This is a genomic window from Brevundimonas sp., assembly GCF_029946145.1.
GTDB lineage: Bacteria > Pseudomonadota > Alphaproteobacteria > Caulobacterales > Caulobacteraceae > Brevundimonas.
Genome location: NZ_JAQSDY010000010.1, coordinates 1 through 46,556 on the forward strand (window position 1 = coordinate 1; position 46,556 = coordinate 46,556).

Sequence of the window (46,556 nt, forward strand, 5' to 3'; positions counted from 1 at the left end):
TCGGGGCGGACGTGCAGCAGGTCGCCCGCGGCATCGGCCTGGACAAGCGGATCGGCGCGAAATTCCTCCATGCCGGGCCCGGCTATGGCGGATCGTGCTTCCCCAAGGACACCCTGGCGCTGGTGCGGACGGCGACCGACGCCGGCGCGCCGCTGCGGCTGATCGAGACGACGGTCCAGATCAACGACGCACGCAAGAAGGCCATGGCCGGCAAGGTGGCGGCCGCGATGGGCGGCGACCTGAAGGGCAAGACCGTGGCCCTGCTGGGCCTGACCTTCAAGCCCAACACCGACGACATGCGCGACGCGCCGTCGCTGGATGTCGCCCCGGCCCTGATCGCGATGGGCGCGACGGTCCAGGCTTTCGATCCCGAGGGCATGCACGAAGCCGCCAGACTGCTGGACGGGGTGGTGTTCAAGGACGGGCCCTACGACGCCGTGGAAGGGGCCCATGCGGTGGTGATCCTGACCGAATGGGATCAGTTCCGCGCCCTGGATCTGGACCGGATCAAGCTGCTGCTGCGCGAACCCGTCATGGTCGATCTGAGGAACGTCTACCGGCCCGAGGACATGCGGGCCCGCGGCTTCCGCTACGCGTCGATCGGACGGGCCTGACCGCTAGCGCAGGGCGACGCGCACGAGGGCGGGTTGTTCAGCGGCCAGGCCCTCGTCCTGCGGCATCAGGGTGCGGCCGGCGCCGATGACCACGGTCGCAGTGAGCACCGCCGAGACCGCGGCGATGGCGGCCAGTTTCACGCCGTCGGCGAATTCCTGATGGTTCGGGCGCAAGCGATTCCCTCGCAGCGAGTGCGGATCGTATCCAGCATCTGACGCGCTGCGCCGCAAGTCACGGAACAGTGTGCGCTCGCAAAAAAGGACGGAGCCGGGGCTCCGTCCTTTTTCCCCGGGCGCTGCCGCTCTCGGTCTCTTGAGGGCGAGGATGTTCCGCCGATGCTCGCCGCGCGGCGGCCCGCGGCTTGAGGTTAGCCGCGGAACGGGCGGATCAGGATTTCGACCCGGCGGTTCTGCGCCTTGCCTTCGGCCGTGGCGTTGGAGGCGATCGGGGCGCTTTCGCCGCGGCCATCGACGTACAGCCGGTCGGCGAGGACGTTTCGGCTGACGAGGGCCTGGGCCACCGACGAGGCGCGGCGGCGCGAAAGATCCAGGTTGTAGTCGTCGGCGCCATCGGAGTCGGCATGGCCGACGATGTCGATGATCGACTGGTCATAGCGGTTCAGCACGGCGGCGACATCGTCCAGCGTGGCGTTGAAGCGTGGCGTGATGTTCGACTGGTTGGAGGCGAAGGTCACGTCGGACGGCATGCGCAGGACCAGGTTGTCGCCCTGACGCGCGACGCCCACGCCCGAGCCGGACAGTTCAGCCTCCAGCTCGCGCTGCTGGCGGTCCATATAGGCGCCGACTGCGGCCCCGCCGAGAGCGCCGATGCCGGCGCCGATCAGGGCGTTCTTGCGGCCTTCCTCGGAGTTGGAGGTGTTGGTCAGGTAGCCCAGCACGGCGCCCCCCAGGGCCCCGGCGATCGCGCCCGTGGCCGTGTTGTTGCGGCGCGGCGCCGAGCTGTAGGGGTCCGTGGTGGTGCAGGCGACGCCGCCCAGCAGGATGGCGATGCTGGCGCCGGTGAGGAGAAGCTTGCTGCGCATGGGGGATGTCCTTTGCGTGAAATCGGTCTGCCGCTGAAACGTGGGCTTACGGTGAAGGTTCCGACCTGTACGGCGCGTGAACGCCCGCCCCGGCTTTGCCAATGTCGCGGGTTAGGGCGTATGGAACCGACCTGTCCATCCTGTGAGGCCCTGCCGTGAGTGCGACCGTGACCCCCGAAACCGCCCCGAGCCCCGGTCGCGCCATCGAGCCGGTGTCGATGAAGCTGTACGACGCCGACTTCCAGGCCTTCGCCGACAGGCTGGGGACCTCTTTCAAACGGTATGGCTTCGCCGTCATCGCCGACCATGGCCTGGACGAGGATGTGATCGAGGCGGCCATTGCGGATGCCAAGACTTTCTTCGCGCTGCCGGAGGAGACCAAGCGCAAATATCACCAGCCGGGCACGGGCGGCGCGCGCGGCCTGACTCCGTTCGGCGTCGAGGCGGCCAAGGGCGCCGCCACGGTCGACCTGAAGGAATTCTGGCACGTCGGGCGCGAGCTGCCCGAGGGCCATCCGTATCGCAAATACATGCGCGACAACGTCTGGCCGACCGAGGTCGCGGGCTTCCGCGAGCATCTCTACGGCATGTTCGCCGCCATGGACGACCTGGGCGCGAAGATCCTGCGCGCCATCGCCCGGTATCTGAAACTGGGCGACGACTTCTTCGAGGACAAGGTCGAGATGGGTAACAGCATCCTGCGGATGCTGCACTACCCGCCCGTGCCCGCGGGCGCCCCGGGCGTGCGGGCCGGAGCGCACGAGGACATCAATGTCATCACCCTGCTGCTGGGCGCCGAGGAGGCGGGCCTGCAGGTCAAGGACGCCGACGGAGAGTGGCTGGACATCGCGCCACCGCCGGGCGCTCTGGTGGTCAATATCGGCGACATGCTGCAGCGGCTGACCAACCATGTCCTGCCGTCGACCAGCCATCGGGTCATCAATCCGGCGCCCGAGCGGGCCAGCTTCGCCCGCTACTCCACGCCCTTCTTCCTGCATTTCAACCCGGATTTCGTGATCGAGACCCTGCCGGGCATGATCAGCCCGGAGAACCCGGACCGCTACGCCGGCAAGGCGATCATGGCCGAAGACTTCCTGACCGAGCGTCTGAGGGAAATCCGGCTGATCTGACGGGCCTGGCCGGTCGTCGACCTACCGCGATATTCTCAGCTGGGTGATGTCGCGTCCGATGGCGGCGAAAGCCTCGGACAACGCCGTGCCGTTGGAGGCGTTGAAATAGCCGGTTGCCGTCGAGGCGCAGTATCGCAGCAGAGTGTCGGCCTGGGCTCCCACAGTGATCTGGAAACCCACCGTATAGACGACGACGCCCTGAGCCTTCATGGCGTCGCACAGGTCGCGGCTCTGGGCGAACGGTTCGCCGTTGTCCGGAGAACAGCCGTTGCTGACGGCGTTGTTCGCGCCGTAGCCGGCGGCGATGACGCCCTGGCAATATGGAGCGTTGAACTCCCCGTCGGTCATGATGATCACGGCCTTCAACGTTTCCGAGGTGTCGTAGGGCGCCGCAGAGGCTGACGGCCACAGGGTGCTGAAGGTCGGGGACACCATGTACCAGCCCCAGGCGATGCCGATCTGGCCCGCCGTGACACCGTTGGTCGACAGGTTGTCGATGTTTGTCTTGATGGCGGCGGCGTCGCTCGACAGGGGCCGGATGATGCTGCTCAGGCAGGTGGAGTTCGCACCCGGCGTGGCGTTCAGGCTCGGATAGTGACGCCCCACTCGTGCGGAAGCGTTCGGCACGGCGTCGGTTGAGCGCTGTGCGCCCAGTCTCTCTGTCACGCAGCTGCTGACGCTATGGGTGGAGAGATCGCCGTTGCCGTCCTCGAAGGTGAAGTACTGGCAGCCATTCTGGGCGCACCACGACTGACCGCCGGAGGTGTAGGCGTTCAGCGAGCTGGAGGTCGGATCGATCGTGTAGGTGTTCGTCGTGGCGTTGCCGACCAGGAAGGTCTGGTTGTTGATCTGGGTCATGCCGTTGACGCCGGTGATGTAGACGTAGTCGTTGTTCACCAGGCCGTGGTTGGCGGACGTGACGGTGATCGAGCAGTCGCTGTCCTGACATTTCTGGACCCGGCCGTTCGTGCCGGAGAAGGCCCCGTAGTTGCGGCCGTCAACCCGGGCGCCGGCCATGTTGTAGAGCTCGAAGGTGTTGGTCGTCTTGTTGGTGACCCTGTACGGCTTGTTGTTCAGCTGCGTCATGCCGCTGACGCCGGTGATCCACACCACGTTGCCATTGGCGAAGCCGTGGTTGTTGGAGGTGACCACAACGGGCCGGGCCTTGCTGGCGCCTGTGATACTCAGTTGCGGGCCGATGAGGTTGATCGTGGCGTTGGTGATGTTGGTGGAGCCGGTGACCGACCCGCGGGCGGCGTTCAGATAGGTTCCGGGGTTCACCGCCATCGACCAGGGCACGAGCGCGATCCTGGAATAGTAGGGGGTCTGAACCGGTTGCACGACCAGATCGACCAGTTCCTTGGCCGCCGCCTTGAGGTCGAGCAGCTTCTGACCCTGCATGGAACCGGTGATGTCGAGCGCCAGCGACACCTCGATGTTGCGCGACGACCGGTCGACCTCGGAATGGGCGCCCACCGGCAGGTAGTCGTCCATGAATTTGCCGTACGGGGGCAGGAAGATGTTGGCGACCAGCGTCTTCACATCGACCCTTGAACTGGCGACCACGACGTCCTCGCTGTTCAGCACAAAGCTGGTGTCGCCCTCCCGCAGGGTGATGTTGGGATAGGCCTTGAGATTGGCCCGCAGGGAGTCGAGCCCGACCCGCTGGAGGTCGGTGTTGGCGGTATATGGCGAGCGGGCGGCGGCGAGAGTGGCGGCGTCCAGCGCGTCCTGCAGGTTCACCCGCACGGTCGAGGCGCGGTGGATGTCCACACCGCCGACGGTCATCAGGACAAGCACCGGCAGGCTCAGGCCGAACAGCATGGCGACATTGCCGCGCGCGTCGTCCGCCATGCGGCGGGTGAAGGCGCGCAGGCCGCGGGCCATGCCGTCCATCCAGGTTTTCAGCCCCATCGCGCATCCGCCCGTCAGCCGCGGGCGCAATCCGCCCACGCTCATCCGGCGGAGCATGAACCAACCCGGTTAAGAGAAGGTCCAATGCCGACAGTTAATGAAATCGCCCGCCGTCCAGCCGATCAGGCCTGCCAGCCGCAGTCCTTGCCGCGGTTCCGGGCGGTCAGCCAGGCGTTCAGCGGAGCGAAATAATCCGTGACCGCCGAGGCGTCGTTGCCGCTCTCGCCAGTGAAGGCCTGCATGGCTTCCGGCCACGGCCGCGACTGACCCATCTCCATCATTCGCTCGAAGCGCTCACCCACTTCCTTGTTTCCGTAGATGGAGCAGCGGTGGAGCGGGCCGGTCCAGCCGGCTTCCTTGCAGGCGGCGCGCTGGAACTGGAACTGGTAAATGTGGGCCAGGAAGTAGCGGGTGTACGGCGTGTTGCCGGGGATGTGGTATTTCGCGCCGGGGTCGAAGGCGTTGGCGGGACGCGGTCCGGGCGGGACCAGACCCTGATATTTCAGCATATTGGCCGACCAGGCGTCATTGTATTCCGCCGGGCTGGTCTCGCCGTTGAAAACGCCCCAGCGCCAGCGGTCGACCATCAGGCCGAACGGCAGGAAGGCGATCTTGTCGAGCGCCATCTTGAGCAGGAAGGGGATGTCTTCCTCCTCGCCCGGCACGGTCTGCAACAGGCCGATCTGGTTCAGATAGGTGGGCGTCAGGGCCGACAGGCCGACGAAGTCGCCGATCGCCTCGTGGAAGCCGTCGTTCGCCCCGTTCCTGAACAGGAAGGGCTGATCCTTGTAGGCGCGCTGATAGTAGTTGTGACCCAGTTCGTGATGGACGGTGTAGAAGTCGTCGCCGTTCACCTGGGTGCACATCTTGATGCGGATGTCCTCGAGGTTGTCGAGGTCCCAGGCCGAGGCGTGGCAGACCACCTCGCGGTCGCGCGGCCGGGTGATCATCGACCGCTCCCAGAAGGTTTCCGGCAGTTCGGGCAGACCCATCGAGACGTAGAAGCCCTCGCCGGTCTCGACCATTTTCCGGGCGTCGTAGTTCGAGGCGACCAGCCGTTCCGTCAGATCATAGCTTGAGGCGCCGCCTTCGGCCGGGGCGACGACGTCATAGATATTGCCCCACTGCTGCGACCACATATTGCCCAGCAGGTCGGCGCGGATCGGGCCGCTGTCGGGCTGGACGGCGTCGCCGTATTTCGCGTTCAGCCGGCCGCGCACATAGCAGTGCAGGTTTTCGTAGAACGGCTTGACCTGGGTCCACAGCCGGTCGGTTTCGGCGGCGAAGGCGTCGGGCTCCATGTCATAGCCGGCGCGCCACATCGCCCCGGTGTCGGCGAAGCCCAGCTCGCGGCTGCCCTCGTTGGCGATCTCGACCATGCGGGAATAGTCGGCGGCCATGACCGGCGAGATGGTGCGCCAACCTTCGTACAGGGCCCTGGTCTCGGCCGGATCGCGGCTCTCGGCCAGCATGACCTCGGCCTCGTCCAGGGTGATTTGCCGACCCTTGAAGTCGAACTTGCCGACCGAATAGGTCGAATCCAGACGCGTGGTGATCTCGGCCAGCTCGCCGGCCGCGCCCGGGCGGTTGGGGGCGGGCAGGACGATGCCGAGGCGCAGCAGGTTCAGCTTGCGGCGGACGTCGTCGGGGACCTGGACGTCATTGAAGCGGGCCGCGCCGTTGGCCAGTTCGACCTGGAGCTCGGTGTATTCGGCGTTGATCCGGCTCTCCAGCCACATGGTGTCGTGGGTGATGTTGGTGGCGCGGGTCCACTGGATGCGGGCAGCCTCCTCGCTGAGCGCGGCGAGGCGGGTTTCGGCCGCGGCGACGAAGGCGATCGCGGTTTCAGCGGTCGCGGGCTGAGCGGCCAGGGCCGGGGATCGGGCGTCCGTCCGGGCCATCGCAGGATCGGCGGTCGAGGCGCAGGCTCCCGCGGCGGCGAGGGCGCAGACGGCGGCGGCGGTCATCAGGGTGCGTTTCATGGGCTTCCTCCGGGCGCGGTTTCGTTCGCGTCATTCGGCGGGCAGGTGAGGGGACCGGGGCCTTGCCGTCAAGCGGGGCTGTCAGCCGAGGACGCAGGCGGCCAGACCCTCGTTCCGCACCGTGCCCATGGCCGCCTGGATGCGCGAGGTGCGTCGCCGCACGTAAGGTCCGGGGCTGGAGGCGTTGTACCGACGGGGGCTGGGCAGGATGGCGGCCAGGCGGGCGGCCTCGCGGGCGCTGAGGTCCTCCGCCGACTTGCCGAACCAGTGCTGGGCCGCGGCCTCGGCGCCGTAGACGCCGGGGGCCCATTCGGCGACGTTCAGATAGACTTCCATGATCCGCCGCTTGCCCCAGACGGTCTCGATGGCGACGGTGTAGCCGGCCTCCAGCCCCTTGCGGATCCAGTCGCGGCCCGGCCACAGGAAGACGTTCTTGGCGGTTTGCTGGGAGATGGTCGACCCGCCGCGGACGCGGCCGCCGCGCTCATTGGCCTTCAGCGCCTTCTCGATGGCCTTCATGTCGAAGCCGTGGTGGGCGCAGAAGGTCGCGTCCTCCGAGGCGATCACGGCCTGCACCAGCCGCGGCGAAATCCGGTCCAGCGACCGCCAGCGGTAGTCCCAACCCTCGCCCTCGATCAGACGGGTGGTCATCAGGAAGGTGGCGGGAAGGGGCAGGAACCGTTGCAGCACGAGGCCGCCCGATCCCAGCAGGAGCAGCAGCAGGAACAGGGTCAGCAGCGGCCGGCCCTTCTTCGCGGTCTTGGTCACCCCCGACATGGGGGGATGGCAGCACGGGAGGGGATGGGGGGCAAGCGCGATCAGACGGTGACGACCCCCGCCTGTCCGTCCTCGTCGGCCCAGGCGACACGGGTCGCGTTGGCGCTCATGGCCAGGGCGGTGATCGGCGCGCCGCGCTCGGCCTTGAGGAAGTTCAGGCCCTGACCGGCCGGATCGGCCAGCCAGACCCGGCCGTCGTTCAGGCCCGCAGCCAGAAGGCCATGCTTCGGCTGCGACGCCACAAGCGCGACCAGACTGCCCTCGTCGAAGCCGATCTCGGTGGCCTCACGCCCCATCGGGCCGTTCGAGCCGACGAACGGCCACAGCACGGCGCCCTGCGCGCCCGAGGTGGCGAGCAGCTGGCCGTTCGACAGGAAGCTCATGGCCCGGACCTTGGACGGATAGCCGCCCATGCGCAGGTTCTTCTGGTCCTTCAGCCGCCAGCCATGCAGCTGGGCGTCCTGCATGGCGGTCACCACGAAGGCGCCGTCGGGGGAAAAGGTCACGGCCGTGTGCGAGCCGGCCCATTTCAGGAAAGTCGGCTTCTGCTGGGCGATGCGCGCGAACCACAGGGCCGCGCCGCCATAGGTCGAGGTCGCGATGCGCCGGCCCTTCGGATCGAAGGCGACGCCCGAGACGGTGCGTTCATGCTGGAAGTCGCGGCGGAAGCCGGCGTCCTTCGCGTCTATGACCGTCAGGGTCTTGCCGGCAGAGAAGGCGATCAAGCCGCTCTCGGCCGAGGCGTCGACGGCGTCGATCCACTGCCCCCTGGCTGTGGCCAGCACGCCCGCCTCGCCGCGCCGGTGCCAGATCAGGCGGCCGTCGTCGCCGCCGGTCAGGACGCCGTCGCCGGAAGGGTGAGCGACGGCGCACAGGATGGCGCCGTCATGGGCGGCGCTGAACTCGCCGCCCTCGAAACGGACCGAGCCGTCGCCGAGGGCGAAGATCGCGCCTGTGTTGTCGAACACGGCGGCGGTGATCTGGGCGTCGAAGGTGGTGGTCGGCATACTCTGTCTTCCGCTCATCCCCGCGAAGGCGGGGACCCAGTCCTGTGGGCGATCGGTATCACCGAGTCCGCATTGAGATCGATCCCGCGCACTGTACCCCGGGAAAGCACTGGGTCCCCGCCTTCGCGGGGATGCACGGATTATTTCACGCCGCGCAGGCCTCGAACCCGGCCCTCAGCCCGGCCTCGTCCAGCTCGCGGCCGATGAAGACGGCGCGGGACCAGCGGCGCTCGTTGGCGCCCCACGGCTTCTGCAGGTCGCCCTCGAGGATCATGTGCACGGCCTGGAAGACCAGACGGCGATCCTCGCCCTGGACGTCGATGATGCCCTTGGCGCGCAGGATGTTCTGCCCCTGCTCGCCCAGCAGCCGGTCGAGCCAGGCGGTGAATTTGGTCCCGTCCATAGGCCGTTCGAGCGACAGGGAGACGCCCTTGATGTCGTCCTCGTGTGCGTGGCCGCGAGCGCCGTGGGAATGGCCGTGGTCGTGGTCATGATCATGATGCGCATGGTCATGGCCGTGATGGTCGTGGCCGCAGTGTTCATCGTGGACGTGGCCGGCCTCGCCGTGGGCGGGGTTGGCGAACTCGGGATTGATGTCGAGGATCCGGCCCAGGTCGAAGCCGCCGAGGCCCAGCACCTGGTCCAGCGGAACATTGGCGCGCTCGGCGCGGGTGATGGGGGCCAGCGGGTTGAGCTTGCGCAGGCGCCGTTCGACCTCGACCAGCTCGGCCTCGGTCACGAGGTCGACCTTGTTGAGAATGATGCGGTCGGCGAAGGCCACCTGCTCGCGCGCCTCCTTCGAGTCATCCAGTCGAGCCATGACGTGTTTGGCGTCGACCAGGGCGGTGACGCTGTCCAGCTGCGTCTTCGCCTTGACGTCCTCATCGACGAAGAAGGTCTGGGCCACGGGGCCGGGGTCAGCCAGGCCCGTGGTCTCCACGATGATGGCGTCGAAGGCGGGCTTGCCCGGCCGCTGGCGCTTCATCAGTCCGGCGACGACGCGGATCAGGTCGCCGCGCACGGTGCAGCAGACGCAGCCGTTGTTCATCTCGAACACGTCCTCGTCGGCGCCGACGACCAGGTCGTTGTCGATGCCGATCTCGCCGAACTCATTGACGATGACGGCGTAGCGCTTGCCGTGGTCCTCGGTGAGGATGCGGTTCAGCAGGGTGGTCTTGCCGGCGCCGAGATAGCCGGTGAGGACGGTGACGGGAATTTTCGCGGAAGCGGTGTCGGTCATGGGCGGCTAGATGGCGGCTGCGGCGCCGTATGGGAAGGGGGTCAGCAGCCCGGACAGTCGGGCAGGGGTGCAGCTTCCAGCTGAAGCGTGGTGTGACGGATCTGGAAGCGACCGCGGGCCATGGCCTGCGCCTCACCCAGAAGGGCGTCGGCGTCCGCCCGGTCATGGCACAGGTGGGCGGTCAGGGCCGTCTCGGTGGTCGACAGGCCCCAGACGTGCAGGTCGTGGACGGCGGTGACGCCGGGCAGGGCGAGGAAGGCGGCGCGGACGGCCTCGACGTCCGTCCCGCGGGGCGCGGCGTCCATCGCCAGATTGACCGAGTCCTTCAGCAGGCCCCAGGTGCCGATCAGGATCACGGCCACGATGCCGAGACTGACCAGCGGATCGATGATCGACCAGCCGGTCATCCAGATGACCCCGCCGGCGATCACCACGCCGACCGAGACAGCGGCGTCGGCCATCATGTGGAGGTAGGCTCCTTTTGCGTTCAGGTCGCTGTGCTGGTCGCGCATGAACATCAGCGCCGTGCCCAGGTTGATGACGAAGCCGATGGCGGCGACGATCATGATCAGGCCGCTCATCACCGGGGCCGGTTCGGCCAGACGACGGACCGCCTCGAAGGCGATGGCTCCGCAGGCGAAGATCAGCAGCAGGGCGTTGGCCAGGGCCGCCAGAACCGTCGCCTTGCCGTAGCCATAGGTATTCTGCGAGCCGCTGGCCCGTCGGGCCAGCCAGGCCGCGCCGCCGGCCATGGCGAGGCCCAGCACGTCGGACAGGTTGTGACCCGCGTCCGCCATCAGGGCCGTGGAGCCACTGAACAGGCCGGCGCCGAACTCGACGCCCACGAACGCGAGGTTGACAATCAGGCCGACGGCGTAACGCCAGTCTCCGGTGTCTACCGGGCCGTGATGGTGTCCGCCGTGGCTATGGTCGTGGTCGTGACCATGGGCGTGGTCATGATCGTGGTCGTGATGCGCCTGCGCCATGGGACCAGTCCTAGTGCTGATGCGCCACGACGAGAAGGCCGATCACGATCAGGGCTCCACCCAGCACCGCACCTTCATACCGCGCCCAGCGCTCCAGCCGCAGAACCGACCAGCCGGCACGGGCCGCCAGGGTGAAGACCGCCATGCCGCCGACGGTGCCGAGGGCGAAGGCGACGGTCAGGGCGGCGAGGATGGGCAGGCCCTCTCCGGCCTGGGACAGATAGATGGGCAGCAGCACCTCGCCGGGCGACACAGCCATCATGGCGACCAGGCCCCAGAAGGCGGCGGCATGGGAAACGGTCGGCTCGGCCAGCTCCAGCGGAGGGCCACCCGCCGGCACGGGCCGCCGGATCAGGGACCGGCTCAGATAGAAGGCGCCGAACAGGAACAACAGGATCGCCGACAGATAGGGCAGCAGGCCGGACACCCACTGGTCCATGGCCAGGCCGGCGGCGACGATCAGACCGCCGACGACTGCCGTGGTGACGATGTGGGCGAGGCCCGCCGCCGTCACCGCGCCCATCATCCTCGGCAGGGTCCAGCGCTGCGCCCGGCCCACCAGCACGAACGGCAGCCAGTGGGTCGGCAGGGCCGCGTGCAGGAAGGCTGTCACGAAGCCCGCGCCCAGCAGGGACAGGATCACGGGTTGCTCAAGGTCGGACGGCGTCATCGTCGCCTCCATAGCCTGTTACTTTATAACAGTCGAGAGGGGGATTCCGGTTTTCGGGGGTGGCGGCCGATCCCCGTTTTTTCGCCCGTCCGCGTTGACTCGGGCACCCCTCTGCGTCTATGTCGCCGCTCTTCGCCCGAGGGGGTCCCCCGTCGGGCTTATTCTTTTTGCGTTTCGCTGAGGCTTCAACATGTACGCGGTGATCAAGACCGGCGGCAAACAGTACCGGGTTCAGCCGGGCGACGTCATCGTGGTCGAGAAGCTCGACGGCGATGTCGGTTCCGACGTTTCGTTCGGCGACGTGCTGATGCTGGGCGGCGACAAGGGCGTGACCCTGGGCGCTCCCCTGATCGCGGGCGCTGCTGTCGCCGCGACCCTGGTCGAGACCCGCAAGGGCGAGAAGATCAAGATCTTCAAGAAGACCCGTCGCCAGGGCTATCGCCGCACGAACGGCCATCGCCAGATGGAAACTGTCCTGCGCATCACCGGCATCGACGGCGCCGGCGAGAAGGCCAAGTGGGACGGCGAAACCTCGCTGATGACCAAGGCCGAAATGAACCTCCGCGCCCGTGGCCTGGCCCCGCGCGTCGAGGAGACCGAGGTCAAGGCCAAGCCGGCCAAATCGCCCAAGGTCATCGACGCCGCGCCGAAGGCCGAAGCCGCTGCTGAAAAGCCGGCCGGCGCCAAGAAGGCTCCGGCCAAGAAGGCAGCGCCGAAGGCCAAGCCCGCCTCCACCGACGAAGCGTAAGAACAGTTAGAGACAGGGAGCAGACCTATGGCTCACAAGAAATCCGGTGGTTCGTCGCGTAACGGTCGCGACTCCGAGTCGAAACGCCTCGGCGTGAAGAAGTTCGGCGGCGAGCGCGTGCTGGCCGGCAACATCCTGGTGCGCCAGCGCGGCACCACCTTCCATCCGGGTGACAACGTCGGCCTCGGCCGCGACCACACCCTGTTCGCCACCGCGCACGGCGCCGTGAAGTTCACCAAGAAGGCGAATGGCCGTTGTTACGTGTCGATTCTTCCGGCCGACGCCGAAATGCCGATGGCCGCCGAGTAGCGCAGACCGACTGACACCCGGATCGCGCAAGGCTCGAGAGCCGCGATCCGGACCAGGGAAATATTTCCGCGGGGAGTCTGGATCACCAGGCTCCCCGTTTTCGTTTCCCCGCCTCGACGTCGCCCGAGCCCTCCAAGGAGGCGACAGATCGAACGAGGCCGTGTCATGTGCGTGATTGAACCCTCTCCCGTCGTCGAGACGCGGCGCCTGGCCCTGCGCGCGCCCGGCGCACAGGACATCAGTCGTCTGGCGACCCTGGCCAACGATCCGGACGTGGCGCGCATGACCCTGCGCATGCCGCATCCGTTCGGCATCTCCGACGCCGAGGAATTCGTGCTGGGAGTGGCGGTGCAGGATCACGCCCGCGCACGCACCTTCCTGATCGAGCACGAGGACCACGGTCCCGTCGGCGTGATCGGCCTGTTCGAGGACAGGGATCCCGCGCCCGAGGTCGGCTACTGGATCGCGCGGCCGTTCTGGGGCCGGGGCTATGCGACGGAGGCGTTGCAGGCCGCGACCGTCTGGGCGTCGAAGTCATGGAAGCGCCGGGCGCTGATGGCCGGGCATTTCTCTGACAATCCGGCGTCGGGCCGGGTGCTGGAGAAGGCGGGCTTCCTCTACACCGGCGAGGTCCGCAAGGGCTTCAGCCGCGCACGCAACGCCGAGGCCGAGACGCGCCGGATGGTCTGGCTGCCTTGATGTGAGGGGGTCTCCCTCCCCTTATGGGGAGGGATGTCGGCGCGAAGCGGCGACAGGGTGGGGCGCGTCTGGATAATTCCCCACCCGGTCGCTGCGCGACCACCCTCCCCACTTCGGGGGAGGGAGAGCTGAAAACTCAGCCAAACAGCGTGGGGCCGAAGATGGCGGCCATGGCGATGGCTCCACCCGCGACGGCCACGACGGCGCCGGCGATGAAGGCCGCCCAGGTGCGGGCGGCGCGCTTGCGCCTCAGGCCCGAGGTCTTGACCGATCGCAGCATGACGCCGGGCTTGGGTCCGAAGACTTCCGAGCCGGAAATATTGTGCTGGGACATGAACGCGCTCCCTGATCCACCGCCCCTTGCGGGTCAGGGAGACCGAAGCGGCCCTGAAAAGGCGAAACAATGGCGAACGTCGTTTGCCCACTGATCCGTGATCGGACGAACAGCCCTCGGCGAACCTTATCCGCAGTAGATCAGGCGGCCGCTGTAAGCGCGATAATACCCCGTATGCGGATCGTACGAGCGATAGCTGGCGCGGCACCAGTCGGCGCGACTGCCGTGCGAGGCGTGGGAATTGTAGGTGCGCCCGCCCGCCGGATAAACCAGATCCGGACGGCCGTAGGCCCCGTAGTATGCCGCGCCGCCCTGATCGTAGCGCTGGTTGGAGCCATGGCCGCGATGGCGGGTGGAATAGCCTTGGCCGCCGTATCCGCCGCCGTAGCCGTAGCGGTTGTAGCCGTAACCGCCATAGCCATCGCCGTCGCGACCGTAGCCGGCGAGCTGGCGATAGTCGCGGCGCGCCTGCGGGCTGACCCGTCGGCGCTGATCGCGCCAGCCCTCGCCGCAGTCGGTGCGACTCGCATCCCAGAAGGCATCGCAACGATAGTCGCCCGGCCGGTCCAGCTGGCTACGCCAGTCGAAGGCGGACGGTGCGGCGTTCCGGTCGCCGCGGGGACCGTGGCTGTAGCTTGCATCATAGGTCCCGCTCCAGGACTGGGCGGTCGCGGGCGCGGCGGTCACGGCCAGGCCGGCGGCGAGAAGCAGGGCGAGACGGCGCATGGTTAACTCTCCGAAGCGGCCAGGTACGCGGCCTCAAAGACGACGAGCACTGGTTGGAGCAGGCTAGAGAACGACCGCGACCCGTCCGCCGCGGGTGGCCACGTTGCGCATCAGCACGATGCGGTCCCCGCCGGCGCTGACTGGCGTGATCACGAACCAGTTTCCATCCGGAAGATTGTCGAACTGGAAGCGGTTGTTCTCACAGGAGGTCTGGCGAACGAAGGAACGGTAGTCGGCGTTGGGATCGGCGACGGTGCGGGCCCTCACGACGGCCTCGGGGATCGCGGCGCGGGTCGTGGAGCCATAGAGGGTCTGGAACCGGGCGTGGGTGTACGGGGTGTCCGGCGTCAGCGCCACGGAGGTGCAGGTGAAGGCTCGGCCTTCGCGCCGATAGTCCACGCGGCCGTCGATCGAGGCGCGGCCCGAACGGGCGGACCAGGCGAAGTCCCCGGCCCGGAAGGCGCCAGACGAAGACGCGGGGCCGTAGTCGCCCGGAGAGACGGTCTCGCACGCCGCCAGGGAGGCGGCGACGGCGGCGATGGCGATCAGATGGCGGGCAGACATGGCTCTCTCCGTGGACACGCGGGTCGAACGTCGCGATCAGACGCTGAACGCCGGTATAAGGTCAAGGTTGCGAGCGGTTCGGCTGTGGGCCAAAAGCGCGCATCAACCCGGCGCAGACCGGGTATAGGGACCGCTCATGACAGTCACTTTCGACGACATTCTGGCGGCGCGCGACCGCATCGCCGGCCAGGTGGACCGGACGCCCACGCGCTACTCCCGCCGGCTGTCGCAGCTGACCGGGGCCGAGGTCTGGGTCAAGTTCGACAATCTGCACTTTACCGGCAGCTTCAAGGAGCGCGGGGCCCTGAACCGGCTGCTGCAGCTGACGCCGGACGAGCGCAAACGCGGCGTGGTGGCCGCCAGCGCCGGCAACCACGCCCAGGCCCTGGCCTATCATGGCGCCCGGCTGGGCGTGCCGGTGACCATCGTGATGCCCGAAGGCACGCCCTTCGTGAAGGCGGACGGCACCCGGGCCCACGGCGCGACCGTGGTGATCAAGGGCCAGGACTTCACCGGCTCGACCGAAGAGGCGCACCGCCTGCGCGACGAGGAGGGTTTCGTCTTCGTCTCGGCCTTCGACGACGAGGGCATCATCGCCGGCCAGGGCGTCTGCGGCCTGGAGTTCCTGGAGGACGCGCCGGATATCGACGTGCTGATCATTCCGATCGGCGGCGGCGGCCTGATCGCCGGCACGGCCATCGCCGCCAGGGCGATCAAGCCTTCGATCCGCATTTTCGGCGTCGAGGCGGCCATGTATCCGTCCTATACGGCGCGACGCGAGGGGCGTCCCCCCGTCTGCGGCGGGCAGACAATCGCCGAGGGCATCGCCATCAAGGCCGTGGGCGAGATCCCCTTCGCCCTTGTCGATCCATTGATCGAGGATGTGCTGGTCGTCGACGAGGCCGATTTCGAAAAGGGCGTCGCCTTCCTGGCAATGCTGGAGAAGACGGTGGCCGAGGGCGCGGGGGCGGGCGGACTGGCGGCGCTTCTGGCGTATCCCGACAAGTTCCGGGGCCTGAAGGTGGGCATCGAGCTGACCGGGGGAAACATCGATTCGCGCATGCTGGCCGTGGTCCTGAACCGCGAACTGGTGCGCGAGAAGAAGATGATCGTCTATCGCATCCTCGGCGACGACCGGCCGGGCATGCTGTCCAAGATGAGCGCCGTGATCGGGGGACTGGGCGGCAATATCATCGACGTGGTGCACAACCGGCTGGCGCTCGACGTGCCGGCCAAGGGCGCGGAGTTCGACATCATGGTCGAGACGCGCGGCGAGGCCCACGCCATCGAAATCAGACACGGACTGGAAGAGGCAGGCTATGCGCTACGGATGGGCTAGGGGCGTCGCGGCGCTGTCGATGGCGGCGGCGCTGGCCGGGCCTCTGGCCGCCTGCAACCGCGAACCGGCGGCGTCGGACGAGAGCGTGGCGCAGAACCTGCGGGCCGCGGAGTTCTTCATGAGCTCCAACGCGAAGGCCGAGGGGGTCAAATCCCTGCCGTCGGGCGTGCAGTACAAGGTGGTCCGGTCCGGTCCGCCGGGCGGCGAGACGCCCGACCGCAACGATCTGGTCCGCGTCGACTACGAGGGCACTCTGACGGACGGCACGGTGTTCGACAGCTCGTTCCAGGCAGGCCAGCCGGCGGTGTTCACGGTCGGCGACGTGGTGCCGGGCTGGACCGACGCGTTGCAGCACATGAGGGTCGGCGACGAATGGGTGGTCTATGTGCCGCCCGCGCAAGGCTATGGCGAGCAAGGCCGCCCGGGCATCCCGGCCAATGCGGTGATGGTGTTCCGGATCAAGCTGCTGGACATCGCTCGCGCCCCGGGCGGCGAACGCGGTGGGGCGATCGCCCAGGGGTGACGCGTCGCGTTCTCCCTCCCCATGAGGGGGGAGAACGCACCTCTATTTCGCCGCCCTGAGACGCTCAACGGTCCAGGCGGCCGCGTCACGCACCACGGCGTCCGGATCATCCAGCAGCCGCTCCGCCGTCGGGATCAGGTCCTCATCGGCGCTGTTGCCGATCGCGTACAACACATTGCGGATGAAACGATCGCGGCCGATCCGCTTGACCGGGCTTTTCGAGAACAGGGTCCGGAAAGCTGCATCATCGAGGGCTGCCAGATCGGCCAGCCGGGGCGATACCAACGCTTCGCGCGCCTGCACCCGCGCCTCGTTCGAGGCCGCGGCGAACTTGTTCCAGGGGCAGACGGCCAGGCAGTCGTCGCAGCCGTAGATCCGGCTGCCGGTCGCGGTGCGGAATTCGGCCGGCCACGGCCCCGGGAATTCGATGGTCAGATAGGACAGGCATCGCCGGGCGTCCAGCTGGAACGGCGCCGGGAAGGCGTTGGTCGGGCAGGCGTCGAGGCAGGCGGTGCACGTGCCGCAGTGCTCGCCCTCGGGCGGGTCGGCCTCCAGCTCGGCGGCGGTCAGGATGACGCCGAGGAACAACCAGTTGCCGTGGGTGCGGCTCAGCAGATTGGTGTGCTTGCCCTGCCACCCGAGACCCGCCCGCTGGGCCAGCGGCTTTTCCATCAGGGGGGCGGTGTCGACGAACACCTTGACCTCCTGGCCGGTCCGGGCCGCGACCTGACCGGCCAGGGTCTTCAAACGGCCCTTGATGATCTCGTGATAGTCGTCGCCGCGGGCGTAGACCGAAATATATCCGGCCCCACGGTCGGCCATTTCCGGCAGGGGATCGGTCTCCGGGCCGTAGTTCAGGCCCAGCACGATCGCCGTGCGGGCGCCGTCCCACATGGCCGTCGGGTGGGCGCGGCGCTCGAGCGTCGTCTCCATCCAGCCCATGTCGCCGTGGCGTCCGGCCTCGACGAAATGCGCCAGCCGTTCGCCCGCGCTCCACGGCGCCGCGGCCGAGGCGAAGCGGCAGGCGTCGAAGCCCAGGGCTTCGGCGCGTTCGCGAATGAAGGGACGGACATCGACCGGCATGGGCGTCGTTTGACGCGCCCGCCCCTAGAAGTCGAGATCGGCGTACCAGGCCGAGGCGGCGACGCCCGGGAACCGGTCGGCCAGCAGGGGGCGGAAGCAGGGGCGGGACTTCAGCTTCATGTACCAGGTCTTCAGGCCCGGCCAGTTGGCCCACGGGACCTCGCCGAAATAGTCCAGCACCGACAGATGGGCGGCCGCGACGAAATCGGCCTGGCCAATACGGCGTCCGGCCAGAGCGTCCCGGTTCGCCAGCAGGTCCTCCAGCATGGCGAGGTGCGATCTCAGGGCTTCACGCCCGGCGCGCAGGGCGCGGGCATCGGGCGATCCCAGACGCAGCAGGGGCTTCTCCATCCGCTCGTGCAGCAGGACGGCGTTGACCTCGTCGGTGAAACGGCGGTCGAACCAGCCGACCAGACGGCGCGTCTCGGCGCGCTCGGCGGCGTCGGTCGGCATCAGGAATGGTTCCCGCGAGCGGTCTTCCAGCCATCCCAGGATGGCGGCGGGTTCGCACAGGGTCAGGGACCGGCTGTCCTCGGTGACCTGGAGCACGGGCGGCATGCCCGAGGGGTTCAGACCGGCGACCGGGCAGTCGTTCTCCCACGGACGGACGAGGGTCTCGGTAAAGTCCCGTTTGGCCTCGCCCAACGCGAGGCGCACGGCGCGCGAGCCCGGATCGAAGGCGAAATGATACAGGACGCAGGCCGACATGGGCTGTTCATGCGCGCGAGGGCGTTAAGCCCGCGTTAGCCACGCCCTCAGGCCCACGGACCTTTTTTCGGTTTCGGCGCGGGGGCGTCGGAATCGGCGGGAGCTTCAGCGAAGACGCCGCCATGACGTTCGGCCCGGCCCCGGGGATCGGGATGGATCAGGATGTCGGCGCGGGGCCAGCCCGCCAGAAGCCGGTTCTCGGCCTCGACGACGATGGCGTGGGCCGCCTCCAGCGTCAGGTTCGGCTCCAGATCGACATGCATCTGGATCATAACCACGGACCCGGCCATGCGGGTGCGTAACTGGTGCACGCCGGAGATCCGGGGGTCGGCGAGCACGGCGGTGGTCATGGCGATCCGGTCGCTTTCCGGCAGGGCCTTGTCGACCAGATGATCGGCGGCGGTCTTCAGCATCCCGTAGGCGCCCCAGAACAGCCAGACCGCGACGACCAGTCCGGCGGCGGCGTCCAGTCCCGGCGCGGACAGAAAGGCGCCCGATATCACGCCGATCAGGACCACCGCGTTGGCGGCCAGGTCGGCGGCGTAGTGAGCGCGGTCGGCCTCGATCGCCATGGACCCGCTGGCCTTGATGGCGCGGCCCTGCATCCAGACCAGCCAGCCGGTCAGGGCGATCGAGATCAGGATCACCAGCACGCCCCAGTACCCCGCGGTCACCGGGCGGGGGTCGAAGATGCGCTGGATCGCCTCCCAGCCGATGAACAGGGCCGAGGCGAACACCAGCCCCGCCTGCACCATGGCGGCCAGGGCCTCGCCCTTGCCGTGACCGTGACGGTGGTCCGCATCGGGTGGAGCGGCGGCCCAGCGGACCGCGAGGAAGACGCCGAGCGAGGCCACCAGATCCAGGGCCGAATCCGCCAGCGAGGCGAGGATGGACACCGACCCCGAGGCGCCGAGGGCGAAGGCCTTCAGCGCGATCAGGACCACGGCCACCCCGACCGACAGGCGGGTGACGGCGCGGGTCGCGGAGTGGGCGTCTTCGAGAGCGCTGGCTGGGGCGGGGATCGTCATCGCCGTCTTGTCGCGGAAAGCCGCGCCCATGCCAAGGGTCGGGACCAGGGGCAACGCAACTGTCGCGGGCGTTAGCTTCATCGTCACGAAACGACCGCATCCTTGATGTCCGATGGTTCCACGAGGCCGAGGTTTCGGAGGCTCGCGTGCAGATGACGGACACGGCCCACTGGATCGGGCGAGGCGAGGCGATGGCCCGGCTGGGGGTCAAGTCGCAGACGCTCTATGCTTACGTCAGCCGGGGCCGGATCGCGGCCCGGCCCGACCCCGAGGATTCCCGGCGCAGCCTGTACGCCGCCCAGGACATCGCCCGGCTCAGCGGCGAGGCGGTCGAGGCCGAGGATGCGGCCGTATATCGCCGCACGCCCGGCGGCGCGGCGCGCGGCGAGGCTGATGTCTGTTCGTCCCTGACGGCGATCGCCGGCGGCCGGCTGTTCTATCGCGGACTGGACGCTGTCCAGCTGGCCGAGACCGCGACGCTGGAGGATGTGTCGCGGCGGCTGTGGGACGCGCGGGCGGTCAATCCGTTCGTCGGGGTCCGGCCCCGGATCGGGGCTGTCCCGGGCGGTTCGGTCCGGGCGCGCCTGTTCGCGGCCGTGGCCCGCCGCGCCGAGGAGGACGCCGATCCCAAGCCCCGATCCGCCGAGGATCTGCGGCTCGAGTGCGCCCGCGTGCTGGACGAGGCGGTGGACGCCGCCGTCGGCTCGGGCCCGCGCCTGTTCCTGCACCAGCGGTTGGCGCGCAGCTGGAAGACGCCCGAACGGGACGCCCACCTGATCCGCCGCGCCCTGGTGCTGTCGGCAGACCATGAAATAAACGCCGCCGTTCTGGCCACGCGCGCCGCGACCGACGGCGGCGCGGCCCCGGCGGCGGCGGCCTTCGCGGGCCTGCTGACGCTGGCCGGATCGCCGACGATGACCGAACTGACCCGCGCCTCGGACTGGATCGTCGCGGTGCGGCGTCAGGCAGCGGACGCCGCGCGCCGCGCCCATGAAATGGGTCGCCTCGTCGGCTTCGACGCGCTGGAGGACTATCCTGCGGGGGATCCGCGCGCCGCGGCGCTGCTGGGGGCGGCCGATCTGCCGGCCGACCTGGCCCGCGCGGTTCAGGAAGGCGAGACGGCGACGGGTCGCAAGGCGAATTTCCCTCTGGCCCTGGCGATGATCGCCCGGCGGCTGGAGCTGCCGCGCGACGGGGCCGCCGACCTGTTCCTGATGGGCCGCCTGGCGGGTCTGCTGGGTCATGCGCTGGATCAGGCCACGAACGGCTCGCCTATCCGGGCGCGCCTGCGCTATGTGGGTCCCGAACCGGGCGCGCACTGACGACCCGATCTGTTTGACGGGGCGTATATGGCGGACTGGCTGGCGGCGATCATCCTGGGTCTGGTCGAGGGACTGACCGAGTTCATTCCGGTATCGTCGACCGGGCATCTGCTGCTGACGCAGAAACTGCTGGGCCTGACCGACCCACGCTGGAGCTCCTTCGTTGTTCTGATCCAGATGGGCGCCATCCTGGCGGTCGTGGCGCTGTATTTCGCCCGGCTGTGGAAGGTGCTGATCAGTCTGCCGACCGATCCGAAGGCACGCCATTTCGCCATCAGCATCCTGATCGCCTTCCTGCCGTCGGTGATCGTGGGGGTCTTCCTCTACGACTTCATCAAGGCGGTTCTGTTCAACGTCGAGGGCGACACGGCGGTGACGGTGATCTGCCTCTCGCTGATCCTCGGCGGCTTCGGCCTGCTGGCGCTGGAGCGGTTCGCGCCAAAACCGACCGCCGACGACGCCATGACCCTGTCATGGAAACGGTCGCTGGGCGTGGGTCTGTTCCAGTGCCTGTCGGTGATTCCCGGCGTGTCCCGTTCGGGCGCGACCATCGCCGGCGGGCTGAGTCTGGGCCTGGACAAGCGAGCGGCGGCGGAATTCTCGTTCTTCCTGGCCATCCCGACCATGGTCGCCGCCTCGGGGTGGGACATCGTCCAGAGCGGGGCTCAGATCGACTGGAGCTTCGGCGGCATCATCGCTATCGGCTTTGTGGTGTCGTTCGTCAGCGGCTGGATCGTGGTCAAGACGATGGTCGATTTCGTCGCCCGGCACGGCTTCGCCCCCTTCGCCTGGTGGCGGATCGTGGTCGGAGTGATCGGTCTGGGATTGGTCTGGGCCGGCCTGGCCTGACTCAGGCGGTCGCTTCGGCGAACTGGCCGCCGCGGCGGTAGCGCCACAGATAGGACGGGGCGATGGCCTCGATGCCCGTGGGCTGGATACCCAGCTCGGCCAGACCCTCGGCGCCGTCGGCGACGACATTGTCCTTCTCCAGCAGCACGACCTGATCGCGGGTCAGCACCGGCGGAATACCGACCATGGCGGTCAACTGGGCCATGGAGCCGATGGCGCGCGCGGCGAAGAAGGGCAGGGGGATCAGGCCGTTCGAGCGATAGGTCTCGCGCAGGACCAGCTTCAGCACCTCCTCGAAGGTCATGACCGCCGGTCCGCCCAGTTCGAAGGTGCGGCCCGCCGCCTCGGGCAGGACGGTCGCGCGGGAGATGGCCTCGGCCACGTCGGCGACATAGACCGGCTGGAACCGGGTCTTGCCCCCGCCGATCAGGGGCAGGAACGGCGAGAACTGGGCCATGCGGGCGAAACGGTTCAGGAAGTCGTCGCCGGCGCCGAAGACGATCGACGGACGAACCACCACCGTGTCGGGCTTGACCTGGCGCACCGCCATCTCGGCCGCGGCCTTGGACAGGGCGTAGTCGGACTCGCTTTCGGGATCGGCGCCGATGGCCGAAATCTGGACCAGCCGGCTGATGTTGGCGGCGGCGACCGCCTCGGCGATGTTGCGCGAGGCCTCCACATGCTGGGCGTGGAAGGTTCGGCGGCCGGTTTCGTACAGGATGCCGATCAGATTGATGGCGGCGTCGGCGCCCTGCAGGGCGGAGGCGACGTCCTCCGGATTGTTGGCGTCGCAACGCACGGCCTGGATCTGGCCGACGGAGCCCGAGGTCTGCAGCTTCCAGGCGCGGTCGGGACGGCGGCAGGCGACGCGGACGCGCCAGCCCCGGCGGGCGAGAGCGCGCACCAAATGGCTGCCGACAAAGCCGGAACCGCCGAAAACGGTGACCAGTCCGGGGGCGAATTCGCTCATGATCCAGAGACTCCAACAGGCGGCGGCGCGCGCGGGGCAGACCCCGCGCCGGGGCCGGATTAGACGATGGCCGCGGGCGTCGCAACGCAAAGGCGACAAAAGCCTGTTGACCCGCTGGGGGGGCTGCCTTAAGGGTCCGCGCCTTCCGGACGGACATGCCTCGGCATGAAACCGTCTGGGCCCAGGTGGCGGAATTGGTAGACGCGCTGGCTTCAGGTGCCAGTGATAGAAATGTCGTGGAGGTTCGAGTCCTCTCCTGGGCACCATCTTTTGAGCGGCGCCGTGTCCTAGCGATACGGCGCCGTTCGTTTATGGTCTCCACATGAGCATTCCGACATGACCGTCCATTTCCACGAAGCCGACCTGCCGAACGGCCTGGACCTGGGTCCGGAGGTCGCGATCGACTCCGAGACCATGGGTCTGCGCTTCCGCCGCGATCCGCTGTGCGTGGTCCAGCTGTCGGCCGGCGACGGCGACGCCCACGTCGTGCGCATGAACCGCCCCGGCTACGACTGCCCGAACCTGAAACGGTTGCTGACCGACCCGGCGGTGCTGAAGCTGTTCCATTTCGGCCGCTTCGACATCGGCATGTTCCAGCTGCACCTCGGCGTCGAGACGCGCCCGGTCTATTGCACCAAGATCGCCTCCAGACTGGCCCGGACGTACACTGATCGCCACGGGCTCAAGGACGTCGTCCGCGAGCTGGTCGGCGTCGACCTGTCCAAGGCCCAGCAGTCCAGCGACTGGGGCGCCGCCGAACTGTCGCCGGCCCAGCTGGAATACGCCGCCTCCGACGTCCTGTACCTTCACGCCGCCAAGGCGAAGCTGGACGAGATGCTGGCGCGCGAGGGCCGCGCCGAACTGGCCCGCCAGTGTTTCGACTTCCTGCCCGGCCGGTCGGCCCTGGACCTGGCGGGATGGGACGAGACGGACATCTTCGCGCACAGCTGATGACAGACCCCGCCGACACCCGGGACCAGGCAGACGAGGCGCGCGTCGCCGCCACGGCGCGGGCGTTCCGCGCCCGGTCGCGGCGGGTCAGGCTGCTGCGCCGCATCCTGCCGGTGGCGATCATCGTCCTGGCTGGCGGCACGGTCAGCTGGATCGTCCTGCGCAGCGTCATGTCGGACGTCGAGCGCAAGGCAGGCACCAGCCGCGAGGTCCGTCTGGACAGCGCCATGTTCCACGGCCAGGACGCGGAGGGCCGCAGTTTCATGATCGGGGCCAGAAGCGCGGTGCGCGACCCCGAGACCGGCCAGTTCCGGCTGATCGGCCCGGCGCTGAAGCTGAACCTGGGCGGACGCAAGGTCACGACACTGACGGCCGACGGCGGCTCCTACAACGAGGCTGCGAAAACGGTCACGATCGGCCCCAATGTGCGGATATCGGACGGCGGCTCGGGTTTCGTCCTCGTCACGCCCGAGGCGGTGGTGAACACCGCGACCGGCGTGGTGACCGGATCGAAGGGCGTCGAGGGCTCCGGCCCCCTTGGAACCATCTCGGCTTCGTCCTATGCGATTTATGAACAGGGTGAGCGGGTCGTGTTCAGCGGCGCGGGTGATAATAAGATACACGGCACCATCAACGCCGGAGGGTCCAGCAGATGAGCATGAGCAGACTTTTGAGCGCGGCGGCCCCGGCGCTGGTCCTGGCGCTGGCGCTGGCGTCGATCCCGGCGGCCGGTGAGGCCCAGAGCCCGGTCAACAGCAGCGACGCCCCCATCTCGTTCGGCGCCGACTCCGGCGAGTACGTCGGCAACACCGTGACCCTGCGCGGCCGGGCCGAGCTGATCCAGGGCCAGAACCGTCTGCGCGCCGACAGCGTCTCGGGCCTGAGCCAGACGGGCGAAAGCCGCATCCAGGCGACCGGCAACGTCTATTTCGTCACCCCCGAGCAGACCATCCGGGGCGACAGCGCCGTCTATACCACCGCCGACGACATGATCGTGGTGACAGGGGACGTGATCCTGACCCAGGGCCAGAACGTGCTGACCGGTTCGCGCCTGACCTACAATGTCCGCACCCGGACGGCGCGGATCGAGGCGGGTGGCCAGGGCGGGCGTATCCGTGGCGTCTTCTATCCGCAGAACAGCGGGAACTGAGCCCCGGCTCGGACCTGACCTTTTGGCGCGCAAGGAACTCTCAGCCCTCAATGTGAACGAAGCCCCGGCTGAGCCGGCGGCGGTCGCCGCGCGCGCCACGGGTCTGAGGGTCGAGAACATCGCCCGGTCGTTCGGCCAGCGGCAGGTGGTGCGCGACGTCTCCCTGCACGTCCAGCGCGGCGAGGTGGCCGGTCTGCTGGGCCCCAACGGCGCCGGCAAGACGACCTGCTTCTACATGATCACCGGCCTGATTCCGCCCGACCACGGCACGATCTGGCTGGACGGCGAGGACATCACGGCCCAGCCGATGTACCAGCGCGCCCGCATGGGCCTGGGCTATCTGGCGCAGGAGGCCTCGATCTTCCGCGGCATGACGGTCGAGCACAATGTCATGGCGGTGGTCGAGCTGCACCACACCGGCCGTCAGGCCATCGCCGACGAGACCTCCCGCCTGCTGGAAGAGCTGCGCATCGATCACCTGCGCCACGCGCCCGCGTCCGGCCTGTCGGGCGGCGAGCGGCGGCGCTGCGAGATCGCGCGGGCGCTGGCGGGCAAGCCCAGCTTCATGCTGCTGGACGAACCCTTCGCCGGCATCGACCCCCTGGCCATCGCCGACATCCGCCAGGTGATCCGCTATCTGGCGGGCGAGGGGATCGGCGTGCTGATCACCGACCACAACGTGCGCGAGACGCTGGAAATCATCGACCACGCCTCGATCATCTCGGGCGGTTCGGTCCTGTTCGCGGGCAAGGCCGAGGACGTGATCCGCGATCCGGAAGTGCGCCGGGTCTATCTGGGCGACATGTACGGGTAATTCCGGACAAACTTGGGCCTGCGTTCCCTTGTCATCCCGGACGCCGCGAAGCGGCGATCCGGGACGGTCTGATCCCCGACTATACGTCCGAGCGAGGTATCGACCGGCTGGTCTGGTACGAGACCCACCAATACATCGATCAGGCCATCTTGCGGGAGAAGCGGATCAAGCGTTGGCGCAGGGAATGGAAATTCGCGCTGGTTGAAGAATCCAATCCCCGTTGGGGCGATCTGTACGGGGAACTGCGGGCGAGGGGAGGCTAGGCCCGGTTCGGCCTCGGCCGACCGGGCCTTGTGACGGTTGGCGCAACTTCCGTCCCGGATCGCCGCGTTTGCGGCGTCCGGGATGACAAGGGCTCCAGGCCCCCAGGGAACGTGGATTGGACTTGGGCGTCCCTCACTCCCGCCCCAGGCTCAACCGGCTGATCAGCACCGCCGCCCGCTGCGACTGGCGCACCAGACTGTCCAGATCGACCCATTCCCCATCCGCATGCGCGTTGCCGCCCGCCACGCCCAGACCGCCCAGCGTATCCACGTCGGCGGCGACGAAACCGCTGTCGGCCGCCCCGCGACGCGCCGGGTCATAGGCCGCCATCTCCGGCAGGCCGAGGTCGCGGTTGACGACGTTCAGCCGCTCCAGCAGGGCGATATTGCCCTCGCTCGGCGCCATGGGCGGATAGCCGCCCTCGCCGAAGACCAGTTCGGCCCCGGTCCGGGGCAGGTGGGCGTCGACGATGGTCTGCATGCCGGCGCGGATGCGGGCGTCCTGATCGGCCGTCAGGGTGCGCAGGTCGCCGCGCGCGATGGCGGTCGAGGCGACGATATTGGTCTTGCCCGAGGCGGTGACGCTGAAGCCCTCGGCGTCGATGGCGGCGGGCGTGCCCCCGGCGATGACGCCGACATTGTAGGTCAGGTTGGGCTCGGGCAGTTCGCGGCGGAAGCCGTCGAGGATGCGCGCCATCTCGTAGATCGCGCCATAGCCGAGCGTATCGTTGAACACGCCGCTGGAATGGCCGGTGCGGCCGCTCGTGGTCAGGGTCCAGTTGTTAGAACTGCGGCGGGCGATGGTCCCGAAGTCGGCCTCGTTCTCGACGGCCAGGTTCTCGAACTCCAAGGCGAAGGCGGCGGCCTTTCCGGCCTCGACCAGATCCCGCCGCGCGATCGACGCCGGCGCCCCCACCCGCTCTTCGTCTCCCGTCAGGACAATGGTGATGTTGGCGTCGTTCAGGGTCCCGGCGGCCTGCATGGCGCGCAGGGCGGCGATGATGACCACCACCCCGCCCTTGTCGTCGCCGATGCCCGGGCCCGTGGCGCGGGCGCCGTCGCGCTCGAAGCGCTGGAAGGGGTTGTCCGCCTCGAACACCGTGTCCAGATGGCCGATCAGCAGGATGTTGCGGCCCCGGCCGGCGTGGGTGGCGATCAGATGGCCCGCGCGGCCGGTCCCGGTCATGTCGACCCAGCGGACCGCGAAGCCCAGCGGCTCCAGCTCGGCCCGGACCATGTCGCCCACGGCCCGAACTCCGGCCAGGTTCAGCGACCCGCTGTTCTGGTTCACCATCCGCTCCAGCAGGGCGATGTGGCGGTCATGCTCCTGCGTCACGGTCCGCATCATGGTCCGCTCGGCCCGGCTGGACTGGGCCTGGGCGGCCGCGGGCAGGGCGAACAGCATCAGGATGGCAAGGAACAGGCGCATGGGGGACCTCTCACTGAACGGCCCCCAGCGTTTCCGATCCATCGTGCGGAGTAAAGGTCGCGCCGCCGCCGGGCGTTTAGAACGCCGTTAACCGGTTTGGCGACAAGGTCGCCCCAGCAAGTTTCGGGCCACGCGGCCGCGGCGGCTTGGCGCAGGGGAATACGGTGCTCGGTCAGAGGCTGGAGATCAGGCAGGGCCAGGGGCTGGTCATCACGCCCCAGCTGCAGCAGGCGATCAAGCTGCTGCAACTGTCGAACCTCGAGCTTGACGCCTTCGTCGAGGCCGAGCTGGAACGCAATCCGCTGCTGCAGCGCGAGGACGCCGAACCGGGCGGCGAGATCGAGACGCCCGCGGCCGCCGTCGAGAGCCACGACGCCGCCGAGATGAGCTTCGACGAGGGCCGGGTGGGCGACGCCGACCGGACGCTCGACGCCCGCTCGGACGACGTCTACGGCGACGCCAGCCCGGGCGAGCGCACCTCGGACCGGATGGAGGACGTCGGGACCGGCGAGGCCCAGGTCGGGCTCAACGACTGGTCGCGCGCCGGCTCGGGCGGCGGCCTGCCCGACGGCGAGGGCCGCGAACAGCCCGACACCCGCGACGCCACCCTGTGGGAGCATCTGCAGGGTCAGGCCTCGCAGGCGGGCTTCTCGGCCTCCGACCACGCCATCGCCCTGACCCTGATCGACGGCGTCGACGAGGGCGGCTATCTGCGCGGCGATCTGAACGAGGTCGCCGACCGGCTGGGCGTTCCGCTGGCGCGCGTCGAGTCGGTGCTGACCGTCTGTCAGGGTTTCGAACCGACCGGCGTCATGGCGCGCTCGGTGCCTGAATGCCTGAAGCTGCAGCTGATCGAGCGCAACCGCTTCGACCCGGCCATGGGCTGTATGCTCGACAACCTCGACCTGCTCGCCAAACGCGACCTTACCGCCCTGCGCAAGGCCTGCGGCGTCGACGCCGAGGACATGGCCGAGATGATCGCCGAGCTGAAGGCGCTGACGCCCCGCCCGGGCGCGGGCTTCGGCGGCGAACCGGCCCAGACCGTGATCCCCGACGTGCATGTGCGCGCCGACCCGGCCGGCGGCTGGAAGGTCGAGCTGAATTCGGACACCCTTCCGCGCCTGATCATGGACAAGCGCTATCACGGCGTGGTCGCAGCGGGCTCGCGGTCGGACATGGAGAAGACCTTCGTCGCCGACTGCGCGGCCCAGGCCAGCTGGCTGGTCAAGTCGCTGGATCAACGGGCCAAGACCATCCTCAAGGTCTCGTCCGAGATCGTCCGCCAGCAGGACGCCTTTCTGGCCTTCGGGGTAGAGTTCCTGCGGCCGCTGAACCTGAAGACCGTGGCCGACGCCATCGGCATGCATGAATCGACGGTCAGCCGGGTCACCTCGAACAAATACGTCTCGACCCCGCGCGGCGTGTTCGAGCTGAAATTCTTCTTCACGGCGGCGATCCAGTCCTCGGACGGCGGCGCGACTCACTCCGCCGAGGCCGTGCGGCACCGGATCAAGGCCATGATCGACGGCGAGGGCCGCGACGGGGACGTCCTGTCGGACGACCGGATCGTGGAGATCCTCAAGGAGACGGGCATCGACATCGCCCGCCGCACTGTGGCGAAATACCGCGAGGCGCTGCGCATCCCGTCGTCGGTCGAGCGCAAGCGGATGCTCCGGACCGGCTGAGCGCGTTCTCCCTCCCCCGAAGTGGGGAGGGACGGCGAGGCGCAGCCGAGCCCGGGTGGGGAAGGCCAGTCCCGCAACGGCCGCGCCCGGCTTCGCAATTCCCCACCCTGTCGCCGCTGCGCGCCGACATCCCTCCCCGCTTCGGGGGAGGGAGATCGCGCCTTCGCCGTAACCGTCACCACATTTCAGTGATCGGCGTTGACACCATTCGCGTTCGGTCGCGTTCTATCGACATGCAAATCCAGGTCAGCGGCAAGCACGTGGATGTTGGCGACGCGTTAGGCTCGCGCATCTCCCAGGAACTCGAAGACGGGATCGGCAAATATTTCGAACGCGGCGCCCAGGACGCCGAGGTCGTGGTGTCCAAGGACGGCTTCGGCTTCAAGGTGGACTGCTGGGTGCGTCTGGCGTCCGGAGAGGCCATCGTCACCACCGGACTGGGCGGCGACGCCCACGGGGCGTTCTCGGATTCGCTTGAAAAGCTCGAGAAGCGGGTCCGCCGTTACAAGCGCCGCCTCAAGAATCACCACGCCGGTCCGCGCGGCCTGTCGCCCGAGAAGACCGAAAACGCGGCCCGTGACGTGGCGCGCAGCATCGTCCTGCGCAGCCCGGACGAGGTCGAGGACGACACCTTCGGCGACGCCGGCGCCCCGGACGAACCGCCTCCCGTGGGCATGGTCATCGCCGAGACCGAGGCGGAGATCCGCACCATCACGGTCGGTCGGGCAGTGCTGGAGCTGGACATGACCGGCTATCCGGTCGTGCTGTTCCGCAACGCCGCGCACGGCGGCATCTCGGTGGTCTATCGCCGGCCTGACGGCAATGTGGGCTGGATCGATCCGGAGCGGACGGCGAAATCGATCAACGGACACGGTTCGGTAAACGGTAACGGCGTATAGTCTTCCCCTATGGAGGCGGGTGGTCTAAACGGCCCCCGCCCGTTCGGGATGTATGGGCAGAGTCGGGAACTCCTCATGGACATCGGTGATTTGCTGGCGGACGGCGGCGTCGTCCTGCGCAGCGGCGCATCGTCGAAGCGCCAGGCCCTGCATACGGTGGCCGAGGCCGCTGCCCAGGCTCTGGGAATGCCTGAAAACCGCGTGATGGAAGCCTTGCTTGAGCGCGAGGCCCTGGGCTCGACGGGCCTGGGCTCCGGCGTCGCCGTGCCGCACGCGCGCCTTGAGGGCGTAGAGCGGGTGACGGCAGTGTTCGTGCGTCTGGATACGCCCGTGGCCTATGGGGCGGTGGACGATCGTCCGGTGGATCTGCTGTTCGCCCTTTTCGCGCCGCCCCGGGATGGCGCCGAACACCTGCGGGCGCTGGCTGCGGTATCGCGCGCCCTTCGCTCGCCCGAAATGCGCGAGCAGCTGCGGCAGGCCCGCACCACCGACGCCATCCGCGCCCTTTTCGTCAGGGATCAGGCCCCCGCCACGGCGGCCTAGGGTTTTTCCCGCCCGCCTAATGGACGGACACCGGCTCCAGTTCATGAGCGACGGCGGCGGCGAAGGCTGTCTCGCGATCCACCATGACGGCCAGCCTCTCTCCGTCGGCCGCGTGGACGGCGAACAGTGTCGCCTCAGGGTCGATCGTCAGGCCCTTCGTCGAGGACGAGACCACATCGGCCAGCACGTCGGTGGCGCGAATCTCGCGCACATAGACGAGGTCCGGCGCGCCCAGCCCCCTGAAATCTTCCTTGGTCATGATCATCGGCGTCATCGAGACCGCCTCCTTGTACTGAACTAACGCCCGTCGAGGGCTTATGGGTCCGGCCCCGAAAGCGGCGACCGGAAAACGCAGGCCTTTCAGCCCGTCGTGATGGGAATGCGCCGGACCGTCGGCAGATCTTCCGGCCGGCTCAGGTCGACATGCAGCAAGCCGTGTTCCAGCCGGGCCTCCTCGACCTCCAGCCCGTCGGCGAGGACGAAGCTGCGAACGAAGCCGCGGCCGGCGATACCGCGGTGCAGGAAGGCCTGATCGGCCTTGTCCGACGGTTCGCGCTTGCCGGCGATGGTCAGCTGGCGGCCCTCGAGGGTGACGGCGAGGTCCTCGGGCCCGAAGCCCGCGACGGCCAGGGTGATCCGCACGGCGTGCTCGCCGCGCTGCTCGACATTGTAGGGCGGATAGCTGTCACCGGCGGCCCGCGCGGCGCGATCAATCATCGCCCGGGTGTGATCGAAGCCCAGCAGGAACGGGCTGTCGAACAGGATCGTTCGCGTCGTCATCGTCCAGGGCCCCCGAAGCAGGCAATCGGGCCGTCTGCGCCCCCCGCGATCGGCGAGGCGTCGGCCCGTGACCCCTAGATGGTGCGCGAGGCCCCGGGGGTCAACGCCGATGAGGCAGACGCGCGTCGGCGGACCACTGGCCCGCGCCGTGCGCGGCGAGAACCAGGCCGGTCAGTACGCACATCACGGGGCCGAACAGGTCGCGGGCGGAGGCGCCGGCGCCGCCCATCAACAGAACGGCGACCAGGAAGTTCGCCGCCAGCAACAGCCCTGCCCAGCGGGTCAGAAAGCCCGGGACCAACAGAACGCCGATCAGAAGCTGCGCCCACACCGACACCGGCGCGGCCAGCTCGGGCAGCGGACAGTTCAGGCTGGTCAGGAAGCCCTGGAACTCGGCCATGCGCGCGGTCGAGGTGATGTTGTCCCACACCCCCCAGATCAGGAAGCCGCCAAGGTAGAGCCGCAGCAACAGGAAGGCGGCGTCCTCGCCGCGCTTCAGACCCTCAAGCTGGACCCGGTTCTTCATGTTTCGCCTCCCACCTGGAGCAGGCAGGCTAGCTTGACCATAACGACGTGGGAAGTCCGGCCCCCGGATGGGACGAAGGCCCCGCGGTTTCCCGCGGGGCCTTCGATGGTGGAGCTTAGCGGAGTCGAACCGCTGACCTCTTGCATGCCATTAGGCTTTTGTTCCTATTTCATCGCTTTTCACGGCGTCTCATTTTGTTCCAAACTACGAAAAAAATTGGGAAAATTGAGAAACGTGGTACCGTATGAAATCAGCCGAAATGGGCCGCAAACGGCGTTTTTTGCTACCCATGCGCTACCTTTTTTGGAGCGTTTTGCATGCCAAAACTGACCCGGAAACTGATTGGAGAGCTTCCCGCTTCGGACGTCGAGTTCTGTGTCTGGGACACGCAGGTCACGGGCTTCGGCGTGCGGGTCCGACCGGGCGGCGGGAGAAGCTACGTGCTCTTTTACAGGCTCGGCGGGCGCTTTCGGAAGCTCACGCTTGGCAAGGCCGATGGCGGCTACGGCCTTGATGAGGCCCGTGAGCGTGCAATCGAGAAACTCCAGGATGTCCGCGAGGGCATCGATCCTCAGGCTGAGAAGGTCGCCGATCGGAATGCGCTGACCGTCGCCGAGTTGACAGATCTCTATCTTGAGGAGGGGCCCGCACTAAAGCCGAACAAGAAGGAAACCAGCTGGGAGACGAACCGCATCATGTTCGACTGCCACATCAAGCCTCTGATCGGTCGGCATCTCGCCCGTGATGTCACCGCGATGGACGTATCCCGGATGCAGCTCGACATCTCCCAGGGCAAGACGGCCAGAAACATCATGCTGGGTCATCGCCGTCGGTCGAAGGTGAGGGGCGGGAAGCGCGTGGCCGCAATGGCCGTGATCACCCTTGGCGCCGTCTATGAGTTCGCGATCAGGGCCGAGCACCTTCAGAAGAATCCGACCAAGGGTGTTGAACGGTTCAAGACGGTTCGAAAGGAGCGATACCTTTCCGAGAGGGAGATCGCGGCGCTAGCCGAGGCCTTGGCGGAGTTCGAACGCGAGGACGCGCGATACGCCGTCATGGCGGACTCGGTGCGCCTGCTGATGCTCACGGGGTGCCGAAAGTCAGAGATCCTGACGCTCCAATGGGACTTCGTCGACTGGGCCAAAGGATGTCTTCGGCTCCCTGAGTCGAAGACGGGCTCCAAGGTCGTGCCGCTGGCCGACGACGCGATCGTGGTGCTCAAACGGCGCTGGGACGAGACCCGGGCGCCTGAAGCTTCGCGAGGTCACAACTCGGGCGACACGACGCCGGCGATTGGCGCGGGATCACCTTGGGTCCTGCCCGCACTCAAGGGCGATGGGCACTTCGTTGGCCTTCCCAATCTGTGGACAAAGGTGAAAGCCAAGGCAGACATCATCCTGCATCGACGGGTCGGCGAATTGGGGGGCGATCTTCGTGAGGTTCGTTCGCTGGCGAGTGTCCGTCTGCATGACCTCCGGCACAGTTTCGCGAGCTTCGCCATTGCGGACGGGGCCTCGCTGTTTCTGGTGGGGAAGGTCCTCGGGCACAAACAGGCCCGGACGACCGAGATCTACGCTCACCTAAGCGACGATCCGTTGAAGCTTGTCGCGAACAAGACGGCGGCCCGGCTCAGCCAGGCCATGAGGTTCTAGGACCCTCAAACGCGAAACGCGGACACATAGCGCTCACGGAGAATGGCTCAGAACCTCGGACGTTAGGCCCTAAGAGGCTGACCGGAAATGAAGTTGGGTGAAATCAGTCGTTTGTGATTCTGTTGAAGGTGCGAGCCATCAACGGATATCGACATGTGGACTGAGATCACCCGGCGTAAGCATGCCCGAAAGGGGCTGCGCTATTCAAGCGATCTGACGGATGCGGAATGGGTGGTGCTGGAGCCGTTGCTGCCGGCGCGGTCTCGTCTGGGGCGTCCGGCGAAATGGTCGTTGCGGACGATCACCGATGCGCTGCTGTATATTTTGCGCAGCGGTCAGCCCTGGCGGATGCTGCCGGGGGACTTTCCGCCGATGACGACGGTTCAGGGGTATTTCTACGCTTGGCGCGACGGTGGGGTATGGAGCACGATCAATCACCTGCTGCTGATGGAGTGCCGCGAGGCGGTTGGGCGCGAGGCCTCGCCCAGCGCCGGGGTGATCGACAGCCAGAGCGTCAAGACCACGGAAAGCGGCGGTCCAACGGGCTATGACGCGGGCAAGAAGATCAAGGGCAGGAAGCGTCACATCCTGACCGATACCAGCGGTCTGCTGGTCGCCGCGCGGGTTCAGACGGCCGATATCCAAGACCGCGACGGCGCGCCTGACGTCCTGGCCTCGATCCGCTCCAGCTTCCCCTGGCTGCGCCACGTCTTCGCCGACGGCGGCTATGCCGGCGACAAACTCCGGACAGCGCTCAAGAGCCACGGCGACTGGACGATCGAGGTCATCAGGCGATCCGACACCGCCAAGGGGTTCGTGCTGCTACCGCGGCGCTGGGTCGTGGAGCGCACATTCGCCTGGCTCGGTCGAAACCGACGCCTGGCCAAGGACTTCGAAAAAACCATCGAGAGCTCAACCGCCTGGCTACTCATCGCCTCGGTTCAGCTCATGACCCGACGACTCGCAAACCCCTGAACATAATCAGAAACATTATGAGTCAGACTCTAAGGTCCGAGGTTCTGTATCCAGGCTTGGTGCCATTCAAGCTATCGCCTTTTCGAACCTGCGTAGTGCAGGCATCGTGATTCACGTGAGCGACTCCTTCCGCAAGGGACACAACAGTGTTACTTAAAGCCGTGTCAAGGGAGCATCCGATGCACATTCAAGCAACATCAGACGTCGCGAACCGCTACATCGACGACGCGACTGCGGCCAGCCTGGCGGACGTTGGGGTCCGCGTCGAGTTCGTCGAAATCAACGACGAAGACGATGCGGATCTGGCTTTGGCTAGGAACTGTTCGAACGGCTGAGAAGAGGGTCGCCGACGGCAGTCTCAGCCGTTGGCCGATTCCGTCCGCATGTTCGTCTGCCTGCATCCGGGCGTTACGATCGAGCGCCGTCCGGAGGTGGTCCAGGCGCGTCTGCGGACCCGCCAGCTCGTGTTCACACGCGACTTGCAGATCGTCGCGGGTCTTCTCCATGCCCTTCAAAGTCCTCTGACCGAGGCTGAGTTGGCTGGCTTGGTGTCCTATGATCCCCAAAGCCTGCGGCCTCTCGTAGACCTCCTGTGGCGTGAAGATATCCTGATCGCCTTGCCTGTCGCGTCGAGGGAGGCGGCCGCGTTCTTGGCGCGTCGCCATCGCTCGGAACCGCTCGCCACAGACCTGAAGATCACGGCGAACTCGGCGCGACTGGCATCCGCGCCTGTCCTGGCCGACTCGTCGGCCTTCGAGAATTTGCTCGCTCAGCGACATTCGGCTTTCGGGCCCGGACGCACAACGGTGTCGCAGGACGCGCTTGGACGACTGCTTCGCCTGTCCTACGGGCGGTGCGCTCCATCCGGCTCCGGGAACCGCTCAACGCCGGCCGCAGGGGGACGGCCATCTCTCAAAGCGTTCGTCCACTACGACGTGGATGGTAAACTGTGCACGTGGGCCTACGACGCGGACCACGAGGTGCTTCGAGGCGTTTCATTGGCCGACGTCGCGATACGGGACCTCTGCAACGATCAGGAAACGGTCGACCTGGCGGGCACGCTGGTGACGTTTGTCTATATGCGGAATGCCAATTGGAGCCGCTACGCGGGCCGTGGACTCGACTTCGCTCTCATCGAAGCCGGTCACGCCGCTCAAAACCTGACTCTGGCTGCTGCGGAAACCGGGATCGCGTCGCGGTGCATCGGGAGCCTCTCCGACGCCAGATTGCGGCCCATCTGCGCGCTTTCTCCAGATGACCTGCCTGTCTACGCCGTGGCCCTGTTCTGAGCCATGCGCACTCTGGGCTTTTTGCACCGACCGCGGTCCGCTTCGGCGCTTTACGGCGTCGTGGAAGCCGAGCGCGGCCTCCTTCGCGCGATCGTGGAACACAGCCTTTGGGATCGTGTGATCATCTGGGCGGATGGTGAAGCGGACATTCCTGCCGATCCACGAACGGAAATTCGCCCTGTCTCGAAGATCGGAGACGACGTGCGCGCCGGCGTCACTGCCCTGCATCAGGTCGGGCTCGGTCCTCATTCGGTCGCGGCCCTTCGCGGCGATATCCCGATCCCTGTATATACCTCCGTCTACGCGGCCCTGAGCTACAACGAGCAGCTTCCGCGCCACGTCATCGAGCGCCTCGTGCGCAAGACCGATCTCGATACGAATATATACCCGAGCTCGTGCAGCGCGGAGGCCGTGGGCCGCATACACCGGACGCTTTCGAACCTAAACGTGCCCGAGAACGGCGTCGTCCACACGCGCGTCGTACCGGTCGGGGTCGATACAGACCGTTTCACCCCCGCGTCCCAAGCGGAAAAACGGTCGATCCGCCGCTCCCTAGGCCTACCGGAGAACCGCATCCTCGCGACCGTGCTGACGCGCTTTTCGCCTTCGGACAAGGCCGACCTCGTGCCGCTTATTCGATCGCTTCTCACAATCGACGCTGGAGACACCGAACTCCTGTTCGCCTTCGCCGGCAGCGACGCCTACCCCGGCGCGAAGGCGTATTTGGCCGTTCTTCGATCGGAGATCGAACAACTCGGCCTTGGCGCGCGGGCCCGGATCGTCAGCGCCCGCGCGCGCGATGAGGTCGTGGCCCTCCTCAGATGCTCCGACATATTCGTATCCCCCGCGGACAGCGTGCAGGAGACGTTCGGCATCGCGCCGGTCGAGGCGATGGCGTGCGGACTCCCCGCCGTCGTATCCGACTGGAACGGATACCGGGAAACCGTGATCGACGGGGTTACGGGATTTCTCGCCCCAACCACGATGTTCAACACCGGGTCGCTCGGTGACGACCTTGCGATCGCCTCGGACTACCGCAGGCAGCACCTCCTCCTCGCACAAAGCGTCGCCGTCGACACGGACGCCATCGTCGAAGGTTGTCAGGCTCTGGCACGCGATCCGGGAAGGCTGACGCGCATGGGCGTCGCGGCCCGAGCCCGTGCCGTGCACAATTACGGTTGGCCGGCCGTCATCGCGAGCTACGAGCGAGTGTGGTCAGATCGACTGGTCGCGACGTTCCAGTCGGACGCGAGAGGCCCTGTCGGTCTCGATCACTTCGCAACATTCGGCCATTACGCGAGCACGCATGCATCTGATCGTGACCGCTTTCAGTCAACGGAGCTCGGACGACGTGCCAGGGCCGGTCAATACAAACTGCAGATCTACAGCGAGATGCGCGATCTCGTCACTGCGGCGCTGGTGGGAGACGTCCTGGATCGGACCACGACACCCGCGATGCTCATAAATCTCGTGGAGGCGATAGACGGCAGGGATCCCAGCTCCGTTCGGTTCTGCATCGCATGGATGGTGAAGCACAGCTTGCTCCGCCGCTGCGGACCCACCGGTCGATAGGAGGTGGAACCGATCCTCACCGTTGAAATGCTGCCCGCGGTGGGTGGAGATTCCGGACTTCGGGTCTGCCGCGCCCGCGCGACATACGTCGACGCCGACGTCCGGAAGACGGAACTCGGCGCCGGGATCGCGCCCGACGAGGCCCTCGCCCGCGACAAGGCCGTTTCCGAGGTGGTCGAGAGGCTAACGATGTCCGCGTCCCTCCGCACGCGAGTCATCACCCGGGCATTCGTCTTCGACGGCTCGGGCCGGCGGGATCCGACATGGGAGTCGATAGAAGCGCCGGCCCCGCCAATGACGGATGTTTCGGCGGCAGGGTGTCATCTCACGCGCGACGCGGCCCTGTCATCGGCGTTCGTCGAAGCGATCGAGCTTGAACATCTGGCGGAGTGGTGCCGACGCTCCGATCAGGGGACAGGGATCGTTGCGTACGACATCGACGGGATTGACGACGTAGGCGAGGGAGCTCCGTACCGGCTGGTGACTTCTGCAGGGCATACGATAATCCTGTCGTGGTGTCAGGCTCGACGCGCCCTGCCCGCTGTCGTCTGCCTGGCGTTGTCCGGGGAGGCCGCGTATTTTTATGCGTCGTCCGCGTCGGGGAGGACGGCCGGTGAAGCGATCGGGCACGCCATGCTGGAAATCGCCAAGATGGTCATCGTCACGCAGGCGTTCCCCGTGTCGGCGGAGGCAAAGGCTTTCCAACGAGATATCTCCGGACTTCCCTCGTGGTTGCGGCGCCGCCGTCCGGCCCTTTCCATGAAGGAGATCATTGAACGGCTGGAAGCGCCGCCCGCAACATGGCCGCCTCGGCAGGCTTTCGAGCATCGCGCGCCATGGCTGGCGGCGCTGGGTCGTCACGTCGTCAGCGTGCCATTGCCTGGCCTGGATTCCTCACCCCCGGCCTGGGAGTGGTTTGCGTGACGGTGCGCCTGAATCTGGCAGCGGGGCCCGTTCGCTTCGGGGACGACTGGATCAATGTGGATCTCGCTCCGCCGGCCGCGGATCAACGTGACCTGCTCAACGTGCGGGCCGACTTTCTGAATGGCATTCCCTTCCGAGATGGAAGCGCCGGGGTGATCTACCTTAGTCATTTCCTCGAGCATCTCGCCCCGATGGAGCAAACGGCCGACTTCCTGAAGGAGTGTCGAAGGATCCTCGCGCCGGGCGGGATCCTCAGGGTCTCGGTCCCGGATTTTCGCAAGATCGCTTGCCTCTATCTGTCCGATCCGAAGGAGTTTTACGCGGAATACGACTACCGCAAGCCCTGGTTCGGGCGGGCGCACGGCTGGAGCCATCGGCTCGGCATATCCGTCATGCACGGACACAAGATGCTCTACGACCTGGCGTCCCTGACCGAGACCCTTGAGGCTGCCGGTTTTGAAGATCTGCTCGAGGTCATCGGTTCATGCGGCGGTCATCTGCCGATCGACGCAAGGACCGAAATTTTGCCGACGCACCTTACGCACAGCGTTGTGGTCGATGCCGTCCGTGCCGCCTAGGCGCGTCTAACCCAGATAGAAAATCCGCCGCGTCAGGCGTCCCGGCAAGACCACCATGCATGGGTTGCGCCCGTTATGGCAACCATGTGCGTTCCGACAATTTGGACGCGATGGGCGGCCGTAATTTTTGAAGCTGAAGCAGCCTAGAGCAACCCGCGCGTAACACGGTCGAACGCGTCCTCCCCGATCTCCTCGTCCCATCCGTCAACGGGCGCGGCGTGGTCGAAGATCAGGAGCGAGATAGTCATCTCATATCGGTCCGCGAAGATCGCGATCTCGCGAACGGGCATGGCATTCCATACGCCGCTGGCAAGATTGGTTCCGTCGTCCCGGTGAGCGCTTTCGCCCAAGGCCGCGATAGAGGCGCGGGGCAACTCCATCCCAAACTCGAAATAGACCCGGGCCTTTCGGGCCACCGTGCTGGGCCGGCACCACGAAACGTAGCCGTTGGTCGCGACGACTACGGCCGCGCACAGGTCGGTAGACTCAATCCATTTGAGCGCCGCCGCCGTCAGCGAAACCGAATACCGGGCCGCGAGATGTCGAAGCAGGTCGAGCGACATGCGCTGCGTCCCGATCTGCTGACGGAAATCATCGAGAGGCATCAGCAGGTACGAGGCGAACTCGTCCGCCTCGCGCTCCTGTTGCCTGAGCGCCGCGTGGGCGGCGCTTCCCAGCACGTCACGTTCGCCGCATTGGAAGCCAACTGGCGTAGCGGCCCGGTGGGCGAAGTAGTGCCCGAGCTCATGGGCCAGCGTGTAGTTGATCCGCCCCGCCGACGTGATGGAGGGATTGTACAGGATCGCCCAGCCGCCCTTCTTGGAGAGCGGGTAGAGCGCGCCCTCGAAGGCGCTGATATCCGCTTCGGCGACCTTATGAATGGGGTCCGAGAACCGCTTGGAATATTCTAGTGCGATGCGCTTCACGTCGACGGGGAAGCGCGGGCCCCACATCTGGCTGAGCATGGTCGCCCAGCCCTTATATGTCGTGGGGTCAGTCGTCCTCATCGAGCACGTCGAGGATTTTCTTGAGCTTGTCCTTCACCGTCGGGTCGGCCTTCTGGAACTTGCGATAGAAGGCCCTGTCCTGCACGTCCTCGGTGGGCTGTGACGTCGTAGCGTCGATCAGGTAGTCGGCGGTGACATCCAGGGCGGATGCGATCCGGTCGAGCTTTTCGGCGGACGGTCTCGCGACGTCCTTGTTCTCGATCTCCCACATGTAACTTTTTGAGCTGCCGGTCGCTTCGCCGAGTTGCTCCAGGGTCAGGCCCTTGGCGCGTCGAAGCTCATTGATCTTGGTGCCCAATGCCGATGCCATTGATCCTCCTAGCTGTTCGGTCTGTTCGGTGATAACCTGACTTGTCGTACTTGACAAGCGAACTCGTAGTTACCATACTTCCACTATGGACATACCGAACTTGGCCGGAAGGGGAAGTTGAAGCGATGAGCAAGGGTAAAGGCGGCGGTTCCTATCGAAGCGCCATTTCGGGTCGGTACGTGACCTCCAGCCACGGCAAGGGCAGCCCCCGCACCACGGTGAAGGAAAGCGGCGGCAAGAGCGGCAGCACGGGCGGGGCTTACCGCAGCGCGATCTCAGGTCGCTTCGTTACCACCAAGCACGGCAGGGCCAGCCCGCATACCACGGTGCGCGAGAGCTAAGCGGGGCTGCATCGCTTCGGCGATGCGGCTCGCTTGAAGTCGGGGAATCGTGGTAGTTAGTTCACAATATGTTCCCGGTTTGGGTCCGTGTTGTTCTAGGGGGCAAGTGCGCGTGAGACAGAACATCGAGCTGCTGCCGTCAGGCGGTCGAACAAAAAACTCCGGCATTGCCGGAAGAATGAGGAACCAGGAGTGGGAGTTTCGAACCGAACCCGCCTGACACTCTGGACCCGTAGCGGCGGCCGTTGCCAGTTCTGCAACGAACCGCTTCTCGGCGACTGGCTGTCCGGTAAAGACGAGCTGAACAATGGCTACGTCGCGCACATCGTCGCGGAATCTCCGGGCGGGCCGCGCGGCGATCCGGACCGTTCGCCGAAGCTGGCGGACGACGTCGCCAACCTGATGCTGCTCTGCAATGCGCATCACCGTCTGATCGACGGAAACGACACTTGGCAGGACTATCCCGAAGCCCTGCTGCTGCAGATGAAAGCCGCGCACGAAGAGCGGATCGACATCGTCACCGGGATCACGCCCGACCGGGCTTCACACGTCCTGCTCTATTCCGCCCGTGTCGGTGAACACGACTGTCCCGCCCGCTATGATCTGGCCAAGGCCGCGATGTTGCCGGGGCGCTTTCCTGCGGTCCGCGAACCTATCGCTCTCGACCTGACGCGCTGTGATTTCGGGGATCATGAACCGGAGTACTGGGGCTTTCAGCCGCTCAACCTGCGCAAGCAATTTGACCGCAAGGTCCGCGACCAGTTGGCGGATGGGCACATCAAGCACCTGTCGGTTTTCGCGCTGGCCCCGCAACCGCTCCTGATCGAACTCGGCCGGCTGCTGTCGGATATTCCGGCCGTGACGGTCCACCAGTTGCACCGGGAGCCTCAGGGCTGGGACTGGCGCGACATCCGCGAACCCGTCGCTTTCGAAACCAGCCAGAAGGTCGGGATCGGCAAGTCGGTGGCGCTGATCCTGAGCCTGAGCGCGACCATCACTGATGACCGCATCGAAGCCGTCCTCGGAGATGCGCCGATCTGGCGGATCACCGTGCCGAAACCGGATCGCGACATCATGCACCGGCACGATGATCTAAGCCGGTTCCGTAAAACGGTCCGGCGCACTTTCGACCAGATCAAGGCCGTTCACGGCCAGGACGCGGCGATCCACATTTTCCCGGCGATGCCGGTCTCGGCGGCTGTCGAACTCGGCCGCGTCTGGATGCCGAAGGCCGATCTGCCGCTCGTCGTCTACGACGAGAACCGTGGGCACAGCGGCTTCGAGCCGCGGCTGACCATCGGTCAACTTTCCTCCCCCACCAACGCGGCTCGAAAGGAGCTTGATCATGCCTGACGGCTCCCCGAACAGAATTTTTGACGGCCTGTATTTTCGGAAGGTCGAGACATACGGCTTCCTGGACCGCCTGTGTCAGGAACTCGACCTGACGGAAACACAGTACCAAGAAGCGAAGTCGCGCTACGAGACGGTCGGATCCTGGCTGGCCTATGCGGACGACCTGCTGCTGAAAACGAGCGTGATCTACGCCCAAGGTTCGACGGCCATCGGCACCAACGTCAAGCCGATCAAGAGCAACGAGCATGATGTCGACCTGATCGCCCTGCTGCCGGACGCCAAGCCGAGCATGCAGCCGGGCCTCGTCAAACAACTGGTCGGCGACCGAATCCGGGAGAACGGCCGCTACCGCCCGATCCTGGAGGAGAAGCAGCGCTGCTGGCGCATCGTGTACGCCAACGAATTTCACCTCGACATCACGCCCTCGATCCCGAACCCGAACTGCCCCAACGGGGGCGAACTGGTGCCAGACAAATCGCTCAGCCAGTGGAAGCAGTCGAACCCGAAGGGCTTCCGCGACAAGTTCGATGAGCGGGCCAAGCTGGTGCCCCTGCTGCGCGTCGAGAAGGCGATCCGGGAGGACGGCTACACGGCCGATGCGAGTATCGAGCCGTTCCCGACCAAGTCGGGTGCGAAGGGGGTTCTGCGCCGCACGGTGCAGATCCTGAAGCGCCACCGCGACGTCGCCTTCGAGAAGAAGGACCTGTCGCTGGCGCCGCTCTCGGTGATCATCACGCAGCTAGCTGCGCGCAGCTACGAGTACTGCTGCCGACAATGGACGTTCGATAACGAACTCGACCTGCTGCTGAGCATCGTCAAGTTCATGCCGATCTTCATCGAGAAAGGCGTGTTCGACGGCCGCACGCACTATTTCGTCTGGAACGAAACCACCGACGGCGAGAACTTTGCTGAGAAGTGGAACGTCGAGCCGCCGCGGGCGGACGCGTTCTACTGGTGGCATCGCAAGGCCGAAGCTGATCTCAGCCGCCTGATCGAGTTGGATGGCTTGGACGAGCTGGTGGGCGAACTGCGCCACTCGCTCGGCGATGGCATCGTCGAGAAAGCGCTGAACGCCTACACCGGCCGCATCTCGGATGCGCGGGCGACCGGCAAGCTCGGCGTGGCGGCGGGCATCGGGCTGGTCACGGGGGGCGCGAAAGCGACGCCGGTGCGGGCCAACACCTTCTTCGGAGCGCCGGACGAGTGAAGTACGGCGGAAGGCCTTCCCTGTCTGCGGCGCAACAACTACTCCACCTGCGCCGCAGCGTGGTCTATCCGGGCAGCGGCTCGGTGGTGCGCGGACGGCTGACCTGGCACATGTCCAGGCGGCCATTTCCGTTGGCCCGCGAGTACGAAGTGCGCCTTGTCTATCAGGAAGACTCACCACCACAGCTCTTTGTCGACAGGCCGGACCTGGTCCTTCTGGCGGAGGGCGACAAGCTGCCTCACGTGTATTCGCAGCGGCCTACGCGGCTGTGCCTGTACTGGCCGAAGGCTCGGGAATGGACGCCTGCCGACCGGCTCGACCTGACGTTCCTGCCTTGGATGGATACGTGGCTGTACTATTTCGAGGACTGGATGGCCGGAGGCCGAAAGGAATGGCAGGGAGGAGGCGAGCACCCGGATCCGTCTGACGTTTCTCCGCGCGACCATCGACGGTTGCTGCGGCGCATCACCTAGGTGTGGCCCCACCGAAAGCGGACATCTTGGATCGCCGCTATGAGTCAATACCGTTGAAAAAGTCGGCAATTGCCAAGTTCATTCGGGGCTGATTCACTCGGGTCATCAAGGCCGGAGGCATTGTCATGATGGGTGAACGGCAGGTCGATCAGACGGCTCTGTTCTACGAGTTCTCGCTGGAGGGACACGTCCCTCCCCGTTGGCAAGGGTGAAGTGACGTTCTGCTAAGTCTGGTCGGTGCGGCCATGTGTTCGACCTGTTGGTGCGGTACGCATGACCGCTGGCCATAGTGCCTTCCACGAAGATGGGTCCCGACCAAAAGCACGCGCTCGAAGCGCTCTGGCGCAAGTGGGTTTTCCCGCCTTCCGGTAGCAGCTATCTCGACAAGCGCCTCCGCGCCGGCCCGCTTCCAGACCGACTTGATTGATCGATCAGCCGGTGAGTTGCGCGGAACGCCAGGCGAAATCTTGCGTCCGACCCTCGTCGAAGGCCGCCCGGGCTGCGGTGACGGGGCGATCGTAGCCCCGGTCAGAAGACGACGCATCCATTGCGAACCTCGTGAAGGCAGCCTGTCGCGGTCGGCGAACGGCGCCGCGCGACGCTTTCGGTGGCACGCGGACGCGGGTGACGCCATGCGGTGCCGGGGCCCGCAGGATTGCCTAACGGACGGAAACCCCTCATTGACCGCGGAGCCTGCTGCGGGAACCCTTCATGGCCTACCTCTCCACCAAGACCTATGGCGCGGATCGGGGTCTGTCGTGCGCCTTCAGGCAGTGGGCCGCCGACAGCCATTGCCACCTTCTCCATGGTTATTCGCTTGGATTCCGCTTCACCTTCGCCGCCGAACAGCTCGACCACCGCGGATGGGTCGTCGACTTCGGTAGCGGCGGGTTCGGCCGCATCCGGGAATGGCTTCATGCAACCTTCGACCATACGCTTCTGATCAGCGACGACGATCCTGACCGGGACGCTTTCCTGCACCTGGAGACGCTCGGCCTCGCCGAGGCAAGGCTGGTTCCCGGAACCAGTTGCGAACGCCTGTCGCAGCATGTTCTCGAACACGCCGAAGGTTTGATACGGGAAGCCACCGACGGCCGCTGCTGGGTGCAAAGCGTCGAATGTTTCGAGCATGGTGCCAACAGCGCCATCTATGAAAACCCGGCAGCCCTGCTCTCAAAGATCGACCTGGAAGTCTATGCCCGCCTGCTGGCGGACGCGTCGAGCGAGACAGGCCCTCGCTGAGCCCTCACTGAGACCGTGGATTGAACATTGTAGCCGACGATGCCGCTGCCTCGACCCGACGTCGCCATGGCCCGGGCGTCGGGGTCGGTCATGGACACCTGGCCATCGGGCGCGGCCTCGACCTGCGCCTCCATCGCTTTCAGCATCGCCATCTGGGCGCGCAGCCGCTCGATCTTTTCGACCAGCCGCGTCGACCGGGCCTCCGCGCCTTCGCCCTCGTGGCGGTCGGCCGTGTCGAGGTCCTGCAGGTAGCCGGCGATGTGCTCGGCGACCTGCTCGATCCGCCGCTTCACCTTGTAGACAGTGAAGTTCCTGTCGCGGGTGTTCACGGCCTTGAACTTCGAGCCGTCGATGGCGACCAGCGCCACGCCGAACAGGCCGTGCTGGCGGCACAACACGACGAACTGAGCGCAGGCCGCCTGGATCGCGGAGCCGTTCTCGCGGCGGAAGTCGGCGATCGTCTTGTGGTCCGGCGCCAGCCGCCCCGTCAGCCACATCAGCTCGACATTGCGCTGCGCCTCGCGCGCTCCAGCCGCCGGCTGGACTGGACCTTGTTGAGGTAGCCGTAGACGTACAGCTTCAGCAGCATCGCCGGATGATAGGCCGGACGCCCCGTCGTCGCCGGCGTCATGCCCTCGAAGCCCAGCCCTCTCAGATCCAGCTCGTCGACGAAAACATCGACCACCCGGACCGGATTATCTTCGGCCACATAGTCATCCAGACATTCGGGAAGCAGCGTCGGCTGCCGGCGGTCTGCACCCTGAATGAAGCGGCCCATACCCACCTCCTGCTGACCCCAGGAGGCTATCCTAATTCGCTCGATCCAGAGCAGTTTTCACACAGCCTCAGTCAGAAGCGGCCGATCTTCAGGTATCCACAGTCTCCGTGGGATCCGGTTCAGGGTCATCGCATATGTCAGCCGTCTCTCTCCGGTCGCCGTTCGGGCGACGCCTGTTTCTGGAGAGAGTATGTCCCCTTCGCCCACCCTGCGTTCGTCGAAGCGTCGTCCTGCCAAGCCCGAGGAGCGCCCGCGCCGCGCCGGTCGCGGTCGCCCGCCCAAGCCCGTCGTCGAGTATCCTGAACCCCTATGGGAGCGTGTCGAGGCGCCTGTTGACTTCGCCGCGGTTTTTGACGCGGAGATCCGGCGACACGGCGACAGTGTCTGGGGCCTTCACAAGGCGACGACAGCGAAAGGCGGGACGATCGACCGGACCACGCTCGGCGCCTGGCGCCGAGGGACGAAGGGGCCGCAGACGCCAGCCAGCCTCCAGGTCGTCGATCTGATCGAAAGTCGTTACCGGCTTCCTCAGGGATATCTTCGGGGTCGCGTCACCCATGGACGCGCCGTCTCAGGACACAGTCTGCCGGAGGTCGGCGTGTCGGAGCGTCGGCGTCTCGCATGGCATCTGCCCGACGACTTCAACGCCCGGACGGCGAGCGAGCAGGCGGAGATCCTCGCCTGGGTCCGGTCCTCGGTTCTCTCCGGCGGCACGGCCTTCCATCGCTATCACGCCGAAGTCTCCAAGCACCGGTTCGCGATCCGGTTCGAGGGTGTGGTGGAGGGCGTCCCCCTGAGGTCCGGCCAGAAGCTCTCCTTGCGGCCGGAATTCGCTCCGCCGCCGCGCCTCGCCCGGGAGATGGCCGACCTGCTGCGGTTCAAGACCCGGACCCTGACCGAGGTTGGGTTCCAGCGCTCGGGCGTCTGGGGCCCCGAGACCGCGTCGCAGAAGGTCGAGCACCTCGGCCTGCTGTTCGGTGCCCTGGCCGTGGCGCCGGACGGCGTGTCCCGGGGCTTCGGACTGCCGCGCGAGCGGCTGACCTTCGCGCTGCTGGTCTCTCCCGCCGTCTGGGACTGGTATGTCCAGTGGCGCGAGACGCGCCGGGGCTTCTACACCGGCTGGGAAGCCGAGATGCTCCTCCTAGCGGCGGCGCTGACACGCAGTGGAACCGGCTGGCTGCGCCAGAGTCCCGCTCTAGAGCGGGATCACTTTAGACGGAAGCATATCCGGCATTGATGATGTAGTTCCT

General features: G+C 66.8%; 51 protein-coding genes, 1 tRNA gene and 1 pseudogene. 30 read left to right on the forward strand and 23 right to left on the reverse strand.

The features are described 5' to 3' along the window. On the forward strand, positions 1-614 hold a 614-nt coding region (locus PSV23_RS03855; protein WP_300466201.1), incomplete at its 5' end, for a UDP binding domain-containing protein. 3 nt (positions 615-617) lie between these two features. Here PSV23_RS03855 and PSV23_RS03860 read toward each other — a convergent pair. Continuing rightward, on the reverse strand, positions 618-788 hold the full coding sequence (locus tag PSV23_RS03860) for a hypothetical protein (protein ID WP_300466202.1): 171 nt from the start codon (positions 786-788) through the stop codon (positions 618-620). 194 nt (positions 789-982) lie between these two features. Continuing rightward, positions 983-1,657: an OmpA family protein gene (locus PSV23_RS03865; RefSeq protein WP_300466203.1), complete on the reverse strand. Its 675-nt coding sequence runs from the start codon at positions 1,655-1,657 to the stop codon at positions 983-985. Between the two features lie 218 nt (positions 1,658-1,875). On the opposite strand from PSV23_RS03865, the gene PSV23_RS03870 reads away from it, so the two are divergent. After that, positions 1,876-2,787 (forward strand): isopenicillin N synthase family oxygenase, encoded by a 912-nt coding sequence (locus tag PSV23_RS03870; protein ID WP_300466250.1) that lies wholly within the window; start codon positions 1,876-1,878, stop codon positions 2,785-2,787. A 21-nt stretch (positions 2,788-2,808) separates the two neighbouring features. Here the strand turns inward: PSV23_RS03870 and PSV23_RS03875 are convergent, their stop codons facing one another. From PSV23_RS03875 to PSV23_RS03905, 7 genes are all read right to left on the reverse strand, one after another. Further along, positions 2,809-4,701, reverse strand: a complete 1,893-nt coding sequence (locus PSV23_RS03875; RefSeq protein WP_300466204.1) for a ubiquitin-activating E1 FCCH domain-containing protein — start codon at positions 4,699-4,701, stop codon at positions 2,809-2,811. 122 nt (positions 4,702-4,823) lie between these two features. Beyond that, entirely contained in the window at positions 4,824-6,683 is a 1,860-nt protein-coding gene (locus PSV23_RS03880) for a M2 family metallopeptidase (protein WP_300466205.1), read from the reverse strand. Positions 6,684-6,764: 81 nt separating this feature from the next. After that, positions 6,765-7,460 (reverse strand): monofunctional biosynthetic peptidoglycan transglycosylase, encoded by a 696-nt coding sequence (mtgA, locus tag PSV23_RS03885; RefSeq protein ID WP_300466206.1) that lies wholly within the window; start codon positions 7,458-7,460, stop codon positions 6,765-6,767. 41 nt (positions 7,461-7,501) lie between these two features. Continuing rightward, positions 7,502-8,467 (reverse strand): WD40 repeat domain-containing protein, encoded by a 966-nt coding sequence (locus PSV23_RS03890; RefSeq protein ID WP_300466207.1) that lies wholly within the window; start codon positions 8,465-8,467, stop codon positions 7,502-7,504. 145 nt (positions 8,468-8,612) lie between these two features. Continuing rightward, a complete protein-coding gene (locus PSV23_RS03895; RefSeq protein WP_300466208.1) occupies positions 8,613-9,707 on the reverse strand; it encodes a GTP-binding protein in 1,095 nt (364 codons plus the stop codon). 41 nt (positions 9,708-9,748) lie between these two features. Beyond that, positions 9,749-10,693, reverse strand: a complete 945-nt coding sequence (locus tag PSV23_RS03900; protein ID WP_300466209.1) for a cation diffusion facilitator family transporter — start codon at positions 10,691-10,693, stop codon at positions 9,749-9,751. A gap of 10 nt (positions 10,694-10,703) precedes the next feature. Then, positions 10,704-11,363, reverse strand: coding sequence for a hypothetical protein (locus tag PSV23_RS03905; protein ID WP_300466210.1), 660 nt, complete (start codon positions 11,361-11,363; stop codon positions 10,704-10,706). Between the two features lie 190 nt (positions 11,364-11,553). Here PSV23_RS03905 and rplU point away from each other — a divergent pair, with 190 nt between their 5' ends. The 3 genes from rplU (at position 11,554) to PSV23_RS03920 (ending at position 13,119) form a co-directional block, all read left to right on the forward strand. Then, the gene (rplU, locus tag PSV23_RS03910; RefSeq protein WP_300466211.1) at positions 11,554-12,111 is read left to right on the forward strand and encodes a 50S ribosomal protein L21; all 558 of its coding nucleotides are present in this window, start codon (positions 11,554-11,556) and stop codon (positions 12,109-12,111) included. A gap of 27 nt (positions 12,112-12,138) precedes the next feature. Continuing rightward, entirely contained in the window at positions 12,139-12,420 is a 282-nt protein-coding gene (rpmA, locus tag PSV23_RS03915; RefSeq protein ID WP_300466212.1) for a 50S ribosomal protein L27, read from the forward strand. A 165-nt stretch (positions 12,421-12,585) separates the two neighbouring features. Next, on the forward strand, positions 12,586-13,119 hold the full coding sequence (locus PSV23_RS03920) for a GNAT family N-acetyltransferase (protein ID WP_300466213.1): 534 nt from the start codon (positions 12,586-12,588) through the stop codon (positions 13,117-13,119). A 136-nt stretch (positions 13,120-13,255) separates the two neighbouring features. Here the strand turns inward: PSV23_RS03920 and PSV23_RS03925 are convergent, their stop codons facing one another. The 3 genes from PSV23_RS03925 to PSV23_RS03935 form a co-directional block, all read right to left on the reverse strand. After that, on the reverse strand, positions 13,256-13,453 hold the full coding sequence (locus tag PSV23_RS03925) for a hypothetical protein (protein WP_300466214.1): 198 nt from the start codon (positions 13,451-13,453) through the stop codon (positions 13,256-13,258). 126 nt (positions 13,454-13,579) lie between these two features. Next, positions 13,580-14,179 (reverse strand): BA14K family protein, encoded by a 600-nt coding sequence (locus PSV23_RS03930; protein ID WP_300466215.1) that lies wholly within the window; start codon positions 14,177-14,179, stop codon positions 13,580-13,582. A 63-nt stretch (positions 14,180-14,242) separates the two neighbouring features. Further along, the gene (locus tag PSV23_RS03935) at positions 14,243-14,743 is read right to left on the reverse strand and encodes a hypothetical protein (RefSeq protein WP_300466216.1); all 501 of its coding nucleotides are present in this window, start codon (positions 14,741-14,743) and stop codon (positions 14,243-14,245) included. A gap of 136 nt (positions 14,744-14,879) precedes the next feature. Between PSV23_RS03935 and PSV23_RS03940 the strand changes: the two genes are divergently transcribed. Together PSV23_RS03940 and PSV23_RS03945 are read left to right on the forward strand one after the other, a co-directional pair. Continuing rightward, on the forward strand, positions 14,880-16,082 hold the full coding sequence (locus tag PSV23_RS03940; RefSeq protein ID WP_300466217.1) for a threonine ammonia-lyase: 1,203 nt from the start codon (positions 14,880-14,882) through the stop codon (positions 16,080-16,082). After that, a complete protein-coding gene (locus PSV23_RS03945) occupies positions 16,063-16,605 on the forward strand; it encodes an FKBP-type peptidyl-prolyl cis-trans isomerase (RefSeq protein ID WP_300466218.1) in 543 nt (180 codons plus the stop codon). Before PSV23_RS03940 ends, PSV23_RS03945 begins: the two co-directional genes overlap by 20 nt. 42 nt (positions 16,606-16,647) lie before the next feature. Here the strand turns inward: PSV23_RS03945 and queG are convergent, their stop codons facing one another. From queG to PSV23_RS03960, 3 genes are read right to left on the reverse strand one after another with little or no spacing between them, the layout of a single operon-like run. Then, a complete protein-coding gene (queG, locus tag PSV23_RS03950; protein WP_300466219.1) occupies positions 16,648-17,688 on the reverse strand; it encodes a tRNA epoxyqueuosine(34) reductase QueG in 1,041 nt (346 codons plus the stop codon). Positions 17,689-17,712: 24 nt separating this feature from the next. Next, the gene (locus PSV23_RS03955) at positions 17,713-18,396 is read right to left on the reverse strand and encodes a glutathione S-transferase family protein (RefSeq protein ID WP_300466220.1); all 684 of its coding nucleotides are present in this window, start codon (positions 18,394-18,396) and stop codon (positions 17,713-17,715) included. A gap of 47 nt (positions 18,397-18,443) precedes the next feature. Beyond that, positions 18,444-19,424 (reverse strand): cation diffusion facilitator family transporter, encoded by a 981-nt coding sequence (locus tag PSV23_RS03960; protein WP_300466221.1) that lies wholly within the window; start codon positions 19,422-19,424, stop codon positions 18,444-18,446. A 152-nt stretch (positions 19,425-19,576) separates the two neighbouring features. Between PSV23_RS03960 and PSV23_RS03965 the strand changes: the two genes are divergently transcribed. Together PSV23_RS03965 and PSV23_RS03970 are read left to right on the forward strand one after the other, a co-directional pair. Then, positions 19,577-20,746: a citrate/2-methylcitrate synthase gene (locus PSV23_RS03965; RefSeq protein ID WP_300466251.1), complete on the forward strand. Its 1,170-nt coding sequence runs from the start codon at positions 19,577-19,579 to the stop codon at positions 20,744-20,746. A 27-nt stretch (positions 20,747-20,773) separates the two neighbouring features. Beyond that, a complete protein-coding gene (locus tag PSV23_RS03970; protein ID WP_300466222.1) occupies positions 20,774-21,595 on the forward strand; it encodes an undecaprenyl-diphosphate phosphatase in 822 nt (273 codons plus the stop codon). A 1-nt stretch (position 21,596) separates the two neighbouring features. On the opposite strand, the gene PSV23_RS03975 is transcribed toward PSV23_RS03970, so the two are convergent. Beyond that, entirely contained in the window at positions 21,597-22,565 is a 969-nt protein-coding gene (locus PSV23_RS03975; protein WP_300466223.1) for a complex I NDUFA9 subunit family protein, read from the reverse strand. Positions 22,566-22,744: 179 nt separating this feature from the next. Between PSV23_RS03975 and PSV23_RS03980 the strand changes: the two genes are divergently transcribed. From PSV23_RS03980 to lptB, 5 genes are all read left to right on the forward strand, one after another. Continuing rightward, positions 22,745-22,831: transfer RNA gene (locus PSV23_RS03980), tRNA-Leu, on the forward strand. Between the two features lie 70 nt (positions 22,832-22,901). Continuing rightward, complete coding sequence (locus PSV23_RS03985; protein WP_300466224.1) at positions 22,902-23,516, forward strand: ribonuclease D; 615 nt, start codon at positions 22,902-22,904, stop codon at positions 23,514-23,516. Beyond that, on the forward strand, positions 23,516-24,172 hold the full coding sequence (gene lptC / locus PSV23_RS03990) for an LPS export ABC transporter periplasmic protein LptC (protein ID WP_300466225.1): 657 nt from the start codon (positions 23,516-23,518) through the stop codon (positions 24,170-24,172). Before PSV23_RS03985 ends, lptC begins: the two co-directional genes overlap by 1 nt. 2 nt (positions 24,173-24,174) lie before the next feature. Then, a complete protein-coding gene (locus tag PSV23_RS03995) occupies positions 24,175-24,666 on the forward strand; it encodes an LptA/OstA family protein (RefSeq protein ID WP_300466226.1) in 492 nt (163 codons plus the stop codon). A gap of 52 nt (positions 24,667-24,718) precedes the next feature. Continuing rightward, positions 24,719-25,480 carry an LPS export ABC transporter ATP-binding protein gene (gene lptB, locus PSV23_RS04000; RefSeq protein ID WP_300466227.1) on the forward strand — a complete coding sequence of 254 codons (762 nt, stop codon included), beginning with the start codon at positions 24,719-24,721 and terminating at the stop codon, positions 25,478-25,480. Positions 25,481-25,876: 396 nt separating this feature from the next. Here the strand turns inward: lptB and PSV23_RS04005 are convergent, their stop codons facing one another. After that, positions 25,877-27,172: a M20/M25/M40 family metallo-hydrolase gene (locus PSV23_RS04005; RefSeq protein WP_300466228.1), complete on the reverse strand. Its 1,296-nt coding sequence runs from the start codon at positions 27,170-27,172 to the stop codon at positions 25,877-25,879. Positions 27,173-27,336: 164 nt separating this feature from the next. Here PSV23_RS04005 and rpoN point away from each other — a divergent pair, with 164 nt between their 5' ends. The 3 genes from rpoN (at position 27,337) to ptsN (ending at position 30,299) form a co-directional block, all read left to right on the forward strand. After that, positions 27,337-28,857 (forward strand): RNA polymerase factor sigma-54, encoded by a 1,521-nt coding sequence (gene rpoN / locus PSV23_RS04010; protein WP_300466229.1) that lies wholly within the window; start codon positions 27,337-27,339, stop codon positions 28,855-28,857. Between the two features lie 233 nt (positions 28,858-29,090). Continuing rightward, positions 29,091-29,756 (forward strand): ribosome hibernation-promoting factor, HPF/YfiA family, encoded by a 666-nt coding sequence (hpf, locus tag PSV23_RS04015; RefSeq protein ID WP_300466230.1) that lies wholly within the window; start codon positions 29,091-29,093, stop codon positions 29,754-29,756. 75 nt (positions 29,757-29,831) lie between these two features. Then, positions 29,832-30,299: a PTS IIA-like nitrogen regulatory protein PtsN gene (gene ptsN, locus PSV23_RS04020; RefSeq protein ID WP_300466231.1), complete on the forward strand. Its 468-nt coding sequence runs from the start codon at positions 29,832-29,834 to the stop codon at positions 30,297-30,299. A 16-nt stretch (positions 30,300-30,315) separates the two neighbouring features. Here the strand turns inward: ptsN and PSV23_RS04025 are convergent, their stop codons facing one another. The 3 genes from PSV23_RS04025 to PSV23_RS04035 all read right to left on the reverse strand — a co-directional run bounded on the left by PSV23_RS04025 (position 30,316) and on the right by PSV23_RS04035 (position 31,605). After that, positions 30,316-30,573, reverse strand: coding sequence for a DUF1150 family protein (locus PSV23_RS04025; protein ID WP_300466232.1), 258 nt, complete (start codon positions 30,571-30,573; stop codon positions 30,316-30,318). A gap of 86 nt (positions 30,574-30,659) precedes the next feature. Continuing rightward, positions 30,660-31,079, reverse strand: coding sequence for an Hsp20 family protein (locus tag PSV23_RS04030; RefSeq protein WP_300466233.1), 420 nt, complete (start codon positions 31,077-31,079; stop codon positions 30,660-30,662). 100 nt (positions 31,080-31,179) lie between these two features. Beyond that, positions 31,180-31,605, reverse strand: a complete 426-nt coding sequence (locus tag PSV23_RS04035; protein WP_300466234.1) for a DoxX family protein — start codon at positions 31,603-31,605, stop codon at positions 31,180-31,182. Positions 31,606-31,922: 317 nt separating this feature from the next. On the opposite strand from PSV23_RS04035, the gene PSV23_RS04040 reads away from it, so the two are divergent. The 7 genes from PSV23_RS04040 (at position 31,923) to PSV23_RS04070 (ending at position 38,595) form a co-directional block, all read left to right on the forward strand. Next, complete coding sequence (locus PSV23_RS04040) at positions 31,923-33,257, forward strand: site-specific integrase (protein WP_300466235.1); 1,335 nt, start codon at positions 31,923-31,925, stop codon at positions 33,255-33,257. 153 nt (positions 33,258-33,410) lie between these two features. Further along, a complete protein-coding gene (locus tag PSV23_RS04045) occupies positions 33,411-34,232 on the forward strand; it encodes an IS5 family transposase (RefSeq protein ID WP_300466236.1) in 822 nt (273 codons plus the stop codon). A gap of 179 nt (positions 34,233-34,411) precedes the next feature. Next, on the forward strand, positions 34,412-34,567 hold the full coding sequence (locus PSV23_RS04050) for a hypothetical protein (protein ID WP_300466237.1): 156 nt from the start codon (positions 34,412-34,414) through the stop codon (positions 34,565-34,567). Positions 34,568-34,597: 30 nt separating this feature from the next. Then, positions 34,598-35,521 carry a nitroreductase family protein gene (locus PSV23_RS04055; RefSeq protein WP_300466238.1) on the forward strand — a complete coding sequence of 308 codons (924 nt, stop codon included), beginning with the start codon at positions 34,598-34,600 and terminating at the stop codon, positions 35,519-35,521. 3 nt (positions 35,522-35,524) lie between these two features. Further along, a complete protein-coding gene (locus PSV23_RS04060) occupies positions 35,525-37,093 on the forward strand; it encodes a glycosyltransferase family 4 protein (protein WP_300466239.1) in 1,569 nt (522 codons plus the stop codon). Positions 37,094-37,096: 3 nt separating this feature from the next. Then, the gene (locus PSV23_RS04065; protein ID WP_300466240.1) at positions 37,097-38,017 is read left to right on the forward strand and encodes a hypothetical protein; all 921 of its coding nucleotides are present in this window, start codon (positions 37,097-37,099) and stop codon (positions 38,015-38,017) included. Continuing rightward, a complete protein-coding gene (locus tag PSV23_RS04070) occupies positions 38,014-38,595 on the forward strand; it encodes a methyltransferase domain-containing protein (protein ID WP_300466241.1) in 582 nt (193 codons plus the stop codon). Before PSV23_RS04065 ends, PSV23_RS04070 begins: the two co-directional genes overlap by 4 nt. Positions 38,596-38,738: 143 nt before the next feature. Here PSV23_RS04070 and PSV23_RS04075 read toward each other — a convergent pair whose 3' ends face one another. Then, positions 38,739-39,560: an ImmA/IrrE family metallo-endopeptidase gene (locus PSV23_RS04075; protein ID WP_300466242.1), complete on the reverse strand. Its 822-nt coding sequence runs from the start codon at positions 39,558-39,560 to the stop codon at positions 38,739-38,741. A gap of 28 nt (positions 39,561-39,588) precedes the next feature. Beyond that, the gene (locus PSV23_RS04080) at positions 39,589-39,900 is read right to left on the reverse strand and encodes a helix-turn-helix transcriptional regulator (RefSeq protein WP_300466243.1); all 312 of its coding nucleotides are present in this window, start codon (positions 39,898-39,900) and stop codon (positions 39,589-39,591) included. A 137-nt stretch (positions 39,901-40,037) separates the two neighbouring features. On the opposite strand from PSV23_RS04080, the gene PSV23_RS04085 reads away from it, so the two are divergent. The 5 genes from PSV23_RS04085 to PSV23_RS04105 all read left to right on the forward strand — a co-directional run bounded on the left by PSV23_RS04085 (position 40,038) and on the right by PSV23_RS04105 (position 44,528). Further along, entirely contained in the window at positions 40,038-40,253 is a 216-nt protein-coding gene (locus tag PSV23_RS04085; RefSeq protein ID WP_300466244.1) for a hypothetical protein, read from the forward strand. A 192-nt stretch (positions 40,254-40,445) separates the two neighbouring features. Beyond that, on the forward strand, positions 40,446-41,606 hold the full coding sequence (locus PSV23_RS04090; protein WP_300466245.1) for an SAVED domain-containing protein: 1,161 nt from the start codon (positions 40,446-40,448) through the stop codon (positions 41,604-41,606). Beyond that, positions 41,599-42,813, forward strand: a complete 1,215-nt coding sequence (locus tag PSV23_RS04095; RefSeq protein WP_300466246.1) for a nucleotidyltransferase — start codon at positions 41,599-41,601, stop codon at positions 42,811-42,813. The genes PSV23_RS04090 and PSV23_RS04095 overlap by 8 nt, the downstream gene beginning before the upstream one ends. Next, complete coding sequence (locus tag PSV23_RS04100) at positions 42,810-43,286, forward strand: hypothetical protein (protein WP_300466247.1); 477 nt, start codon at positions 42,810-42,812, stop codon at positions 43,284-43,286. Before PSV23_RS04095 ends, PSV23_RS04100 begins: the two co-directional genes overlap by 4 nt. 711 nt (positions 43,287-43,997) lie before the next feature. Next, positions 43,998-44,528 carry a 6-carboxytetrahydropterin synthase gene (locus tag PSV23_RS04105; protein WP_300466248.1) on the forward strand — a complete coding sequence of 177 codons (531 nt, stop codon included), beginning with the start codon at positions 43,998-44,000 and terminating at the stop codon, positions 44,526-44,528. An 11-nt stretch (positions 44,529-44,539) separates the two neighbouring features. Here the strand turns inward: PSV23_RS04105 and PSV23_RS04110 are convergent. Further along, a pseudogene (locus PSV23_RS04110) lies at positions 44,540-45,306 on the reverse strand (transposase); the annotation flags it as partial. Between the two features lie 190 nt (positions 45,307-45,496). Between PSV23_RS04110 and PSV23_RS04115 the strand changes: the two are divergent. Further along, on the forward strand, positions 45,497-46,543 hold the full coding sequence (locus tag PSV23_RS04115; protein WP_300466249.1) for a hypothetical protein: 1,047 nt from the start codon (positions 45,497-45,499) through the stop codon (positions 46,541-46,543). Positions 46,544-46,556 lie beyond the last annotated feature (13 nt).

Excerpts from the sequence above, each read along its gene's own strand:
- PSV23_RS03865 (WP_300466203.1), bottom strand. The coding sequence starts at position 1,657 with ATGCGCAGCAAGCTTCTCCTCACCGGCGCCAGCATCGCCATCCTGCTG.
- PSV23_RS03870 (WP_300466250.1), top strand. The coding sequence starts at position 1,876 with ATGAAGCTGTACGACGCCGACTTCCAGGCCTTCGCCGACAGGCTGGGG.
- PSV23_RS03875 (WP_300466204.1), bottom strand. The coding sequence starts at position 4,701 with ATGGGGCTGAAAACCTGGATGGACGGCATGGCCCGCGGCCTGCGCGCC.
- PSV23_RS03880 (WP_300466205.1), bottom strand. The coding sequence starts at position 6,683 with ATGAAACGCACCCTGATGACCGCCGCCGCCGTCTGCGCCCTCGCCGCC.
- mtgA (WP_300466206.1), bottom strand. The coding sequence starts at position 7,460 with ATGTCGGGGGTGACCAAGACCGCGAAGAAGGGCCGGCCGCTGCTGACC.
- PSV23_RS03890 (WP_300466207.1), bottom strand. The coding sequence starts at position 8,467 with ATGCCGACCACCACCTTCGACGCCCAGATCACCGCCGCCGTGTTCGAC.
- PSV23_RS03895 (WP_300466208.1), bottom strand. The coding sequence starts at position 9,707 with ATGACCGACACCGCTTCCGCGAAAATTCCCGTCACCGTCCTCACCGGC.
- PSV23_RS03900 (WP_300466209.1), bottom strand. The coding sequence starts at position 10,693 with ATGGCGCAGGCGCATCACGACCACGATCATGACCACGCCCATGGTCAC.
- PSV23_RS03905 (WP_300466210.1), bottom strand. The coding sequence starts at position 11,363 with ATGACGCCGTCCGACCTTGAGCAACCCGTGATCCTGTCCCTGCTGGGC.
- rplU (WP_300466211.1), top strand. The coding sequence starts at position 11,554 with ATGTACGCGGTGATCAAGACCGGCGGCAAACAGTACCGGGTTCAGCCG.
- rpmA (WP_300466212.1), top strand. The coding sequence starts at position 12,139 with ATGGCTCACAAGAAATCCGGTGGTTCGTCGCGTAACGGTCGCGACTCC.
- PSV23_RS03920 (WP_300466213.1), top strand. The coding sequence starts at position 12,586 with ATGTGCGTGATTGAACCCTCTCCCGTCGTCGAGACGCGGCGCCTGGCC.
- PSV23_RS03925 (WP_300466214.1), bottom strand. The coding sequence starts at position 13,453 with ATGTCCCAGCACAATATTTCCGGCTCGGAAGTCTTCGGACCCAAGCCC.
- PSV23_RS03930 (WP_300466215.1), bottom strand. The coding sequence starts at position 14,179 with ATGCGCCGTCTCGCCCTGCTTCTCGCCGCCGGCCTGGCCGTGACCGCC.
- PSV23_RS03935 (WP_300466216.1), bottom strand. The coding sequence starts at position 14,743 with ATGTCTGCCCGCCATCTGATCGCCATCGCCGCCGTCGCCGCCTCCCTG.
- PSV23_RS03940 (WP_300466217.1), top strand. The coding sequence starts at position 14,880 with ATGACAGTCACTTTCGACGACATTCTGGCGGCGCGCGACCGCATCGCC.
- PSV23_RS03945 (WP_300466218.1), top strand. The coding sequence starts at position 16,063 with ATGCGCTACGGATGGGCTAGGGGCGTCGCGGCGCTGTCGATGGCGGCG.
- queG (WP_300466219.1), bottom strand. The coding sequence starts at position 17,688 with ATGCCGGTCGATGTCCGTCCCTTCATTCGCGAACGCGCCGAAGCCCTG.
- PSV23_RS03955 (WP_300466220.1), bottom strand. The coding sequence starts at position 18,396 with ATGTCGGCCTGCGTCCTGTATCATTTCGCCTTCGATCCGGGCTCGCGC.
- PSV23_RS03960 (WP_300466221.1), bottom strand. The coding sequence starts at position 19,424 with ATGACGATCCCCGCCCCAGCCAGCGCTCTCGAAGACGCCCACTCCGCG.
- PSV23_RS03965 (WP_300466251.1), top strand. The coding sequence starts at position 19,577 with ATGACGGACACGGCCCACTGGATCGGGCGAGGCGAGGCGATGGCCCGG.
- PSV23_RS03970 (WP_300466222.1), top strand. The coding sequence starts at position 20,774 with ATGGCGGACTGGCTGGCGGCGATCATCCTGGGTCTGGTCGAGGGACTG.
- PSV23_RS03975 (WP_300466223.1), bottom strand. The coding sequence starts at position 22,565 with ATGAGCGAATTCGCCCCCGGACTGGTCACCGTTTTCGGCGGTTCCGGC.
- PSV23_RS03985 (WP_300466224.1), top strand. The coding sequence starts at position 22,902 with ATGACCGTCCATTTCCACGAAGCCGACCTGCCGAACGGCCTGGACCTG.
- lptC (WP_300466225.1), top strand. The coding sequence starts at position 23,516 with ATGACAGACCCCGCCGACACCCGGGACCAGGCAGACGAGGCGCGCGTC.
- PSV23_RS03995 (WP_300466226.1), top strand. The coding sequence starts at position 24,175 with ATGAGCAGACTTTTGAGCGCGGCGGCCCCGGCGCTGGTCCTGGCGCTG.
- PSV23_RS04005 (WP_300466228.1), bottom strand. The coding sequence starts at position 27,172 with ATGCGCCTGTTCCTTGCCATCCTGATGCTGTTCGCCCTGCCCGCGGCC.
- hpf (WP_300466230.1), top strand. The coding sequence starts at position 29,091 with ATGCAAATCCAGGTCAGCGGCAAGCACGTGGATGTTGGCGACGCGTTA.
- ptsN (WP_300466231.1), top strand. The coding sequence starts at position 29,832 with ATGGACATCGGTGATTTGCTGGCGGACGGCGGCGTCGTCCTGCGCAGC.
- PSV23_RS04025 (WP_300466232.1), bottom strand. The coding sequence starts at position 30,573 with ATGACGCCGATGATCATGACCAAGGAAGATTTCAGGGGGCTGGGCGCG.
- PSV23_RS04030 (WP_300466233.1), bottom strand. The coding sequence starts at position 31,079 with ATGACGACGCGAACGATCCTGTTCGACAGCCCGTTCCTGCTGGGCTTC.
- PSV23_RS04035 (WP_300466234.1), bottom strand. The coding sequence starts at position 31,605 with ATGAAGAACCGGGTCCAGCTTGAGGGTCTGAAGCGCGGCGAGGACGCC.
- PSV23_RS04040 (WP_300466235.1), top strand. The coding sequence starts at position 31,923 with ATGCCAAAACTGACCCGGAAACTGATTGGAGAGCTTCCCGCTTCGGAC.
- PSV23_RS04045 (WP_300466236.1), top strand. The coding sequence starts at position 33,411 with ATGTGGACTGAGATCACCCGGCGTAAGCATGCCCGAAAGGGGCTGCGC.
- PSV23_RS04050 (WP_300466237.1), top strand. The coding sequence starts at position 34,412 with ATGCACATTCAAGCAACATCAGACGTCGCGAACCGCTACATCGACGAC.
- PSV23_RS04060 (WP_300466239.1), top strand. The coding sequence starts at position 35,525 with ATGCGCACTCTGGGCTTTTTGCACCGACCGCGGTCCGCTTCGGCGCTT.
- PSV23_RS04075 (WP_300466242.1), bottom strand. The coding sequence starts at position 39,560 with ATGCTCAGCCAGATGTGGGGCCCGCGCTTCCCCGTCGACGTGAAGCGC.
- PSV23_RS04085 (WP_300466244.1), top strand. The coding sequence starts at position 40,038 with ATGAGCAAGGGTAAAGGCGGCGGTTCCTATCGAAGCGCCATTTCGGGT.
- PSV23_RS04095 (WP_300466246.1), top strand. The coding sequence starts at position 41,599 with ATGCCTGACGGCTCCCCGAACAGAATTTTTGACGGCCTGTATTTTCGG.
- PSV23_RS04105 (WP_300466248.1), top strand. The coding sequence starts at position 43,998 with ATGGCCTACCTCTCCACCAAGACCTATGGCGCGGATCGGGGTCTGTCG.
- PSV23_RS04115 (WP_300466249.1), top strand. The coding sequence starts at position 45,497 with ATGTCCCCTTCGCCCACCCTGCGTTCGTCGAAGCGTCGTCCTGCCAAG.